The sequence below is a fragment of the Mycobacterium sp. genome (assembly GCF_040509115.1).
In the GTDB taxonomy this organism is placed as follows: domain Bacteria; phylum Actinomycetota; class Actinomycetes; order Mycobacteriales; family Mycobacteriaceae; genus Mycobacterium.
The window spans coordinates 1-44,244 of sequence record NZ_JBEVLO010000070.1; the positions used below are offsets into that span (position 1 = coordinate 1).

The following is a 44,244-nucleotide window of genomic DNA, read 5'->3' on the forward strand; positions in this document are numbered from 1 at the left end:
AATCCGACGTGCAGTGCCGTGACGTCAACGCCGTGCGATGCCAGTTCCTCACGCACGACGTCGGTTTGGGCCCAGGAGGCGGCCTTGGCCGCTGCGTAGGCACCGAAGCCCTCGGGGTGGAGCCAGGCCAACACCGACAGTACGTTCAATACGGCTGCAGGCGCGTTGGCGATCAGGTGCGGTGCGAATGCACGGGTCACCGCCAGGGTCCCGTAGTAGTTCGTGTCCATTTCCGCACGGATGTCGGCCATCGGCGCCGACAAGACCCCTCCGGGGGTGTAGACCCCGGCGTTGTTGACGAGCAACGTGACATCGGTGGCTGCCTCGGCGGCGGCATCGATGCTTGCCTGGTCGGTGAGATCGATATGCAGTGGCACGACGCCGTCGAGAGTGACGCTATCGGGGTGGCGTGCGGCGGCGTAGACCTTCGCCGCACCGCGGGCGAGCACTTGTTCGGCGAAGTGCCGACCAAGCCCCCGGTTCGCACCGGTCACCAAGACTACCGAACCTTCAATCTTCATGGCGTGCCCTACTTTTCGCTCGGCATGATGAGTGGCTTGTCGGTGCGCAAGGCGTCCAGGGTCTTGCGGTCGAGATTCAACGTGGCGCCGACAACGGATTGTGGGGTGAGGCCGAGCCATTGGTTGGCCGACACATCGGTGAAGCGATCGCTGCGGAACAGTTCGAGCATGATCACCGGGTCGTCGCCGACGTTCTCGAAGTAATGGCCCATGGCGTTGGGTACGTAGCCGACGTCACCGGGGTAATAGTCGAAGGTCCTTGCCTTGCCACTCGATCCGAAGACACACATGCGGGCGTGCCCCGAGATCCAGTACTGCCACTCGTCATGGTCGGGGTGCCAGTGCATCTCGCGGACCGCACCGGGCGCCAACTCGACGTACGCTGCGGCGATCGTCGACGCGGAAGGGAAGTTGCGCGAATCGGTGATGCGCACGCTTCCCCCGGGGACCTCGATGGGGTCTTGGGCAAGCATGCGGTGACTCATCCGCTCCGCCGTGCCGACTGGGGACTGCACTGCGGTGATGTCATCGACGAGGGCGCCGGGCACGTCACCGGGGAAGATGTAGCGGCTGTGTTCGATCTCGCCGGCAGTGGGGATATTGGCGAACGATGACTCGGGCACGGCGAAGTTCTTGGCCAGGATGCGTTTAGGCGTATGGGCGAACCAGTCGGTGACTAGGAAGGTTTCGTTCTCCGAGAAGTTGCCGTCGTCGAAGACCAACAGGAACTCGCAATCCTCCAGCGCCTGAATCGAATGCGGGAAGCCGGCGCGGAAGTTCCACAGATCACCGCGGCCGATGTCGTCGATGAAGTTACGGCCGTCCGGGTCGATGGCAGCGATGCGGGCGCTGCCGGCCAGCATGAACGCCCACTCGGCTTCGCGGTGCCAGTGCAGTTCCCGGTAGGCACCCGCTTTGAGTCGCATGTTGACCCCAGCCAGGGTAGTAGCCACCGGCAACTCGCGAACCGTCGTCTCGCGCGCCCAGCCTCCGTTGAGGAGCCGATTGTGGGAGGCGGCGAACGACCACTTGAGGTTGGGCAGACTGCCCGAGTCGGTGTCCGGGGCGCCGGGGTTCTGCACCCCGATGGCCACGTTGTCTGGGCCCAGGACCGTCGCGCCCTCGTCGCCGTCGATGGTGGGTACTGCGTTGTGGGCGTTGATATCGAGGGTGGTCATATTGGGCTTCCTTCCCCTAGGCGGCAGTTGGGTTGATGAGCGGTCGTGTTGAATCGTTTGGTCGAAACCGAAATCGTCGTTTCATGCGGAGCGGGCATCGTTGCTGGCTGCCGCGAATGCGCCATTGTCGTTGCCGGCTAGAACCCAGACGCTCGATTAGCGCAGCGCCATCTCGAGATGCGTATGAGGGTCTCGGGGGCCGAAGTAGCGACGATCGGTTTCCTCGATCTCGATGTCGTTGATGCTGGCCTCACGCCGCCGCATCAGGCCCGAGTCGGTGAACTCCCACAGTTCATTTCCATAGCTGCGGTACCACTGGCCGCTTGTAGATTGCCATTCGTACTGAAACCGGACCGCGATGTGGTTGTCGGTGAAGGACCAAAGGCTCTTGCGTAATGCGTACTCGCGCTCGCGTTCCCACTTCTGGTTGAGGAAGTCGATGATCGCATCGCGGCCGGTGATGAAGTCGTCGCGGTCGCGCCATTGGCTGTCCTCGGTGTAGACGAGGCTGACCCGGTGGGCGTCCCGGGAGTTCCAGGCGTCCTCGGCCGCCTGGACCTTGATGAGGGCCGTTGCGTAGGTGAACGGCGGGAGTGGGGGGTGTGTCTCTGGCATGTGTGCGTCCTCTGAAAGGCGGTTCTGCAGTAGGTATATGCCGAGAGCGACCGTCGTGGCTAGAGATACCGGGCAACGCCCGTACTAACTACGGGTATGAACGGCTCGGGGTTGCGGATTACCGGCCGCCGACCATCGATTGCGCCGGGTGACTCTAGAGCCCGCTGTCGAATTCCACGTTGCGCAGGTCTCGGCGCGAGGCGATCCCGAGCTTGGCAAAGATTCTGCTCAGGTGCCACTCCACGGTCCGCGGGCTCAAGAACAACTGTCCGGCGATCTCAGAGGTGGTGTGACCATTGCGTGCGAGGCGGGCGATGTGACTTTCTTGCGCTGTCAATTTCACCGCCTGCCCCGCGGGGCGAGCACTGACAGCCTCGCCGGCAACTGTCAGCTCGCGCCGGGACCGGTCCGCGAAGCCCTCAACGCCCATCGCAACAAACGAGTCGTAGGCAATCCGGAGTTCAACCCGGGCGTCACGTCGCCGCCGAACCCGACGTAACCATTCGCCATACACGAGGCGGGTACGCACCGCATAAAGAGTGTAGCTGTGCTCCAGCAACTCAATGGCCTTCTCGTACAACGCCTCCGCGGAGGGGTCGTCACCGGCGACCAGCGCAGCGGAGCGAGCTGCCAGACCCAGCGCGGTATCGGTTCGGCTAGCGTCGGCGCGTTCGGTGAGACGCGCGAGGGCACCGGCGGCGATTTGCTCTTCCCCGCAGCGCGTCGCCGCTTCGATCATCTCGACCAGAATGTAGCCGTAGTACCCGGTATCGTCGAACCGCGCAGCTGCTACGCACGCTGCTAGCGCCTCGTTGTACTGCCCTAAACTGTTGTGCAGTATCGCCTTCGCGCAGAGGGCCACTGTCACCTCGCCGCCCTGGCTAAAAGCGGTGGCCTCGTCAATCGCTGACTGCAGCAGTGTGCGACACAGCTCCTCCTGCCCGCGATAAGCAGCGAGATAGGGCCGAATGGATGGCAACGGTGGCGCACCCGTCGCAGCCGTGATGGTTTCGGCTTCCGCGATCAAGTCTGCGGCCTGGTCAAAGAGTCCGTCGGTGATGCATAGCCCGGCATGCTGATACAGGGCCGCGGGCAACACGTTCAATTCGCCTGCCGCACGTAATGACTTGACCTGTCGTACAGCCAGCGTGTTACTCGTCGCCCGATCGAAGAGGTCTAGACAGACGCGGTGAGTCAGGTAATGCCAGCGCGGGTCGGTCGTCCCCGCTTCGCCTTCGCGCAGGCATTCCTGCAGAGCCTTCCTCAATAAGGGGGCCGCAGCGACGTAACCGGCGGTCAGTCGGACCACCAGACCGTCGAGAAACAAGTCGACCACCCTGGGCGGCTCCGCAGCCGCCGGGGCCAAACGTGCGGCCTCGGCGACTGATGTCAGCACGCCATGCCCGCCGTCGGGAAGTCGCCCCAGCGCCATAGCCACCAGCAGTGCCTCGAGGTAAGTCTCTCTTGCCAACGCCGGATCCAAGGGCCCTAGGCGCTCGGCTGCCGCCAGCAGCAGCGAAGGGGCGTCGCAGCCGCGATTGATGGCAAACGCCAACTTGGCCCGCAGCAGAGCTATTCGTGCACCCACGTATTCGGCGGTATTGTCCGCGGCAGCGGACACCATCAAATCCGAAGCCGCCGCTGGCGCCCCGGCGTCCAACTTTGCGTTGGCCGCATCCAGGCGACGCTCCACCCGTAGTTCCGGGTCGGGAGTCAATTCGGCCGACAGGGAGAGGAACGCCGCAGCAGCGGCGACTCCTCCCCGGGCCCGGGCCCGCTCAGAAGCCAGCAGCAGCTCAGCGGCAATCTGCTCGTCGGGCCGCGCTGCAGCCTTGGCGGCGTGCCATGCCCGATGCTCGTCTGCAGCTGCACCCGTGATGACTTGTGCCAAGGCCCCATGAACCCGGCGCCGCGCCGAGATCGGCGCGGTGCGGTAGACCGCCGACCGGATCAGCGGATGGCGGAAGCGAATCCCGCCGAACACGGTGATCAGACCCGCCTCTTCGGCAGGCCCTGCGACCGACACATCCAGACCGAGGCGCTCGGCCGCCGCCCACAACCAATCAGACCTGCCCGCCGACTCTGAAGCCGCGATCAACATCAATAACACTGTGTTGGCGGGCAATTCACGTATTCGGCGCTCAAAGCTCGACGAAATTCGTGATGCTCGCGACGTCGCGTTGGCCAAGCCATACCCCCCGGCGAGTTCCACTGGATCCAAAGCCCGGTGCAGTTCCAGCAGTGCCAGCGGGTTTCCACCCGACTCGGCGAGGAGATTCTCGCGCACACGCTCGTCCCAACGACCCGGCACCATCTCACCGAGCAGGACCCGGGCATCAGCGTCGTCGAGGCCCCCCAGTTCCAGTTCGGGTAAGCCGCTGAGTTGGCGTTCGGCGCCCAAATGCCGAACAGCGAAGAACACGGCGATCGGATCCGCCATGAGCCGCCGCGCGACCAGTCCGAGTGCATCCAGTGACGCCGCGTCCACCCATTGGGCGTCATCGACAACACAGACGATCGGGCGCTCGCCAGCGGCCTCGCCGAGCAGCGTGAGTAGGGCCAACCCCACCAGCAGCGGGTCCGGTGGCCCGCCTGTCGCAGCGTCGCGCAACCCCAAAGCTACTTGCAGTGCGTTGCTTTGAGGGTCTGGCAACTTGTCGAGGAGATCCAGGAACGGCGCACAGAGTTGCTGCACGCCGGCATAGGCCAGCTCCATCTCGGATTCGGCGCCGCTGAGGGTGATGACGCGCGCGTCGGACCCAAGCGTTAGCACGTCGGCCAATAAGGCCGTCTTACCGATGCCAGGCTCACCCCTGATAACCATTACTCCGCTGCGGCCATGTCGCATCCCGGCCAGCATGTCGGCCACCACCCGCTGCTCCCGTTTCCTTCCGATCAGAGCGCGGGTGGGACGAACGTGCATCCCCACGTGTACATCGTGTTCGCGTCGTACCCGGCGGCTGCCGATCTCAGGACTCACCGTCCGCTTTAGACGCTTGCTCGGTTTCGTCACGTTGGGACCCTTGCACTCAATGCAGCAAACTTCAGCTGCCGATCGATCAGAGACTGTCCTCGTATCGAATCCAAGCAGGCGGAAACGCCTCACATCGCGATCGGTACACGAAGTCCCGGGGTTTATACGGGTTTAGGAAGCCGGCCCCCACGGGCTCTCACTCACTCGCTCGGCGGCACCTCGTCAACTTGCTGGCTGCTCACCGGGGGCTCCGCCGCCGGGATCACCGCTCGCCTGCGCCGCCGCCCGATCGAAGTTACTGCGAGCAATCCGATGATCGACGTCACCGCGACGAAGTAGTACGGCGACATCAGGTCACCGGTCCATTCGACCAGCCAGGTCGAGACATATGGTGCGGTACCACCGGCGAGTACCGATGACACGTTGGTCCCCAGCGCCGTCGCGGTGTAGCGCACGTCTCGGGAAAACAATGGCGGGATGATCGTGTAGGTGGCGACCTGCAGAGCCGCCATGTTCGAACAGATGAGTACGAATCCGGCAGTCGCCCAGCCGAGGTGCCCTTCGCCCATCACCAGTAGACAGGGGTAGGTGAGGACGGCGTACCCCATTAATCCGATCGTTGCCACCTTTAGCGTGCCCACCCGGTCGGCCAACCGCCCTGCCAAGGGCATCAATGCCACCGCCCACAGCGTGACGGCGGCGGAAATCCAATAGACCGCGGACGTTGGGTAGCCGAGATACGTGACCATGTAGATGCTGAGAAAGGTCAGGCTGAAATAGGCAGTCCCCTGAACGCTCACCCCCAGCCCTATCGACTGGACCAGCGCCACCGGGTGGTCGCGGACGGTGGACACCAGCGGAACGCGTGGCACCACTGCGTCTCTGACTGTCGCGTCGATGTCGGGCAGCGCCCGTCGTGCTGCAAAGCAGACGAGAGCCAAGGGCAAGCCGAGCAGGAAGAGAATTCGCCAACCCCAGCTGTCGAGCTGTGCCTTGGTGAGCACACCCGTAATCGCTCCCACCGACGCCGCCGCCAGAGCGAATCCACTGTTGATTCCCATCGGAACGAATGCGCCATAACGGGCCTTTCGTCCCGACGGCGCCCCCTCCGAGATCATCGTCGCCGCGCCGCCCACCTCGCCGCCAGCGAAGAAGCCCTGTGCAACGCGAACGACGACCAGCAATGTCGGAGCGACCACTCCGACCGTCGCGTAGGTGGGTAACACGCCCATGGCGGCATTGGCGACGCCGATCCCGACCACCGTTGCGAGCAACGCACGCCGACGGCCGTACCGATCACCGAGCCAGCCAAAGAAGACGCCGCCCACCGGACGCACCACGTAGGACATCGCGAAAACCGCGAGCACGGCCAATAGCGACGCCACACCGTCGGTGGCAGGAAAGAACAACGGGGCGATGATCGTGGCCGCGCAACCGTACAGTGCATAGTCGTAGTACTCGATGAGCGTGCCCAAACCACCTGCAATGACAACCCGACGCATTCCCCGGGTCTCAATTGCCGAATTCGCTGCCGATGCCTTCAAATGCCACCCGCCCAATGGCCGTTTGGCCGCCTACCGCAGGCGCCAACGATGGGTGATCTTTGGCCGCACGTAGATCGTCGGCGCTCAGCTGACGAGGCCTCGCTCACCGCTCTGGATCCAACTGAACGCACGATGGTGCATTTGGCAAACTGCCAGACGACCAACGGCATAGCGGGATAGTAACGCTAAGATCCGAGACCTGGATCCTTGCAAAGCCGGTGGTCTTGCCCAGGGGCCCGCCCGCCCCCCGTAATTGCCGACGGACTTCACCAAGTTCAGTAGAAGTCTGTGTCCGCGTCGCATATACCTAATTCGACAGGCGGAATTCGGGAGTGAGGGGCAGGGTTGTCAGAGGCGTACCGTCCTTCGCCACGGTGGGCCGCTCACTCAGTCAAGGTGAGGGTGCCTGGTGATGAAGCGTGCTGCATTGAGCGTCATTGTCGGGAGATCCGGTGCTGATTGGCGGGCGGCACGACACTGTTGCAATCCCACGACACTGTTGCAATCCGCAGCCAACACTGCGAACTACTCTCCCAGTCAAGATGAGTGCGCATGCGCGCCAGTGATTCCTTTGTCGGGCGAGATCTAGAGCGGCAGCACTTTGCGGAACTGGTCGATGCCGCACGCAGAGGCGAAAGCCGCGTGTTGGTCGTCAAGGGTGAAGCCGGCATCGGTAAGACGGCGCTGCTGCGACACGGTCTCGTCGAATCCGCCGATGTTCGCGTCATTCATATCGTCGGCGCGGAGTCAGAGCTTGAGCTGACATACGCAGCGGTCCAGCAAGTGTGCGCGCCTCTGACAGACACGATCGGCAGGCTGCCACGAGCGCAGCGCGGTGCCCTCCGGGTGGCACTCGGCTATGACACCGGCGACGTGCCAGATCGACTGCTGGTGGGCTTGGCCCTGTTGACCCTGCTCAGCGAGGCTAGTGCCGAACGCGCCGCCGTCTGCGTGATCGACGATGCGCAATGGGTCGACGTTGCCTCACTTCAGGCGCTGGCCATCGTCGCCCGGCGGATCGCCGCCGACCGCGTCGCTATGGTCTTCGCCGTCCGCGATTCATACGACGTCCACGAACTGCATGGCTTGCCGGGAATGACACTGACCGGACTCAACCGCGTCGATGCGGGTGCGTTGCTGGCCGCCGGCCTACCCGGCCGCATTGACGAACAAGTTCTCGAGAACATTCTCGACGAGGCCCAGGGCAACCCGTTAGCCCTGCAGGAGCTGACGCAGGCCATCACCTCTGACGGCCTAGCTGGCGGGTACGGGCTCGGGCAAGTGACATCGGGTAGGAACGCCATCGAGGAGACCTACCGTCGGCGGCTTCAAGAGCTTCCATCCGACACCCAAATGCTGCTTCTCGTGGCCGCCTGTGATCCCGCCGGCCGGTCGGACTGGTTGTGGTCGGCCTCCGACCTGCTAGGTATCGACCGATCCGCGGCAAGCCCCGCAGCTGGCGAAGGTCTGGTCACCGTCGGTCCGGGAATCCGGTTCTCGCACCCACTAATTCGGGCAGTGGTCTATCACGAGGCATCAGATGCGGACCGCCGTACCGCCCACGGTGCGTTGGCACAGTCGATCGTCGACGCCCACGCCGGGGAGTACCGCGCCTGGCACCGCGCCCACGCCACGATCACCGCCAACGAGGACGTCGCCCAGAATCTGGAGAGCAGCGCGGAGCGGGCAAGTGCGCGCGGCGGCTGGGCGGCCGCTGGCGCATTCTTAGCCAAGGCCGCCGAGCTCACGCCGGACAACGATGGTCGGGCGCGACGTCTCGTGGACGCCGCACAGGCGAAACTCGACGCAGGGGCCACCGAACAAACCGCGCAACTGATTGCGCTGGCGCGGAGTCTCAGCGCAGATCCGATGATTCATGCCCGTAGCAGTACCATCCGCGCGCGTCTGGCCTATGCCACCAGCCGCGGGCGAGAGGTACCTGCCCTGCTTCTCACCGCCGCTCAACAGATGGAATCGCTTGACCCCCTCGTCGCGCGTGAGATCTATCTGAACGCCTTGAGCGCGGCCACGTTGATAGGTCGGTTCGCCGCAACCGAGCAGGATTCAGCCGCAGGGATCGCCCGAGTCGCTCGACTCGCTCCTCGGCCACCATCGACACCACGGGCGGTCGATCTGCTCCTTGAGGCCGCGATCATCCGCGTCGAGCAAGGCGCTATCGCTGCCGCGCCCATTTTCAAACAGGCACTGAGTCGATACATGCAGGATCTATCCGCTGGCCAGGTGACACATGGTGCCCTCGACTTCGTGTGGCGCCCAGCGCTGGACCTTGCCGACCACGACACCTACGACGCTTACACCACACATTTGGTGGCAACGCTGCGCGCCGCGGGCGCGTTGAGTCAGCTGCCGATCGCGCTCTACACCCGCGCAGGTTCCAACTTGTGGGCAGGAAGACTTGAGGAAGCGGCACGATTGATCGACGAAGCCGCCGTTATCGGCGCGGTGACGAGACAACCGTTGCCCAAAGGGATCCGCGCCCAACTCGGTGGCTGCTTGGGTGACGAGCAGTACTGCCACGCCTCGCTCGCCGAAACCATTTCAGCGGGACGCGAACGCGGCGAGGGCTTCGACATCACGGTCGCTCAGCATGGAACTGCCATCTTGGAGAACGGCCTCGGTCATTACGAAGAAGCATTCGCCGCGGCGTCGGCAGGTCTGCAATACGACGATTTCGGCCTCCGTGCCCTGCTATTAACCGAACTGGCGGAGTCGGCATCTCGAAGCGGCGCGAGCGAGGCCGTGCAAGACGCCTGCAGTGAGCTCGTCGAGCTCGCACGAATCAGCGGCACCTCGACCGCCCACGGCATGGCCTGCCGTGCAAAGGGGTTAGTTGACGACACCGACGCGGAAGGGGCGTTTCTGGAGGCAATCGATCACTTCGAACGCAGCCCGGTCAGGTTCTTCCTTCATCGGACACATCTCGTATACGGAGAATGGCTGCGACGCGCGAAGCGCCGCGGTGACGCGCGCAAGCATCTGCAAATTGCTTGCGATGAATTGACTTTGGCTGGCGCTAAAGGGTTCGCGCAGCGCGCGCGGAACGAACTGCGTGCGACGGGAATGGTGGTCGCAAACCACGAATCGAACACAGCAGCGGTTCTGACCACGCAGGAGCATCAGATCGCCAAGCTTGCCCGCGACGGCCACACCAACACCGAGATCGCAGCGGTACTCTTCCTCAGCCCCCGAACCGTGGAATGGCACCTCGGTCGGATCTTCACCAAGCTCGGCGTCCGAACGCGCCGAGACCTGCGCAGGATCGCGCTGGAGATCACCTGACTCTGGGTTGTCCTGCGCCCCCGGTCTTTATAGAAGATGCCGACGTCGGTGGTTGCGAGGGTAGGCATGCAGTTGCGACCGCCTTGCGGGGCCCCCTCTCGTACCCGTGCTCATCCCGGGGAACAGACAACCGGGGTCGCCCATGCTAGTTGGTACGCGCCGTCGGCTGCTTGACTCATAGCCGTGTCTGATTCCCTCGGTGCCGCCCACCACGCTCTGATCGCGGTGCTGTCATGATCGCAGGAGCCTGGCGCCGTGGATGACCACCACCGACGCCGACTGGTGATCGCACTCCCAGATTCGTATGAGTCAGCGCGCCGACGCTACGAGCTACTGGTGCCCAAACTCGATGACCTCGCGTTCGCCGGTGCCAGGTCCTGGCATCAGATGCTCCTGGTCGCCCAGGCGAACGCACCCCACGGTTTCCTTCGCTACTACCGAGACGACCTCGCAGCGACCTTTCACGGTTCGCCGTCGCGCTGGAAGGCCACCGAGTACCTGATGGGCAACTATGCGCTCACCGAGACCTTGTTTCGTCGTCAGCCGTCGACGGTGCTCAATGGTCGCCTGCGGACATTGATCTACGTTGATCCCACTGGGGTGACACGATTGACCGTCGATCAGCCCAGTCTGCAATTCGCGTCCTGTGACAGCTCGGGATGCGCTTTGGGTCAACGTCTCGACGCCTGTCTAGCTCATCTGATCGGTCTTCTCGGGGGTCAGGTTCCACAGCAACTGGCGCTCAGTGTCGGTGAACATTACGACGTTCGACCCTCGGTGCCGACACAGCGGGAGACCTCCACCCCCTCGCGCACCCCCTCGCGGAATTCGGCCGGGCAATGAGCCCGACGGCCGGACGGCGCTGAGATGTCCTGGCAGATGCACGTCGCGGCCACCTACACCCGGGTGCTGCGCAAGCCCAGGACTTACGGGTCGGTCCGCGCCGCCGCGGCCTTTCTCGCTCGACCCAAATCCGCTCCGCGACCGCCAGAAACGCTATCAGCCGACAAGAGACTTCAGTTATCCCGCACCACTTTCGGTGCCTTTCACTGCTACACGCTACAACCCAGGGACCAGGGAACCCCGGTAGCCGACTCGGGCAGCATCGTCTATCTCCACGGCGGCGGCTACGTCAACGAAATTCGCAGTGCTCATTGGAATCTCGCCGCTGACATAGCCGATGCCTGCCATCGACCCGTTCATCTCCCCATCTATGGATTGGCACCCAGACATCATGCCGTCGAGGCCAGCGGCTTCGTACAGGCGGTCATACACAGCGCGGCAACCGTCGGTCCGGTATACCTTGTCGGCGACTCTTCTGGCGGTGGGCTAGCGCTGGCCGCTGCGCAGAACTCGATGGGCGTGGTCCGGCTCGCGCTGCGCGGGATCACCCTGATCTCCCCGTGGCTCGACATCGCCTTACGCAATCCCGACGTCCACGTGGTGGCTCCGCACGATCCCTGGCTCAGCCCTCATGGACTGCGCTACATCGGGCAGAAATGGGTCGGCGACCTCCGCGACGACGACCCGCGGGTGAGCCCGCTGTTCGGCAACTCGGCCGGCCTGCCTTCCATCGACCTCTACGTCGGCACCCGAGACCTCTTCATGCCCGATTGCCGACTGCTTCGCGACCGACTCGACGAAGGCGCACTCCGTTACCACGAAGCACCGGGCGCCATTCACATCTACCCACTTCTTCCCGTTCCCGAAGGTCGCCGAGCCCGCCTGAGTCTCCTTGCCCACATGGCTGACTCGTTCACAGGGGATTAGAAACGTGCCCCGCGCCGCAAGGCGGTGAAGGGGGCGTTGACGAACGCGGTGACGCCGCTGCCCCCAGGGGGACACGCGGGAAGTTCGCTTCGCGCGTCAGGGGAAGAGCAGCAACTTCCCCGTACTGAGGCGGTCCTCCATGTCGCCGTGTGCACGCGCCGCCTCAGCCAGGGGATATTCACCACCGATCCGAATCTTGAGTCGCCCTTCGAGCACCCAGTCGAACAGCTGAGCCGTATGCGCACGCAGCAGCTCCGGTGTCGGAACGTGGTCGTTGTAGTTCGCGAAGCCGATCTTGATGCTCTTTGGCAGACTTCCAATATTGATCGGGTCTGGTCCACCGAGCACGGGCCCGTACCAGCAGAAGGTGCCCGACCGGCGTAGCACGTCGAGGGAGCCTTGAAACGTGGTCGGTCCCGAACCGTCGTAGACGACGTGCACGCCCTCACCATAGGTCAACCGACGCGCCTCCTCGGCGAAATCACCTGCAGCGTCGACGATCACGTGGTCAGCGCCGGCGTCGCGGGCCAACGCTGCCTTGCGCTCGGACGACACCCGCCCAATCACCGACCCGCCGCGCATCTTGATGATTTGCGTCAACAGCAATCCGAGACCGCCGGCAGCGGCATGCACGAACGCGATGTCGCCGGCACGGACGGGATAGAAATCCGTCGCGAAGTGACTGGCGGTCAAGCCCTGCATCATCACCGCGGCAGCGGTCCGGTCGTCGATCGCATCGGGAATGCGCACCAGCTTTGACGCAGGGATGGCGATGTGGTCGGCGTAGCTGCCTGGTGCGTACACCCAACTGACGCGATCACCGACGGCCACGTTGCCGACACCCTCACCGATCCCCTCGACCACACCCGCGCCCTCCACGCCGATCACTTGGGGATAGACCGACGGTTGGGTCCATGGCATGCCCTGTCGGACACCGATATCCATGAAGTTCACCCCGGCGAACGAGATCTGCACCAGCGCCTGGCCGGGGGCAACGACCGGGTCGGGCCACTCCGTGTATTCCAGTACGTCACGGCCGCCTGTGCCGTTCATCACCACAGCTTTCATCGGATGTTCCTTTCGATTGGAACCGGTAGGGCGGCACTCGCGGTGCCGAACACGCACGTCAGGAATGGTCTTCGCACTCATCGGCGGCTATCGCCGGGCCCGCAGACAACCCCGGCGACCCACGGCCAGGGTGTGCACCAGTGTTCGGGTGAACGGTCATCGGCGTCGCCACGTGGCCTGCGTGCCATGGTGATTTCGACTGGCGTTCGCGCCGGGCGATCAAGGCGTCACGTATCCCTGTGGGCACGGTGAGGCCCACCGCCATACACGCGACTACCACCGCGGCCGTGGCCCCGTCGGCAGCGATCGCCGAGATCACCGTCGAGGATGCCTTCGAGGGCAACTGCACCAGGCCGGCCAACGCGCGAAAGACATAAATTCCGGGGACCAATGCAACGACTGCAGCGAATCCAACTGCAGCGAAGGGGAACCGGTGAAAGTAGGCGACCGCACCAAGGACGATTCCCACGAACGCACATGAGACCAGGGCTGCCGTGCCAAGACTTCCGTGAGCGACGTTGAGCACCCACCAGTGCAGCGCGTGCGCCGTGGCGCCCACGGTCACCGGCCAGACGATGAACCGGTACGGCATGGAGTAAAAGATGGGAAAGCACGCAGCGGCAATCGCGGCGCCCACGACGTCGGCAAGCAACGCGTCATGCGGGCCGGGACTGTCCAGCTGGAGACTCTGCCCACCAACGCCGAGACCTACGATGAGTCCAGCCGCGATCGCCGACAACACCAGCATCGCGTAGCTCAATCTGGCGACTCCGAGCGCCACTCGTAGGCCCAGCAGGTCCATCGCGCCCATCAGAATGTGCGGCCCGGGGACGAGAACGATTGCAGGACAGATGGCTACGAGCCCAAGAGCGGTATGCGGGTCGAGGCGGCTTGCGACCACCCCCGCGATTCCCGCTACCAGGGCGGCCGCGAATGACTGCCCCAATATGCCCACGCCGGCGCGGAGCAACGCTCGGCGAACGAGGCCACCGAGACCCGCCACCGCTGCCACCATCGCCACCACGGACCAATGCGGTGCACCGTAGACCAAGGACAACCCGGCAGCTCCAGCCGCGCACGCAACGACGAAGACCGGGGTTCGCGCCGGCGGCACATTAGCCGCTGCAGACAGAACCGCCCTGAGCTCTCGGCTGCCCGCCACACCACGCTCGATGTCGTCGACTGTCCGCATCACCGCCGCAACCCGGCGCATATTCATGTCGATCGGTTGCGCGGCCACGAGCTGCATCGGTCGGTCGGTATGGGTGTCCCTGACGAACACAGCGTCCCAGGTCGGAATCAAGGTGGCGGCCGAACCCAGCCCCCTGTTGAGACGGTCAACAGCTACTAGCGTCATCGCTGTGGACTGACCGTTGGCGTGCAGCACGCAAGCTGTCTGCAAGATGAGTTCCCGCTCGTCGATCGGCTCCGCCGACGTGTCCACGCACCACCTCCTTCGGCTTCACGCGCGAATCGTCTCGTAGCTGTGCATCAGCGCACCGAGTCTCCCGCGCTGAATGGAGTATGTCGGTGTGCGCCGCTCAACAAACCCGGATAAACCACGGGCGGTAGGTCGGGAGACCCGCCACTGGGCCGACTCCGCCGCACCTGGGCGGGCGAAGAGAGACCGTGCCACGGTGGCCCCGTGACCGATCTTCATGCCTCCTCGGAGCCACCGTAGGTCGCGACGATAGAGCGGAGGGTAGGAAGATCATCGATCAGCTCGGCTAGCGATCGCCGATAGGTCAGCGCACTCACGGAGATGGCCCCGGTGGGCATGGTCGGTGACGCCATGAAGATCGGCACCGCTATGCAGTTGATCCCTTCTTCGTTCTCCCGATCCTCGGTGGCGTAGCCACGCTCCCGGCTGCGGCTGAGTTCGGCAGCCAGGTCGTCGAGGCTGGTTTTGGTACGCGGTGTGCGAACCTCGAGTTCGCCTGCGTTGAACCAGCGTTGCACGGAATCATCGTCTGGCAGCGAGTAACTGAGCAGTACCTTCCCGACTGCCGTCGAATGCGCTGGGTTCCGTCCTCCGACGGTCGAGGTCAACCGCACTGCGCCGACAGTCGGGTCCACCTTGGCGCGATACACGACCGTCCGACCGTCGAGCACCGCGTAGTGCGCTGTTTCGCCGTAGTGCGCCGCTAGCGCCTCAAGTATCGGCTGAACCCGGATGTGGTCGGGCCTCGCCTCGTGATTGGTGAAGGCCAGGCGCAGAAATTCATCGCCCAGCACGTAGCTTCCCCGGCCGGACGTCGCGGCGAAGCCCGCCCGCCTGAGCGCAGTCAGAGCTCGGTGAATGGTGGGCTTCGGTGAATCCAACGCCCGCGCAAGCTCGTCCAGTCCCACCCCTGCCGGATGCAGTGCCACTTCTCTGAGCACTGCGAGAACCCGATCCGAACCCACCAGAGACGAAACGGCTCGGTCGTCACCATCGGTTGCCATGTCGACAAACCTAGCGGCAAACCGATCGTTCAAACCCTGGCATGATTCCATTTATCGCGATAGTGTTCCTATTACTGGAATATATAAGGGTGTCAGGCTCATTCAGCACGACAACCTGATCGAAATGGAGGCCCAGGATGACGAGTACGGGACATGTGCGCACCGCGGTGATCACCGGCGGCGCCAGCGGTCTGGGACTCGCGGCAGCGCTACGCTTGCGCGCGGACGGCGTGAAAGTCGTGACGGTCGACCTGTCCAGCGACGCGGACCTCATCGTCGACGTCACCGACTCCCACGCTGTCAACGCGGCTGCAGAGCGCGTCGGGCCGGTTGACATCCTCATCAACAGCGCAGGCATTGTCGGGCCCAACAAGCCGCTGACCGAGATCGGCGACGACGAATGGCAGCACACCTTCAGCGTGAACGTCAACGGCACATTCAACCTATGCCGAGCGCTGGCACCCGGGATGAAAGAGCGCGGGTGGGGTCGCATCGTCAACTTCGCGAGTATGGCGGGTAAAGACGGCAATCCGAACATGTCGGCCTACTCCGCTTCCAAGGCGGCGGTGATCGCCCTGACCAAATCCCTCGGCAAGGAGCTGGCACCATTCGGCGTTCTCGCCAACGTCATAGCGCCTGCAGTCATCGACACACCGATGAACGCCACCACCGCCCGTGCTGTCTTGGACCACATCACCGGGCTGATCCCCATGAAGCGAGTGGGGCGGCCTGAAGAAGTGGCCGAACTCGTCGCGTGGATGGCCTCGGACAAGTTGAGCTTCTCCACGGGAGCGGTCTACGACATCAGCGGTGGTCGCGCGACGTACTGAAGCTAGGAGAGAGCGAAACCGGCTGGCTGAAAACCTCTTTGGGCCTTGGTTGCAAAGGCCGATCGGTAGACCAACCGACGTAGGCCGGCGCCGCTATCGAGGGCCGCCAGCGCCGCGCCCGCCACCGGGTGTCCACACGCGACCTCCGACGGCCCGGGCTATCTCATTGGCAGCCTCCAAGACGATGGCGCCGAACTCCGGCACTCGCCATGCCGGCATCTCCGATTTCAGACCGGTGATGCTGATAGCGCCCAAAGGTGCTCCGCCGGAAGCCTGAAAGGCTGCGGCAAGACAGAAGACTCCCTCGTCGTCTTCTTCGTCATCAAGGGCATAACCCCGCTCTCTGACGGCCTCGAGGTCGCGGAGGAGAACTTCGACGTCGGTGATGGTGTTGCGGGTACGCCGAGGTAAGCCGGTTTCGTCGATGATCCGCCGCACTTGCTCCTCCGGGAGGCAGGCCAAGATCGACTTCCCCGCAGCACTCACATGCGGGAGCTCCCGGATCCCCAGCGGGGTGAAGAAGCGGATCACCCCCGGGGCGTCAACCCGGTCCTCGAACACCGGATGACCATCGATGTGAGAAGCGATACGCGAGGTCCAACCGGACCGCTCGGTGAGAGCGCGAGCCACGGGGCGGGCAATCTCCAACCAGGGCAACGACTCTCGGTGACCATCGGCGAGACGCACCACCGCGGGGCCGAGCCGATAGCGTGGCCCACGATCAAAAGCCGTGACGTAATCGAAGTCCACCAACGTCCTGAGTAGCGACAGTACCGTGCTCTTGGTGCCCCCGATCTGGCCAGATGCCTCGGTGAGGGACAGCCCCTCTGCGCCGGCGGCGGCCAGCGCATCCAGTAGCCGTAACGCCCGCGATAGTCCCTGGAGTCCGTTTCGGGCAGGTTGGGCATCGTTGCCGGACCGATCGGCATTCGGCTCAACAGAACGCTGGGTTGTCATGACGAACAGGTTACCAACGCAACCAAAACCAGACAATTGCATCGATAGCTGGGAACGAACGGTTGACAGCCACTTGCGTAGGTCCTAGATTTTGTCTATCAGAACAGCTGTTCGGCTCATCCGAACATTTCTTGGGAGCATCTATGCAGAACCACCCGCCTGTATTCGGTTACATGAATCGCCGGCGAGCTCTCGGGCTTGGCTTGGCTGCGGGCGGAGCTGCACTCTTGGCAGCCTGTTCGTCCTCCACAGACGCCCCGAAAGTTCAGCCCACCGAGCTCCAGTCCGGTACCGGCAAGATCACTCTGCTGACCTGGGAGACGTACCACGACAGGGCGTGGCTCGACGCCTACCAGAACGAGGCGGGAGTGCAGGTCGAGTCGGTCACCATCGGCTCCGGGGACGAGTTGTTCGCCAAGGTCCAGTCCGGAACTGTGAAGCCGGACATCATGGTTTTCGACTGTTCACTCATTCCTCGGTTCGTGAACGCAAACCTGATCGCTCCCGTTGTTGCCGACCGACTCAAGAACACCGGCATCATCACCCCGGGTCTGGATTGGAAGAAGAACAACACCTACAACGGCGAGCTCTACGCCGTCCCCTACAACTGGGGCACGCAGCCGCTCATGTACAACGCCGACGTCATCACCACCGCACCCGACAGCTGGGCAGCTCTGTGGGATCCCACCTTCAAGGGCAAAGTGGTGCTTTTCGACGCCGCAGATGTGACCATCCCGATGGTCGCACTCTATGTCGGCGCCCCGGACCCGTACAACCTCTCCGACGAAGAATTCGACAAGGTTCGCCAGGCACTACAGGACCTTCGTCCCCAGATCCGCACGATAGCGAAGGGCTTTGATGACGCGGTCAACATCTTCGCTGCCGGCGATGGCGTCATCGGCTACTGCCAGAACATCAGCGAAGTGACACAGCTCAACAAGAGCGGGAAGAACTTCGCCTACAGCCTTCCGAAAGAAGGCACTCCCCAATGGCAGGACAACGCGCTGATCAGCCCGAGTGGCCAACGCCAGGAAGTCTACGATTTCATCGATGCCTGCCTCGAACTGCCGTGGCAAGCCCGTTTCGTGGAGTCCACGTCCAACAACGGCATCCTCAGCGCCGACGAAGCACAGCAGGCGAAGGTTCCCGAGGACATCCTCCAGGGAACCAACATCCTCGACCAGCAAGACGCCGCCTTCTGGTCGGCGATGCGCCCGATGGTTGCGCCGGAAAGCATCTCCCGGCGCTTGGAAGTCTGGAACGAATTCAAGGCCGGCGCCTGATGGACGCGGCGACCCTGCCCGCAAAGAACGGAAGCCAGAAATACAGCATCCAGTTACAGAGGCTGACCAAGACCTACGTGGGGGCCAAAGACCCTACGCTGGACGACCTTTCACTTGACATCAAGGATGGGGAGTTCTTCTCCGTCCTTGGCCCCAGCGGCTCGGGCAAAACCACGACGCTGCGGCTGATTGCCGGCTTCGAAAGTTCCGATTCGGGCACCGTTGTCCTCGACGGAGTGGACGTCACGAGGGTGCCGCCGAATCGACGCAACGTCAACACCGTCTTTCAGAATTATGCGCTCTTCCCCCACATGAGCGTTGCCGAAAATGTCGAATACCCGCTCAAGATGAAGAGCCGCACCAACAAAGCAGCAATCGGCGCGGTGGCCGAGGAAGCCCTCGAGCTTGTCGACATGCACACGTACGCCAAGCGACTTCCGCACGAACTGTCCGGGGGCCAGCGGCAGCGGGTCGCCCTGGCCAGAGCTTTTGTCTCAAAACCCAAAGTCGTGCTGCTCGACGAACCTCTGGGTGCGCTGGATCTCCAGCTGAGGCAGAAGATGCAGGTGGTGTTGAAGGATCTACATTCCCGGCTGGGCATCACCTTCATTTACGTCACCCACGATCAGGGCGAAGCGCTGGCGATGTCCGATCGAGTCGCGGTGATGAACGGCGGCCGTATCGAGCAGTGCGCCACAGCGCGGGACATCTATTACCGACCCAGCACACGATTCGTGGCGAGCTTCATCGGCAAATCCAATCTGATGGATTGCCAGGTACACAGTGGAGTGCTCGAATGGGGCGGATTGAAGCTGCGCTTGGACGACTCCACCGGGCCTGACGGCCCCGCTGCGGTGGCGGTACGCACCGAATCTGTGCGAATACTGCCGGCCGACAACGTCGGTGACACCGCGAACACCTTCCCCGGTCGGGTGCATCAGCGCGTCTTCCTCGGTGACGCCGACGAAGTCGTTCTCGACGTCAATGGCCACCAACTGGTCGCCAAGGTACCCGCAGGCAGCGGGGCCGTCTGCCGCCCCGGTGATGAAGTGCGGATACAGATCCTCCCCTTCGACATGAGGAGGGTCCATGGTTGACACCGCTACCCGGGTGCCGGAGCAGACCAGCACTGCCGCCCCGAGCCGACTCCTGGCGCTGGCGCCGATCTATGCCTGGCTACTACTGCTGGTGGTCGCACCCAACGGCCTGATGCTGACTTACAGCTTGTGGACCTCAGGTGACCTGGGTATCGACCGGACGCTCACCCCGCACAATTATGCTGCGGTCATTTCGTCGCCCACCAACATGAGCCTCATCGTCCGGACAGTCGGAATCGCCGTTGCTGTAGCATTTTTCGCTACGCTGGTAGCGTTTCCCATGGCGTTCATCGTTAGTCAGAAGATCAAGCGCCGCCGTCTGGTCGCCGTGATGCTCGTCGTGGTGCCACTGTGGGTGAGCCTGCTGATTCGAGTCTTCGCGTGGAAGATCATTCTCGGCGACAACGGTGTTCTCAACACCGGGTTGCTGAACCTCGGTCTCATCGACACCCCGCTCAGTTTTCTGCTCTACACGCGCTTCACCGTCTTCCTCACGCTGTTGAGCGTGACAGTGCCCTACGTGTTCGTGGCCTGCTATACCTCATTGGAACGGGTACCCCCCTCTGTGCTCGAAGCGTCGGCCGACCTCGGTGCCAGCAGCTTTCGCCGCTTCAGCACCGTCATCTGGCCGTTGGCCCGCCAAGGTGCCGCCATCGGCTTCATCCTGGCGTTCGTCTTGGCCGTCGGCGATTACCTGTCGCCGTCACTGGTCGGCGGTTTGAGCGGAACCATGGTGGGATCGGTGATCGTGTCCCAGTTCGGGGTCGCCAACAACTGGCCGCTGGGAGCGGCGCTCGCAATCGTCCTGCTGCTGGCGGTCGTCGCCGTCACCGGCATCGTGGCCCGCCTGGGGCGAGCGCGGGGCACACTCGAAGGCGACATCGGCGCAGGCATCCCCACTGACGCAGTCCCCGCCTCGGCGTCTCGTCGACGGATCGCCAACACCGCCGCCTACACCTACCTCGCGCTGACGTACGCCTTCCTCTATCTGCCGCTGTTGATGATCGCGCTGTTCTCCGTCAACGATTCACCCATCCAGACCCTCCCCATCCAGAATCTGAGTTTGTCCTGGTACCGACAACTGCTCGACTCCCCCGACCTGATCGCTGCATTCCGGAGCAGCCTCATCGTCGCCGTCTGCGCCGTCGCCTTGTCGACGGTTTTCGGCACGCTCTTCGCCTTGATCTTCGCGTACCGCAAGCCGCGGGGTGCTGCACTGTTGCAAGGTGCCCTCGCCCTTCCGTTCCTGCTGCCCGGTGTCATCCTGGGGCTGTCCCTGGCCATCGTGTTCCGGACTCTGGGGCTCACCTTCGGCCTCACCACGGTCGTTCTCGGCCATACCGCGTTCATCACGCCGATCGTGATGGGGATCCTGCTCGCCCGGCTGCGCCAGATGGACCCCAGCATCCTGCACGCCGCAATGGATCTCGGCGCCCCACCCGTGCGTGCCTTCGTGGGGATAGTGCTGCCGCAGCTGCAGACCGCCTTCGTCGGAGCCTGCCTGCTCGGCTTCACGTTGTCCTTCGACGAGGTGCTGGTCACCTTCTTCCTGACGGGCGAGCAGCCCACCTTGCCGGTCTACGTCTACAACCAGCTGAGATTCGGCTTCACCCCGACCATCAACGCCCTGTTCACCTGCATCACCGTCGGCAGTATCGGGCTGCTGCTGCTCGGCTTTCGTTTCCTGACAGGTGGACGAACTGGAAAGGCGGATCCGGCCACCGTGCTCTCGATGGGCTAGCAACACCCCGCCGCAACACAAAATGTGCCGTCCATCTTGACTGGGCGGCAGGATAACCACACAGGAGTGAACACATGACCGCCACGCCATACGACGCAATCGTCATCGGCGCTGGGCACAACGGCCTGGTGACCGCGAACTACTTAGCGCGATTCGGGCAGAAGGTACTCGTACTGGAAGCCCGTGACGTCGTAGGCGGTGCCTCGGTCACCGAGGAACTCATTCCGGGTGCGAAGTGGTCGTCGTGTGCCTTCATCGCAGACATGATCCGCCCCGAGATCGTCGTCGACCTCGAACTGCGCAAGTTCGGATTCCACATGTACAGCCCGTCCACCATGGGCTTCGCCCTGTTCCCTGACGGACGGCATCTGTTCTTGCACAAGCGGGTTGCCGATACGCTGCGCGAGCTCGAGAAGCACTCCAGCGCCGACGCCAAGAACTTTCTCGAATGGGGCGCGCGGCTGCGCCGCTTCGGCGACTACATGCGCCCCTGGTTGATGTCAGCACCCCCCACCCGCGAATTCATCCGCGCGGAGTTCGAGCGCAACGGGGAGCTTGACCTCTATCACGACTTCTTTGAATCCTCGACTCGCGATCTGATGAGCCGGTACTTCGAGAATGACCTCATCAAGGGATTTCTGACGTTCTACGGCATGGTGTCGGTGTTCGCCGGACCGTCCACACCGGGCACCTCCTATGTCTTCGGACATCACTCCTCCGGCGACTTCGACGGCGAATTCGGGGTCTGGGGTTTTGTGCGGGGCGGTATGGGCGGCTTCGCCAATGCCCTCGCCGACTCCGCCCGCCATCACGGTGTCGACATCAAAACCGGCTGTCGGGTCAGCAACGTGCTCACGTCCAACGGAAAGGTCACCGGCGTCGCGCTGGACAACGGCGACGAATACCGCGCCACCAAGGTCGTCTCCAACGCCGACCCGGTTCGATCCATGATCGGGTTCCTGGACACCGATGTCCTGGATCCGGCTTTGCGCCAACGCATTGCCGATATCGATCAGCGTGGCTCCATGGCACGTATACATCTCCTCATCGACGAGCTGCCGCAGTACATCGGCCTCCCTGACGGGCTCGGACCCCAGCATCTCGGCCATCAGATGCTCGGTGCCTCCGTCGAGAACTTCGAGAATGCCTGGGCAGCAGAACAACAGGGGGTCGTCGCCCACGACTACGCCATCGAAGCCGTCATCCAATCCACGACTGACCCGACGCTGGCGCCGAAGGGATTGCACACCCTGACCCTCGGTGTGCAACAGCTGCCGGGTGAACTGTCCACCCCGGGCGGTTGGCGGACGGCCAAGACCGCCTGGGCCGATCAGATCGTCGATCGACTCAACGACTACGCGCCCAACCTCAAAGACCACATCCTCGATCGATACATCATCACTCCTGACGACCTCGAAGACGAATGGTCGTTGACGGGAGGCAACATCTTTCACGCCGCAATGTTCGACGATCAGCTCTTCAGCGGCCGACCCTTACACGAGCTGTCCGAGTACCGCACGCCTGTGGAGGGCTACTACCTGTGCGGCGCAGGCACCCACCCCGGCGGCGGCGTCATGGGGGCCAACGGCCACAACGCGGCCTACGCCATCCTCGAAGACCTGAAACTCGCGAAGCTCGCTCGCCCGGGTCGGATTTCGCGACCCAAGTTGACCGATCAACTCCTCAAGAACCCCATCGGACAGAAGCTGTCCTACCAGGTGGCGCGCAGGCCGGTGTTCGACAAACTGCTCGGCGCGGTCTCGAAGATTCCGATGCCGCAACCGGTTCAGTTCCCCCAATCCTGACGATCAGTCATGACCAGAAACCAAGGAGACAAGATGCATCGCCTACCCGAAGGGGTACTCCCAGTTCTTGCAACCCCTTTCGATCAGAACGGGGACCTCGATCTGAAGTCCCTGGCGGCGGAGATCAACTTTGTGGTGGACCAGAGAGCCGACGGTGTCGTCCTCGGGATGGTCTCGGAGATTCTGAGGCTGTCGAGCGAGGAACGCGAGACGCTCACCGAAGCAGTGTGCCGATTCGTCGACGGTCGGGTCAGCGTCACCACCAGCGTGGGAGCGGAAAGCCTGCACACTGCAGTCAGATACGCCAAACATGCCCAGGCGGTCGGCGCCGATGCCGTCATGGCCATCCCGCCGATGGGAACGGCGTGCGATGACGACGAACTGTACAAGTACTACGCCACGCTGATCGAGGCGATCGACATACCCGTCGTTGTTCAGGATGCCAGCGGCTATCTCGGCCGTCCACTGACCATTGCCCTGCAAGCCCTCCTATTCGAGAAGTACGGCGACCGAGCGTTGTTCAAGCCCGAAGCTCAGCCGATCGGCCCACGACTCACCCAACTCCTCGACGCGACCAACGGCAACGCCAAGGTCTACGAAGGCACCGGCGGCCTCGCGCTCGTCGACAGCTTCAAGCGCGGAATCGTGGGCACCATGCCGGGCCCCGACATAGTCTGGGCGCTGGTCGCGTTGTGGAAAGCACTCAAGGACGGTGACGATGCTCAGGTGGACAGGATCCAGGGGCCGTTGGCGACCATCGTGTCGATCCAGAACAGCCTCGATTCCTTTGTGGCAGTGCAAAAACACCTGTTGCACCGGCAAGGTGTACTGCCCCAGATCGCAACTCGAGGTCCCGTCGGTTATCACCTTGATTCGGCCACCGAACGCGAGGTGGACCGCCTTTTCGAGCGGCTCGCCGGAGTTGTCGGAGTCGAGGTCTGACGCGTGAAGTTACGCAGCGATCAATGGTTCGCTCGAGACGACGAAGTCGGCATGGAGCATCGGGCTGCCATGCGCTCCGCGGGTCACCCCGTGGATGCGATCGATCGACGGCCGGTGATCGGTGTGCTGAACTCCGTGAGCGACCTCAACCCGTGCAATCTCCCGCTGCGCCGGCTGGCCGGGGAAGTGAGGGCCGGCATCGAAGCTGCGGGAGGGATCGCGGTCGAGCTGGCGACGATGTCGCTGGGCGAGGACCTCATGAAGCCCACCGCCATGCTGTACCGCAATCTGATGGCCATGGAGGTCGAGGAGACCATTCGGGCCAACCCGCTCGACGGTGTCGTGTTGTTGGGCAACTGCGACAAAACCCTGCCCGCTCAACTGATGGGCGCCGCCAGCGCCAACCTCCCCGCACTCCAGATCAGTGGTGGGTATCGCCGTCCCGGCCTGTTCCGGGGGCAGGAGGTAGGGGCGGGCACCGATCTGTGGCGGTACTGGGACGACCGCCGCGCCGGCCGCCTCGGTGACGACGATTGGCTGTGTCTGGAAGCGGCCCTTGGCTGCAGCCAGGGCGCGTGCAATGTGATGGGCACCGCGCTCACCATGTCGATGATGTCCGAGGTCTTGGGCATGATGCTCCCGGGGGCCAGCACACTGCCGCACGACGACCCCCGGCTCGACGCCAAGGCTCGCGAATCGGGTTCGCATATTGTGGAATTGGTGCACCAGGACATCCGACCCGAGCGCATCCTCACACCGGAGGCATTCCACCGGGCGTTGCAGGCTCTGGCCGCGATCGGCGGATCGACCAACGCGATCATCCACCTCTGCGCCATTGCGGGCAGACGTCGGCTGGCCCTCGCACTCGATGACTTCGACGCCGCGGCACGGGAAGCACCGGTCCTGGCCGACGTGGCGCCCATCGGCCGCCACAACATCGCTGCGTTTGACGCCGCGGGAGGCATCCAGGCTGTTCTGGGGGAGTTGGACGCCACCGCAGACCCGGTCGTTTCTGCTGCCGGAACCCCGCACGCCGGCGTCATACGCTCGCGGTCCGACCCGGTGACCGACCTGCCGGCATTCACCGTCCTGCGAGGAAACCTCGCACCCGATGGCGCCGTCTTGAAGACCGCCGCCGCCCGGCCCGATCTCACGACGCACACGGGGCCAGCCGTGGTTTTCCGCGGATACGATGACATGCTCGCCCGCATCGACGATCCGGAGCTGCCCGTGAGCGCGGAATCGGTGCTCATCTTGACGGGTTGCGGGCCCAGTGGCGGCGACGGGTTCCCGGAGTGGGGCATGATCCCGATACCGAAGAAGCTGGCCTCCAAGGGTATCGACGACATGGTTCGGATCAGTGATGCCCGCATGAGTGGCACGAGTTTCGGCACCTGTGTGCTCCATGTGGCACCGGAGGCAGCCGCAGGGGGTCCCTTGGGCGCAGTGGAGGACGGGGACATCGTCACCATCGACATCGTCGAACGCCGACTCGAGGTGGACCTGCCACCCGAGCTCATCGCAGCGCGGCTGTCGAAGCGGCCCCACCCGCCGACCCGCCACCACCGTGGCTGGCCGGCCCTCTATCAACGTCACGTGATGCAGGCCCCCCAAGGCGCCGACCTCGATTTCCTGGTGCCACGCACCGCTGAAGACGTGGCCTTCGTCGAGCCCACCGTAGGACGCAGTTGACGCCCCGTCCGGAACGCCCATGAGCGAGGTTGGGACCGCTGCCGCCAAGCGCACGTCCCGGCTCAGGTGCGTAGCCGACATCCTGCTGCCGGGGACCCCGAACGCACCTGCGGCAACGGCATTGACCAACTTCGACCAACTGCTCACCACCGCAGTCAAGGCTCTGGGCTCAGAGAGCATCCTGTTGGACCAGGCCCTCCGTCGCCTCCCGGAAACGTTGAACTGGGACGCCCTCAAACGTTTCGCCGAAACCGACCGCGATTCCTTCGAGCTGATCTCGACGACTGTCGTCGGTGCGTATTTCATGTCCTTGGAGGCACTTCAGTCGATCGGCTACCGGACTGGGCCACGGCGCGCCGCGCCCTTCGACCAGGCCGCTGATGAGTTGGGCAGCGGCATTCTCGAGCCGGTACTCAACCGCGACTCCACCCTGCGCACGGTATAGGGCAGGTCGGCGGCAACGCCCGGGTCGCTCCACCCACTTTGCGAGAGGAGACGCGAACATGACACCTGGACCCGCAGCGCGGTACAGCACAGAGGTTGACGTTCTGATCGTGGGAGCGGGACCGGCGGGGGCGGTCGCGGCACACACGCTGGCGGATCGGGGTCTGTCCGTCATGTGCCTGGAGCAGGGCGATTGGGTAGCTCCCTCCGAAATACCCGGTGGACAGCCAGAATTCGAATTGCTGACCCGCACCGCCTGGAACTGGGAGCCCAACACGCGACGACGGTGGCAGGATTATCCCCTCGATCTCGCGGACGCCGACGTCAGCGCTCCGATGTTCGCCGGCGTCGGTGGCACCAGCGTTCTCTATGGCGCCCACTGGCATCGTCTGCTGCCCTCTGACTTTCGCGTGCGTTCACTCGATGGCGTTGGTACCGACTGGCCCATCCAGTACGAAGACCTGCATCCGTTCTACGACCGCGTCGACGAGTTCATCGGCGTGGCGGGGCTCGGCGGCGATCCTGCCTACCCCGATCAGGACTTTCCCATGCCTCCCCACCCACTCGGCGCCGCCGGGATGAAAATGGCCGCGGCGATGAATCACCTTGGCTGGCATTGGTGGCCCGGCACGCACGCAATCCCATCAGCCGCCTTCAAGGCAATGGGCTCCTGCGTGCGTTGGGGTGTCTGCGAACATGGCTGCCCCGCCGGAGCCAAGGCATCCTTTGACATTGGCTACTGGCCTCACGCAACAGCTTTGGGCGTCGAGTTGATCACACACGCGCGGGTAGCCCAGATCACTGTTGAACGGACGGGCCTCGCCGACGGCGCGATCTGGCTCGATGTCGAGGGACGCGAGCATCGTGTGAAGGCGAATGCCGTCGTCGTGGCCGCGAACGGCGTCGGCACGCCAAGGCTGCTTCTACTATCCAATGACCGCTATCCCGACGGCCTGGCCAACTCGTCCGGACTGGTGGGCAAAAACCTGATGCTTCATCCCAACTGTGCCACCATCGGGGTCTACTCCGACGACGTCCAGAGCTGGAACGGCCCGGCCGGCCAACTGCTCTACTCACTACAGTTCTACGAAACCGACCGGTCCCGCGGCTTCGTCCGGGGGTCGAAGTGGAGCCTGATGCCCGTACCGGGAGTGCTTCGCGCACTTGATCTTTTCAACGATCGACCCTTCGAGCTGCGCTGGGGTGCTGCAGCTCACGACCTTGCCAACCACGCCGGCCACGTTCTCAGCTGGTCTGCCTGCATCGAAGATCTGCCCGAAGAGACCAACTCGGTGACACTGGACGAAACGTTGACCGACACCAGCGGCTTGCCGGCACCGAAGCTGACCTACCGCATCAGCGAGAACTCTCGGCAGAGCCTTGCATTCGCAATGGACAGGATGCGCGAAGTGCACCGTGCGGCGGGAGCCTGGCATGTGGTCGACGAGCCGAACATTGCCTCCGGTCATCTACTGGGTACCGCACGGATGGGAACTGATCCCAAGACGTCAGTGGTGGACGAATTCTGCCGCGCTCATGACATCCCGAACCTTCTCGTCGTCGACGGCAGCGTGATGGTGACCAGCGGTGCGGTGAATCCCACATCCACGATCACCGCGCTGGCACTGCGCGCATCCGAACATCTCGCGGACACAGCTCGAGATCAACGGTGCCTTCTGTGACCGGTCGAGAATCCATGCCGGACAACACCCGTCGCCAACAGGAGGGCACCATGCCACCACACCGCGCAATCATCACCGGAGCCACGTCCGGGGTCGGGTTGGCGCTCACGCGTTCGGTCATTCGACGCGGAGGCAGCGTGGCACTACTGGCGCGCCGGTCGGACGTACTTCACCAGCTCCAGCAGGAGCTGGGGCCCAACGCCTTTGCCGTCCCGACGGACGTGTCTGACCCCGATCAAGTCGCCGCCGCCATCGATCGATCGTTTGACGCGCTTGCCGAGGTGAACCTGGTGGTCAATTCCGCAGGGATCGCCTACCCGCACGCCCTTTCCGACCTCGATGCCGACACCTGGGGCCGCACCATCGCTGTCAATCTGTCCGGAACGTTCTATGTCGCCAAAGCGGCAGCAGCACGGATGACGTCCGGGGTCATCGTCAACGTCGGATCGGAACTGTCCACCATCGGCATGGCCGGGTTCGTCGACTACTGCGCCGCCAAAGCCGGTGTTCTCGGACTGACCCGGGCGCTGGCGGCCGAGCTCGCACCGCGCGGCATCAGAGTCAACGCAGTGTGTCCCGGTCCGATCGACACTCCGATGTTGGAGGCGGAGTTTCAGTCATTCTCTGATCCGACGGCCATCCGCACCGCCTCCGTGGAACGCGTTCCGCTGAAACGCTTTGCGACACCCGAGGAGGTCGCCGAGGCCATTCTGTTCCTGGCCTCCGCGACCTACGCCACGGGTACTGCCCTCGCGCTCGACGGCGGCACGACTTCTCTGGGTTGACGCGCCGGCGTCACGCTGATCCTCGGATCATGAGCTCCACCGGGAGTCGCAACAGCCTCCCCGACTCCGGTGTCGCGCCTTCGATGCGATCGATCAGCAGGGTTGCGGCAAGGTGCCCGAGATCGAATCCCGGCACTCGCACGGTGGTCAGTGGTGGGTCGGTGTGCTCGGCAAAGGCGAAGTCGTCGAATCCTGCGACCGCAAAATCGTCCGGCACCGAGATCCCGCGCTCCTTCAGCACCTTGATCGCACCGATGGCGAGGAGATCGTTGCCCGCGATCATCGCTGTGGGTGGGTCCGCCTCATCGCAGAGCTGCGCGGTCGAACGGCCGCCGCTCGCCGCATCCCAGTTGCCCTCGAAACGGGTGAGCGCGGGGTCGAATGCGATGCGCGCATCCTGCAGCGCTGCCCGGTAACCGTCGTAGCGCTCATCGATCATGGGCCACGAGACGGCTGTCCCGATGAAGGCGATCCTGGAGTGACCCGTCTCGATGAGACGCGTCGTCATGGCGTAGGACCCGTCGTGGTTGTCGGCGGTCACGCAGAGGACGTCTGTGTCCTCCACGTCCTCGAAGACAACGAAGTTCGGCGTCGCCTTCTTCATCTCATCGACGTAGCGCTGCCGCAGGGCCTTCTTCCCTGAGAGCAGCAGCAGAGCGCCGTCCACCCTGTTCTGATGAATCGGCATGAACAGGCCCTGATCGAGTGAATCAGGCTGCGCTGCATGAACCAGCAGCATGTACCCGCGCTCGCGAACTACTGCACCTACTCCGGCGATGATGAGATCGGTCATCGGATCGGCGAGATAACGCGGATCGGGGTCCAGGAGCAGGAAGGCCAGGGTGTTCGTCTTCTGCGACCGCAGGCCCCGAGCTTGGGAATTGGGATAGTAGTTGAGCGTCCGCATGGCGTCTTCGACGCGAGCTCGCGTCTCCGGGCGCATCTCGGCGACCCGGGAGTTGATGACATTCGAGACCGTCTGCACAGACACCCCGGCCAGCGCTGCGACATCCTTCAGAGTCGGGCGCAACCTCCCCTCCTTCTTTCGCTGGGAACGATCAAGCCCGCCCCCGGCAGACAACCCCGATTGCGAGCGCTTGTTCACGTGTCTTTAACGTAACAGAGCCGCCCGTAGCCAGGAGTCGGAAGTGTGGCACCGCATCCAATAACAGGCTGTTCAGCTCGTTTCCATCTTCCTGTTGACATCACCGCCCAATCGGTTTCTAATTCACTTGAACGTTATAGCTGCAGTCTCCCCGCCACCACGTAACGGCGCCGCCGTCCACACCACTACCAGGCTCGCGCCAGTCGAGGACGCCGGCACGTACGCCCGCATTCACCAAGGAAGCTGCCCTCATGTCGCAGAGAAGTGACGCTCCACAGTCCGTTGGTTCTGCGGAGCCGCCGCAAGCAGATCGCCTGCGCTCGAACAGTATCGGCGTAGGCCACATCGTCTTCTTCGTGGTGTCGGCCGCCGCGCCACTATCCGGTGTGGTCCTCGCCCTCCCGGTTATCATCGGCGCAGGAAACGGCGTCGGCGCGGCCGGGGCCTTCGTCGTGGCCGCCGCGGTGTTGTTGCTGTTCGCAGTCGGCTACACCGCGATGAGCCGCCACATCGTCAATGCAGGGGGTTTCTACACTTTCGTCGCGCAGGGATTGGGCCGTGTGGCCGGCCTCGGCGCCGCCACCATGGCCATCTTCGCGTACACCGCAATTCAGGCGGGCATGTTCGGTGCCCTCGGCGCCTTCGTCGACCGACTGGTGCAGAGCTACTTCGACGTCTCGATTCCGTGGTGGATCTACTCGGCGCTCGGTGTCGCCGCCGTCGTGCTGTTGGGCATGCGGGAGGTCAAGCTGGGCGGCCGGGTCCTTGGCGTCATTCTGGTGCTGGAGACCTCACTGATCCTCGTGCTCGATGTCGCCGTACTGGTCACCGGCGGCGCGTCCGGCGACGGATTCACCGGTCTGTCCTGGGAACCCTTTGCGCCGGCCGCTGTCCTGAGCGGATCAGTGGGCATCGCCCTCATCTTCGCCTACAACACCTTCATCGGCTTCGAAGCAACAACGATCTACGGTGAAGAAGCCATCGATCCCAAACGGACGGTACCGCGGGCGACGTACCTGGCTGTCAGCATCATGGGTCTGTTCTACGGCGCGTCGGCATGGCTGATGATCAACGCCTACGGCCTCGATGTCGTCGTCGGGCGCGCGCAAGAAGACCCGGAGAGCTTTGCCGCCAACGCCGTCGAGGCCCAGCTGGGCAGTACGGCCACCAGCCTCATGGGCCTCCTCGTTGTCACCAGTATCTTCGCGGCCGTCCTGGCCTTCCACAACACCTTGGCCCGCTACCTGTACGCACTCGGTCGCCAGGGGCTGATCTGGCCGACGCTGGGGCGCACCAGCCAGAAACACCGCTCCCCCTACATCGCCTGCTTGGTTCAGGCCGCCACCGCCCTGGTGATCGTCGCCGCATTCGCCCTCGTCGGGGCCGATCCCTACACCGAGATGTTCGTCTGGGCCAGCGGACTCGGCTCTATCGCGGTGATTCTTCTTCAACTCTGCGCTGGCATCGCTGTTTTCGCATTCTTCCGGAGAAGCAATGTGGACAAGCGGGTCTGGCACACCATTGTCGCGCCGATACTCGCCATCATCGGTCTGGCATCGATCACGGCCGTGGCACTGAACAACTTCGGCCTCCTCATCGGAAGTCCGGGCCCGGCGATCGATCTCCTGATGGCCTCGGTCATCGCCTTCGCCGCCCTCGCCGGAGCGCTGCGAGCGATCTGGCTGCGCCACCGTGATCCCGCCAGCTACCACCGGATCGGCTCGGTCGCCGACGGTGTCGAAGTGGAGAACGTCGGTTTCTGAGATTTGTGGAACTACGAGACTGTTGTGCGGCAGCTCCGACTGCGTCGACTCATCGCGGTGGAATGACGGTCTGGCGTTGTGTACCGAGGCAGTCGATGCCGAGCTCCATGACGTCGCCTGGCTGCAGCCACACCGGAGGATTGAATCCCATGCCCACCCCCGGCGGCGTCCCTGTGTTGATGAGATCGCCGGGCTCGAGAACCATGAACTGGCTGAGATGGTGCACGATCACGTACGGGTCGAAGATCATGGTCGACGTCGATCCGTTCTGGCGGCGGACACCGTTGACGTCCAACCACATGGCGAGGCCGCCGACATCGACGATCTCGTCGACAGTGGCAAGCCACGGCCCGGCGGGGTTGAACGTCTCGGCCGACTTGCCCTTGGACCACTGACCCCCGCGGTGCATCTGAAAGTCGCGTTCACTGACGTCGTTGACGAGCACGTAGCCGGCGATCGCCTCGCGGGCATCCGCGATCTGGTCCAGGTAGCTGGTTCGACGCCCGATCACAATGCCCAGCTCCACTTCCCAGTCCATCTGAGTGGCGCCCCTGGGCATACGAACCTCGTCGTACGGTCCGATCAGCGTGTTCGGAGACTTCGTGAACAGGATCGGCTCGTCCGGGACCGCTTGTCCGGTTTCTGCGGCATGGTCACTGAAATTGAGTCCGATGCAGAGAATTTGGTGCGGACGGGCGATTGGGGAGCCGACACGTTCGTCGTCGAACCGCACGAGCCGGTCCAGCCGGCTGGCAACGACGCTGCGAAGCCGGTCCACTCCCCCGTCGTCGAAGAACTGTTCATCGAAGTCCCCGAACACATCTGAGACGTCGACGTAGTGCTGGTCGTCGATACGCACCACCGGCTTTTCCTTGCCCGCGACACCGATTCGCATGAGCTTCATGTACGGCTCCAGATTTCCGCTGTGACATTGGATCGGTCAACGCGAAACCATCGTTCCCGCAGTGACATTCCAAATATTACACGGCTATTCCATTAAACGGAGAATCGCCTCAGCGCAGGCCGTCGTACCAGGAGTACCACGGGCGCGCTCGTTCGAAGGCCTTGCTGGCCGCCAGCACCGTCTCGTCGTCGAACCGACGTCCGATGATCTGCATTCCCACCGGACCATCGTCGGTCATTCCCGCAGGAACCGACGCTGCCGGATGTCCGGTGAAGTTCAACGGGTAGGTCAGGCACCATCCGATCGCGGGCGCCACCTTGACACCGGCGATCTCATTGGGCGCCTGCGTTTCCCGATGGGCCGAACCGACCGGGAACGGCGGTGTCGCCAGGGTGGGCGTGACAATGACATCGAACGTGTCGAAGGTGTCCTCCAGCGTGTCCAGAAGAGCCGTGCGGACCCGGTCACCGCGCACGTACTCCAGTGCCGACATCGATCTGCCGCGCTCCACCCAGGACAGGAATTCGTCACCCAACTGCTCACGGTGAGCCAGCACATCAGTGCCTTGTTCTGCCAGCATCTCCACGAGTGACGCGTTGACCACGGCAACCTGCGCCAGCCAGATGTCGCTCAGCGCATACTGATCAACGGGCAGCTGCAGATCTATCTTCTCGACCACCGCACCGCCGTCACGGAATGCCAGCACTGCGTCGTCCACGATCGCGGAGACGCGCTGGTCCACCGGGAAACCCCCGAAATCTGGACTGTACGCAATGCGCAACCCACGGACGTCGCCGCGTCGGGCCGCAGCCACGGGATCGAACCCGTCATTACCGGCAGCGTGGGGATCGCGGGCGTGGAAGCCCTGCATCGAGGCCAGCATCAGTGCGGCATCGTCGACGGTCCTGGTGATCGGCCCGTAGCACGACTTGGGGGTCCCCGGTGAGAACCCGTCGGGCCGTACCGCATTGGCGACTCGGCCAAACGTCGGTTTGATGGTGTAGGCGCCACACAGCGACGCGGGAATACGTAGGGAGCCACCGCCGTCGGAGCCTTGGGCCAGCGCAACCATGCCGTCCACCACAGCTGCCGCACTTCCCCCAGACGACCCGCCCGAGCTGCGACCGGGCGCCAACGGAGAGATGGTGGCCCCGAAGGTGGAGTTGTCGGCCACTGCCGCCGCAGGGTCGGCGCCGAACTCCGGGACGTTGGTCTTTCCGACCACGATCGCGCCGGCATCTTCGAGCCGCTGCACGTAAGTCGAGCTGACCGCTGGCACATAATGGGCGAAAGAGGCTGCGCCCATGGATGTCCGGACGCCCGCTTTGTCCTCGTAGAGGTCCTTCAAGCAGATCGGCAGGCCGTGCAGAGGGCCGACCAAGCGGCCTGCTGCCAGCCGATCGTCCGCCACTCTTGCCTCGGCCAACGCCTCGTCGAACCGCACCAGAGTGAAGGCGTTGATGAGCGGGTTCCGGCGTTCGATTCGCGAAATGGTCGCTGCCATCAGCTCGGTCGCCGACACCTGCCGGCTCTGCAGCATGCGGCGGAGTTCGGTGGCGGAGGTGAAGCACAGGTCATCGGTCACAGTCGTCTCTTCTCTCTCACGCGCCAGAACGGAACCGTCACCCGAGCGCCGGTGCGCATAGCTCCACGTTGTCCTGGCGGATTGCCGGGGTGTCGATGAACGTCGTCTTGGGCACGTCATTCCCCTGGAGCACGGCGGTGGCCAGTCCGGCGATCGCCTTGCCGTCTGCAATGGGGTCCTGCAGGTTGGTCCCGAACTGCTTGCCGGACTTGATGTTCGTGTATCCCTCGGCGGTGCAGTCCGAACCGGTGGCAATCAGGTTCTCCCCCGGCCGGTATCCGGCGCGTTCTGCCGCGACCAGCGCGCCAGCCAGCATGTTGTCGGCGTTGGCATAGAGCCCGACGATGTTGTCACTGCCGAACTGCGAGAACAGTCGGGAGGCGGCAGTCGTGGATTGCGTCTGGTCCCAGTTGCCCGGCTGTTGACCGACGAGCCGAAGGCTGGGCGCCTTCTGTGCCAGTGTGTCGGTGAATCCCTCGCTACGGGCGATCGTCGACGACGCGCCTGGCGTCCCAGTCACCATGATCACCGATCCGTTCACGCCGACACCCGCAGTGTTCAACCCGTCGATCAGCAGCTCGGCTGACTGGGCTCCGAGCTTGCGGTCATCGGGTCCCACCCAGGCGGTCCACAGACTGTCGTCCTCTGTCGCAGGCGGGTAGCTGGTCACCACCACTGGAATTCCGGCCTGTTTGATGCGGGCAAGTCCAGGGATGATCGAAGTGGTGTCCGTCGGAAAGATGACGATCAGATCCGGTCGGGTACTGATGGCCTGGTTGATCTGTTGCGCTTGCTCCGCGGCATCAAAATTGGTGACCGACTGCGTGACTTCCACGCCTTGGCCCTGCATTTCACCCATGAAGGATTCGGCCTGCGTCGCGCAATAGGCGCACGATTGAGTGACGTCCAGATATGCGATCTTCTTGCCGGCGAGGTCGCCGGCGGCGGCCGAATCTTCTGAATCCGAAGAGGCGCACCCCACCAGACCAACCGCAAGCACTCCCACGGTAGCCAGCGCACTGAACCTACGAAATACCGACATGACTGTCCTCGATCCGGGTTGTGTTTTGTTCCTTGCTGTTACGGGAGAACCACTGCTGCGGTCGCAAACTGACAACCTTCGTGAGTGGGGCGTGCATCAGTACCACCGCCAGCAGAATGACGCCGTTGACCAATTGCACGGCGGCCGAGTCAGCACCTGCCAGACTCAATCCGTTGCTGATCATCGCGAGCAGAAGCGCGGCCCCGATTGTGCCGACCAGACTCCCCCGACCACCTGTCAATGCGATGCCGCCCAGTACCGCGGCGGTGGCCGCCTGCAGGAGAAAGGCGTCGTTGGTGCCGGCTTGGCCGGTGGCCAGCGCCGTACCCTGCAGCGCTCCGCCCAGCGCCGCGCACAACCCGCAGATCAGGAAGCCGGCCACCATTACCGGTCTCACCGGTATCGCTGATGCGCTTGCCCGCTCGGCATTTTCACCGATCGCATACACGTAGCGGCCCAGCCACGTCGCGCCAAGCATCACCAGAATCGCCGCCACAACGGCCAGTTCGATGAGGCTCTGCACCGATAAGATCCCCGCGACCGGGTTCGTGAGCGTCAGCCCGAACTGGTAGTTCTCGGCCTGGACCAGTTCACCACCGGTGATGAAATGACCGACACCGATGGCCAACACCATTGTTCCGATCGTCACCGCCAGCGAGGGAATCCGGAAGACCGCGGTCAGCAGTCCGTTGACTGCCCCGATGGCCAACCCGACCCCCATCGCGACGAGAATTCCGGTCACCGGACCCTGCCAGTCGCTGACCTTGACGGCCACTAGTCCCGTCAACGGGAACACCGCGGTGATCGAGAGGTCGAACTGGCCCATCAGCATCACCACCGTGAGCCCGGACGCGACCAAGGCCAGGACGGCGAACGCCTGTCCCAGGGCGAACAGATTGCCCAGGGACAGAAATCCCTTCGTGGTGGCGGCGAAGAACACCATCGCGATCAGTGCCAGCGACCATGCCAACAGGGTTCGGAGGTGCCAGTAGAGAAATGTCTCGGTCATTTTCGCCCCGAACCCAGCCGGTCTGAGATTCCGATGAGCACCACAGCTACGAGCACCAACGCCCCCTTGACCATCAACTGGGTTTCGTATGCGAGTCCGACGAGGGCCAGTACGTTGCCGAGCAGACCGACGAACAGGCCTCCGATCGCAGCGCCGAGCGGGCTACCGCGGCCTCCCGTCACCGCTACGCCACCGACCACGACAGCGATGATCACGTCGAATCCAAAAGTGCCTCCCAACAGCACATTTCCTTGACCCGACTGCGCAGCCAGCAGGGCCCCGGCAAGTCCGACAAGAGCCCCGAACACCACGAAACTGGTCAGCACGTAGGGCGCGGGGTTGACCCCTGAGATCACCGCTGCTCGCTCGTTCAGACCGATGAGCGTGATACGCCGACCGGTGACGCCGCGCCGGTGCCACGTCCACACCAGCACCGTGACTGCCACGAAGACGAGCACCTGGAACGGCACGTTGAACACATTGGCGTTGAGTAGACCGGTGCCACCCTGGCCGACGATCGTCCGGCCCTGCGTCCATTGCTGACCGACTCCGAGCACGATCGCGGAGAAGGCGATGGTGGTGATGATCGGGTCCGCCTTCAGAAATCCGACGACGTAGCCCTGCGAGGAGCCCAGGAGTGCGCCCACTGCCATGGTCAGCAAGAGAGCCACCCACGGACCCCACGTCAGCGCATGGGCGAACACAATGGTGGACAATGCGATCATCGACGCGATGGACAGGGCGAAGATTCGGCCGATGATCGTGATCAGGCTCAGACCGACGGCGGCGATACCGGTGAGTGCGACGGACAACAAGAGCGCACGTACGTTGGCCGCGGTGGCGAAATTCGGCACGAGAAGTGCGGCAACGATGAAGACCGCTGCGGTGATCAACCCGACCACGACGGCCCCGTCGCGGATCATCGAACGCCAGGCGAGTTGCGGCTCTGCCGTGGTGACAGCGGTCGCGGTCATGAGGTCCCGCCGTGCAGGATCTCGGCCATCAGGTGCGCATCGTCGACGTCGGATACGACGTGCGACCCCACCTGTGCGCCGCGGTACATCGTGATCACCCGGTCCGCGAGCTCCCGGATCTCCACGATGTCGCTGGAGTAGGCCACCACGATGACCCCTCTCTCTGTGAGTACTCGGATCCGGCGGTATATCTCTGAGCGCGCGCCGATGTCCACACCACGGGTGGGCTCGTCGAGAATCAGCACGGTCGGATCTGCGGCCAGGGCGCGCGCGATCGCCACCTTCTGCTGGTTGCCACCGCTGAATGCATGAACCGGTTCGTCCACCCTGGCCGGATCCAGCGCCACCCGGGCAGCCATGGTCCTGGCGAACTCTCGTTCGCGAGCCCGGCTGATCATTCGATGTCTCGTGACGTGCCGCAGCGCACCAGAACTCACGTTCACCGCAACGGTGGCATCCAGGAACACACCCTCATTCACGCGGTCTGGCGAGATATAGGACACGCCCTCCCGTTGAGCAACGCTCCGGTTGCCGAGGCGCAGGGGCTGTCCGTCGAGTTCGATGGCACCACCTGTCCGCCGGTTCATGCCGGCAAGCACACGCGCCACATCGTCTGCACCGGAGCCGATCTGACCGAACACCGCGGTGATCTCGCCAGCGGTGAAAGCCGCAGAGAACATCGCGAACTTGCCTGCCATCGACAGCTCACGTACCTGCAGGAGCCGGCCGCTCTCGACAGCACCGGCGCCCGTGCGCGGCCGATGGACCTGTTCGTGCTCCGCCCCTAGCATCTCGGTGATCAACGTCGGCATGTCGAATTCGCCGACCTCGCCGCTGGCGACCACCCGGCCGCCGCGCATCACCGTCACCCGGTCAGCCACTTCGAAGACCTCACCCAGCCGGTGGGTGATGTACACAACGGAAGTTCCTGCCGCACAGAGGCTACGGGCGACGTCGTGCACCTTGGCGATCTCGACATCGGACAGGGTGGCGGTTGGCTCGTCGAGGATCAAGACCCGAGCGTCGGCCATCAAACCGCGCGCGATCTCCAGTAACTGGCGTTGAGCCAGCGCAAGGCCCTCCACGGGCCGACTGAGGTCGACATCCCCCAGCCCCGCCCGGGCCAGGCACTCCTGCGCTCGGCGTCGCAGCCGACGGAACGGCACGACGGGTCCGCGCCGACCGCGACTGGCCAGGACCAGATTGTCGAGCACCGACATCTGCGGCACCACTGAGAGCTCTTGGAAGACCATGAACACATCGCCATCCGCATGCGCAGTGCCGTAGACCTTGCCGGAGTCGGCGGTTACGACGCCCGCCATCACCTTCACCAAAGTACTTTTGCCAGCACCATTCTCACCGAGAAGCGCATGCACCTCGCCGCTTCTGAGCTCCAGCGAGACCGATTTCAACACCGCCACGCCGCCAAAGCTCTTCGAGAGTTCGCGCACTCCCAGCGCAACCGGGTCGGCCGCCGCAGTGGGTTCCCTCGATGTCAGAGACTTGGCCTCGGCCACTGTGTTCTCCCGTGTCTCGAACGGTCATTTAACGTTAAAGCACTGCCGCCGCCGATGCCCGGAGCACGGGACTTCTGCTACGAATTGCCGACACAACGGACGAAACTCATTCAGCGATCGAGCCAGGCCGCGCTGTGCGTCAACGGAGCACCCGCTCGATGATATTCGGCCCTCGCGAACGTTGTTCGGGCTGACTATAACGTAACAGTCATCACATAGTGATGCAACACCTGGGCGATATCACCGTGTTCGATTGGTAGAGAACGCTATTCAACGGTCGACGCATGCACGGGGCCAGTGACCGCTCAGACCTCTGAGCGCAATCTCGCGGACATGTGCCCACAGATCGCCTTCGAGGATTCCGAATCGCGGCAGAATGTCCTCTCGCGGTGGCCCTCCGTACGGCGCCCACGCGACGACGCAAGCCAGCAGTTCACGCTCGAATGCGTGGATCACGGGCCGCGCGTGCTGTCCGTCCGCACCAGCATCGATGCCACGGGCACGATCAGCTGGCTGAGAAATCGAATCGAATAGCGTTGTGATACAACGCGCCCGGACGGAGCTCGGCGTCCGGGAAGTCGGAGTGGTTGACGCTGTCCGGAAACAGCTGTGTCTCGAGGGTGAACCCGCCGAAGGCGGGATAGGTGTTCACCGGGGGCTTGCCGGTCACCCCTTCGAGGTAACCGCCGACGTAGAGCTGGAGCCCGGGTTGATTGGTGGACAAGGTCAACCGGCGACCGCTCGCGGGGTCGGTAGCCACGAGCACCTCGCGCATGCCGCTACCGTCGAGAACCCAATTGTGGTCGTAGCCAACGATATCGCCCGTCGGCCGACCCGCACCCGCATTTTCGACCTCAGCGATGTCCCTGCCGATCGCCTTCGGCGTGCGGAAGTCGAAGGGGGTGCCATCGACTGGGCGAATCTCGCCAGTCGGCAACAGGTCGTCGTCCACCGGCAGATAGTGGGAGCCTCTGATCTCCAGCACGTGATCCAGCACGGTGCCCGCATCATGGCCGCCCAGGTTGAAGTACGAGTGGTGGACGATGTTGGCCACAGTCACGGCGTCTGTGGTGGCACGGATGTCGACCGTCAGTGCCCCGTCCTGCAGGCGGTAGGTCACGCTCGTCGTCAGCGCACCTGGATAGCCTTCTTCACCGTCGGGCGAGATTCGCCAGAAGGTGACTTCATTTGCCGTCCGCGCGCTTTCGATGCTCCACACCTTGCGATCGAACCCGCTCAGGCCTCCGTGCAGATGATTGTCGCCTTCATTGACGGAGAGCTGGACGGGGTTACCGTCGATCTCCAGCCGTCCTGAGCGGATCCGGTTGGCGTACCGCCCGGCAGTGGAGCCGAAGTAGTTCTCGTCGGTGGCCATCTCGCCCAATGTGGGCCGTTGCAACACGACGTCGGCGAGCACTCCGTTGGCATCGGGAACGTGCAGTTCGATGAGCCGGGCACCGACATCGGTCAGGACGGCACGGTAGACGCCGTCGGTCAGCGTGACCACCTGAACTTCGATCCCGTTGACGGTTTCTGTCGCTATCACAATGACTCCTCGGTAGTTGAATGGTTCTGCGAGCCAGTTCGCCTCGTCATGGCTGCCAACTGGCTGCAGGTAGCCCTGGGGTCTCGACACGGGCGATGAACAGGCCACCCGAGTCGGGGAAGGACTCGAGTTGTTCGGCGACGAGATCGACGCGTGCGGTGGTGATGACGAGCTGGTCGAGACCCGGTCCCGCAAAAGTCACACAGCTCGTGTGGGGCGCGGGCACCCCGACGACCGCGATCTGCCGCCCGTCGGGTGTATACAGCCGCACCTCACCGGCACCCCACACCGCAACCCACAGGTTTCCGTCGGCATCGATGCAGATGCCGTCCGGCAATCCTCCGGTGACCCGGAACGCTTCGTGGCGGGACCCGGATACCCCGGACGCTGAATCGTAGCTCCGCGACCACACGATGCCGGGAGTGGTATCCACCGAGTAGAGCGTCCCTCCATCCGGCGACCACGCGAGTCCGTTGGACATCTGCAGGTCGTCGTCGAGCACTTCGACATTTCGGCGTGCGTCGACTACGTACAGCGACTCACCGGTCTCTTCGCCGAGCGAGAGTGAACCGACGAGAAACCTGCCCGCCGGATCGCACTTGCCATCGTTGAGACGACGGCGCTTGCCCTCCGGAATCAGCTGCGCGACTTGGCAAATCCCGGACTCGTCAACCAGCCACACGTCGTGGTGGCCGGCGACCAGCAAACCCCCTGGCGCCGAAGCCACCGCTCCCACCGTCAGGTCGACGTGATGTGTCTCGGTCGGGGTGATGCTCTCACCTTCCAGCAGTCCCTCATGGACGTTGCCGGCAGGGATGTCCACCCACAGCAGTCGGGCGCCAGCCCGATCCCACACCGGGCCTTCTGCCAGTTCGTATGTCTGCGATGTCGCACATACCGCGTCATACGTTTTCATCTCCGGCCTCCACGCGTGTCGCTGCCTCGACTGTCTGCCGAACCGCATCGCCTCAACGGATGATCGCCCCCACCTGTGCGCGCATGGGCAGTTCGGCCCGCGACGGCAGACCTTCCCAGTCGCCGCGGGTACCGACTGTGCACGCGGCGCAGGCATTCGCCCACCTCAGACGTTCTGTCAGAGGACGGTTCTCGGACCACGCCGCGAGGTAGCCGGCCGCAAAGCTGTCGCCCGCACCGATCACATCTATGACAGTGACCGGTAACCCGTCTTCGCGTGCGGTAGCTCCGTCGGCGTCGAGTGCGTAGGCGCCGCGTTCACCCAGCTTGACCACCACCTCGCGCGGTCCCAGCGTCACCATAAATCTTGCAGCATTCTCCGGTTCGGTCTCATGGGTCAGCAGGAAGAGTTCGTCCTCACCGATGAACAGGATATCGACATACGGCAGCATCGCCTCGAGTTCGGCGCGGGCGGCCGACGTATCGCCGAGTGCCCTGCGGTAGTTCACATCCAGCGAAACAGTCGCTGCGCGTTCCCTGGCAAGCTCCAGCGCGCGGTGAACCGCGCCGCGGGCAGCCCCGCTCAGCATCGGGGTGATACCGGTGAGGTGCACCAGCCCGATATCGCCGGTCCGGTGGAAGGCGGCGTCGACGTCGTGCCCACACAGTTGCGCGCCCGCTGACCCCGTTCGGTAGTACGAGACGCCAACGTGGTCCGGCGTTCGATGGTCTCGGAGCATGAAGCCGGTTGTTGCATCACCGGTTACGCGCACCAGATCGGCGTTTACCCCCTCACGGCGGAGATCCCTGATCACGCAGCGCCCCACTTCGTCGTCGCCGACTACGCCGACCCACACAGCCGTGTGTCCCAGCCTCGACATTCCGATGGCCACCGTCGCTTCCGCTCCGGCGGTGGAGAACCGCATTGCGGACCCAGTCCCGAGCGGCTCGCCAGGAGTCGTCGCCGCGACACCCAACGCTTCCCCCAATGTCAACATGGCAACCATCAGCAGCGGGCTTTCGAATGGAAGTCCGCAACGCGGACGCGAAGTGCAGATTGCGCTCCACCGTCGGTCGCGGAGCCCAGCAACGCCGAGCCCATCCCCAGCGCCAGAGCACCTGCGGCCAGAAATGCGGGGACGTCGGCGATGGCCACGCCGCCCGTCGGTATCAACGGAATCTCCGGATACGGCCCATTGCGTAGCTCGCGGATGTATCCAGGCCCACCTAGTGAAGCCGGGAACACCTTGACCGCCGTGGCACCCGCAGCCCAGGCGGCGTGGATCTCGGTGGGCGTCAGAGCCCCGGCAAAGACTGGAATGTTAACGCTTCGTGCGTATTTCACGACGGCGCTGTCGAAATTGGGCGTAACAAGGAACTGTGCACCTGCCGCGTGTGCGGCGCGAGCGCCAGCCATCGTCGTAACGGAACCTGCACCGACGTAAGCCGATCCGGTATGTTCTTCGGCCACTGATTGCAGGGCATCCAACACCCCTGGCGTGGTCAACGGGAACTCCAACATGCGGACGCCTGAGGACACCAAGGTCCGGGCGGTCTCGTCGAAGTGCGCCGTCGAAGTGCCTCGAACGATCGCGATGCACCGTTGAGCACGGATGAAATCAAGGTCCAGCGTGGGCAGCACGCTCATCCTAGGTCCAACATGTCGATCAGGATCTTGCCCCGTGGCTGGCCGTCGCTGACCGCCAGCAGATCCAATGCTGCAGCAGCTGAGCCGATCCCGAAGCGATGAGTGATCAGCGACTGCGGACGGAATGATCCGGCGTTGAGTAGACGGACGGTACCTGCCCAGGCAGCAGCGGTGTAGCTGAAGCTGCCCCGAATCGTGAGGTCATTGTTCACCACGTCATCGACGAAGAGTTGAGCCGCCTTGCCGTGACCACTGATTCCCAGCAGCAGGATGTAACCGCCGCGGACGGCCGACCGCAGCGCCGTTTCGACAGCCGCCGTGCTACCGGCTGCCTCGATCACCACATCGAAGGCGCGCTCGGCGGGCGGCTCGACGGAGAACTCGTCAACGCCCATGTTGATCGCCAAATCACGCTGTTCGCTGCGCAATCCGGCCATTACGACAGTCGCCGGCGACCACATCCGTACCAGGTTCGCGGCGAGCAACGCTACCGTCCCGTCGCCGATGACCAGGACCCGGCGACCTGGGTCCAGTCCGATCTCCAGGAGCCCACGCAGCACCACGGCCGCAGGTTCGACCAGCGCACCCAGCTCGAGCAGGCCAGCGTCACGGAGTTTGTGCGTCGAGTACTCGGGGACCACCACCGCAGGTCCTGCCGCACCATCGGCGGTGAACCCCAGTTCGTCGTAGTTGAGACACAGGTTGGTGGCACCCTTCCTGCACTGGGTACACGTCATACACGGCAGGATGCCTTCGACCACCACGGGGTCGCCCAGTTCCAGCCCGGTCACACCGTCGCCCAGCGCCAGTACCGTGCCAGACCATTCATGTCCCAGCACCAAGGGATAACGCACGTACGCCGGATCCAGGTCGCCACGAACGATCTCGAGGTCCGTACCGCAGATCCCGACGAAGTGCGGCCGGATCACCACCTGCCCCGCAGCGGGCGACACCGTGTACGTGCGCTTCTCCACCGCGACATCGGCTGGGCTCCGAACGAGAAGCACCGCTCCGTCCACCTCGATGTTCTGTTCAGCCGAACGCGATTCTGGCATACCGAACACTTTAGCAAGACACCCAGCACGCCACAACCGTTGACCTCGGGCGAATGACGGCAATGTGGGTGGCTGTGGTGAACGCTGGAGGCGCTGAAATTGGGGATCAGCGCCCGGTGCGGCCCAAGGAACAGTCGTCGGTGCGGGCCGCAGAGTTTTAAGAGCTTCACCGGGTCGTCCAGATCGATCGTGAGCATCGACGAGCTGTACGACGGCGACGGACATCCCGAGAACGCGCCGCACCGCGCCGAGATGCCCGACAACGTGATGGTGCATCGGCGGATCGCATTCGGGCCGTAGTCGGGGCTGTTCGACGACGTACGCGGGTTGGCATCCGTGCGCTAGACACGGCGGGGAAGCTTCGCAACCGCTGCACGACAAAGTGGGGGGTTATCCCCCGTGACACTGGCATTCTTGATCGGCATGCTGATGGTCATGACACTGGTTGGCGCGTCGCCCAGTCTCGGCGGTCGCGAACTGACGGTCACGATCCGGCGGTCGGCCCGAT

Annotated in this window: 35 protein-coding genes; 14 read left to right on the forward strand and 21 right to left on the reverse strand. The window is 63.8% G+C overall.

The genetic code is table 11. The features are described from left to right. The 5 genes from ABW137_RS05120 to ABW137_RS05140 form a co-directional block, all read right to left on the reverse strand. Positions 1-521 (reverse strand): SDR family NAD(P)-dependent oxidoreductase (locus ABW137_RS05120; protein WP_526397545.1); only part of this gene is annotated, 521 nt, incomplete at its 3' end. An 8-nt stretch (positions 522-529) separates the two neighbouring features. Further along, positions 530-1,699: a cupin domain-containing protein gene (locus tag ABW137_RS05125; protein ID WP_526397547.1), complete on the reverse strand. Its 1,170-nt coding sequence runs from the start codon at positions 1,697-1,699 to the stop codon at positions 530-532. A gap of 156 nt (positions 1,700-1,855) precedes the next feature. After that, complete coding sequence (locus ABW137_RS05130; protein ID WP_526397549.1) at positions 1,856-2,314, reverse strand: DUF1348 family protein; 459 nt, start codon at positions 2,312-2,314, stop codon at positions 1,856-1,858. Positions 2,315-2,468: 154 nt separating this feature from the next. Continuing rightward, positions 2,469-5,237, reverse strand: coding sequence for a helix-turn-helix transcriptional regulator (locus ABW137_RS05135; RefSeq protein ID WP_526397611.1), 2,769 nt, complete (start codon positions 5,235-5,237; stop codon positions 2,469-2,471). Positions 5,238-5,488: 251 nt separating this feature from the next. Continuing rightward, positions 5,489-6,763, reverse strand: a complete 1,275-nt coding sequence (locus ABW137_RS05140) for an MFS transporter (protein ID WP_526397551.1) — start codon at positions 6,761-6,763, stop codon at positions 5,489-5,491. 621 nt (positions 6,764-7,384) lie between these two features. Between ABW137_RS05140 and ABW137_RS05145 the strand changes: the two genes are divergently transcribed. The 3 genes from ABW137_RS05145 to ABW137_RS05155 all read left to right on the forward strand — a co-directional run bounded on the left by ABW137_RS05145 (position 7,385) and on the right by ABW137_RS05155 (position 11,902). Then, the gene (locus ABW137_RS05145; RefSeq protein WP_526397553.1) at positions 7,385-10,132 is read left to right on the forward strand and encodes a helix-turn-helix transcriptional regulator; all 2,748 of its coding nucleotides are present in this window, start codon (positions 7,385-7,387) and stop codon (positions 10,130-10,132) included. A gap of 255 nt (positions 10,133-10,387) precedes the next feature. Further along, on the forward strand, positions 10,388-10,975 hold the full coding sequence (locus ABW137_RS05150) for a DUF302 domain-containing protein (RefSeq protein ID WP_526397555.1): 588 nt from the start codon (positions 10,388-10,390) through the stop codon (positions 10,973-10,975). A 24-nt stretch (positions 10,976-10,999) separates the two neighbouring features. Further along, the gene (locus tag ABW137_RS05155) at positions 11,000-11,902 is read left to right on the forward strand and encodes an alpha/beta hydrolase (RefSeq protein WP_526397557.1); all 903 of its coding nucleotides are present in this window, start codon (positions 11,000-11,002) and stop codon (positions 11,900-11,902) included. Between the two features lie 96 nt (positions 11,903-11,998). Here the strand turns inward: ABW137_RS05155 and ABW137_RS05160 are convergent, their stop codons facing one another. From ABW137_RS05160 to ABW137_RS05170, 3 genes are all read right to left on the reverse strand, one after another. Beyond that, positions 11,999-12,970: a quinone oxidoreductase family protein gene (locus ABW137_RS05160; protein ID WP_526397559.1), complete on the reverse strand. Its 972-nt coding sequence runs from the start codon at positions 12,968-12,970 to the stop codon at positions 11,999-12,001. Between the two features lie 58 nt (positions 12,971-13,028). Further along, entirely contained in the window at positions 13,029-14,414 is a 1,386-nt protein-coding gene (locus ABW137_RS05165; RefSeq protein ID WP_526397561.1) for a threonine/serine exporter family protein, read from the reverse strand. A 212-nt stretch (positions 14,415-14,626) separates the two neighbouring features. Beyond that, positions 14,627-15,415 carry an IclR family transcriptional regulator gene (locus ABW137_RS05170; protein ID WP_526397563.1) on the reverse strand — a complete coding sequence of 263 codons (789 nt, stop codon included), beginning with the start codon at positions 15,413-15,415 and terminating at the stop codon, positions 14,627-14,629. A 137-nt stretch (positions 15,416-15,552) separates the two neighbouring features. Between ABW137_RS05170 and ABW137_RS05175 the strand changes: the two genes are divergently transcribed. After that, positions 15,553-16,245, forward strand: a complete 693-nt coding sequence (locus tag ABW137_RS05175; protein WP_526397565.1) for an SDR family NAD(P)-dependent oxidoreductase — start codon at positions 15,553-15,555, stop codon at positions 16,243-16,245. Positions 16,246-16,338: 93 nt separating this feature from the next. Here ABW137_RS05175 and ABW137_RS05180 read toward each other — a convergent pair whose 3' ends face one another. Beyond that, a complete protein-coding gene (locus ABW137_RS05180; protein ID WP_526397567.1) occupies positions 16,339-17,202 on the reverse strand; it encodes an IclR family transcriptional regulator in 864 nt (287 codons plus the stop codon). A 143-nt stretch (positions 17,203-17,345) separates the two neighbouring features. Between ABW137_RS05180 and ABW137_RS05185 the strand changes: the two genes are divergently transcribed. The 9 genes from ABW137_RS05185 (at position 17,346) to ABW137_RS05225 (ending at position 28,673) form a co-directional block, all read left to right on the forward strand. After that, positions 17,346-18,485 carry an extracellular solute-binding protein gene (locus tag ABW137_RS05185; protein ID WP_526397569.1) on the forward strand — a complete coding sequence of 380 codons (1,140 nt, stop codon included), beginning with the start codon at positions 17,346-17,348 and terminating at the stop codon, positions 18,483-18,485. Then, the gene (locus tag ABW137_RS05190) at positions 18,485-19,582 is read left to right on the forward strand and encodes an ABC transporter ATP-binding protein (protein ID WP_526397571.1); all 1,098 of its coding nucleotides are present in this window, start codon (positions 18,485-18,487) and stop codon (positions 19,580-19,582) included. Before ABW137_RS05185 ends, ABW137_RS05190 begins: the two co-directional genes overlap by 1 nt. Further along, entirely contained in the window at positions 19,575-21,323 is a 1,749-nt protein-coding gene (locus ABW137_RS05195; protein WP_526397573.1) for an ABC transporter permease subunit, read from the forward strand. Before ABW137_RS05190 ends, ABW137_RS05195 begins: the two co-directional genes overlap by 8 nt. A 74-nt stretch (positions 21,324-21,397) precedes the next feature. Beyond that, positions 21,398-23,128 (forward strand): phytoene desaturase family protein, encoded by a 1,731-nt coding sequence (locus tag ABW137_RS05200; RefSeq protein WP_526397575.1) that lies wholly within the window; start codon positions 21,398-21,400, stop codon positions 23,126-23,128. Positions 23,129-23,161: 33 nt separating this feature from the next. Further along, a complete protein-coding gene (locus ABW137_RS05205; protein ID WP_526397577.1) occupies positions 23,162-24,070 on the forward strand; it encodes a dihydrodipicolinate synthase family protein in 909 nt (302 codons plus the stop codon). Positions 24,071-24,073: 3 nt separating this feature from the next. Then, positions 24,074-25,762 carry a dihydroxy-acid dehydratase gene (locus ABW137_RS05210; RefSeq protein ID WP_526397579.1) on the forward strand — a complete coding sequence of 563 codons (1,689 nt, stop codon included), beginning with the start codon at positions 24,074-24,076 and terminating at the stop codon, positions 25,760-25,762. Between the two features lie 19 nt (positions 25,763-25,781). Further along, entirely contained in the window at positions 25,782-26,207 is a 426-nt protein-coding gene (locus tag ABW137_RS05215; RefSeq protein ID WP_526397581.1) for a hypothetical protein, read from the forward strand. A 58-nt stretch (positions 26,208-26,265) separates the two neighbouring features. After that, positions 26,266-27,888, forward strand: coding sequence for a GMC family oxidoreductase (locus ABW137_RS05220; protein ID WP_526397613.1), 1,623 nt, complete (start codon positions 26,266-26,268; stop codon positions 27,886-27,888). Next, positions 27,885-28,673 (forward strand): SDR family NAD(P)-dependent oxidoreductase, encoded by a 789-nt coding sequence (locus tag ABW137_RS05225; RefSeq protein WP_526397583.1) that lies wholly within the window; start codon positions 27,885-27,887, stop codon positions 28,671-28,673. The genes ABW137_RS05220 and ABW137_RS05225 overlap by 4 nt, the downstream gene beginning before the upstream one ends. 10 nt (positions 28,674-28,683) lie before the next feature. Here ABW137_RS05225 and ABW137_RS05230 read toward each other — a convergent pair whose 3' ends face one another. Continuing rightward, a complete protein-coding gene (locus ABW137_RS05230) occupies positions 28,684-29,703 on the reverse strand; it encodes a LacI family DNA-binding transcriptional regulator (RefSeq protein ID WP_526397585.1) in 1,020 nt (339 codons plus the stop codon). A 326-nt stretch (positions 29,704-30,029) separates the two neighbouring features. On the opposite strand from ABW137_RS05230, the gene ABW137_RS05235 reads away from it, so the two are divergent. Next, positions 30,030-31,541, forward strand: a complete 1,512-nt coding sequence (locus tag ABW137_RS05235) for an amino acid permease (RefSeq protein ID WP_526397587.1) — start codon at positions 30,030-30,032, stop codon at positions 31,539-31,541. 49 nt (positions 31,542-31,590) lie between these two features. Here ABW137_RS05235 and ABW137_RS05240 read toward each other — a convergent pair whose 3' ends face one another. From ABW137_RS05240 to ABW137_RS05290, 11 genes are all read right to left on the reverse strand, one after another. Then, positions 31,591-32,445 carry a fumarylacetoacetate hydrolase family protein gene (locus tag ABW137_RS05240; RefSeq protein WP_526397589.1) on the reverse strand — a complete coding sequence of 285 codons (855 nt, stop codon included), beginning with the start codon at positions 32,443-32,445 and terminating at the stop codon, positions 31,591-31,593. A 109-nt stretch (positions 32,446-32,554) separates the two neighbouring features. Then, positions 32,555-34,030 (reverse strand): amidase, encoded by a 1,476-nt coding sequence (locus tag ABW137_RS05245; RefSeq protein ID WP_526397591.1) that lies wholly within the window; start codon positions 34,028-34,030, stop codon positions 32,555-32,557. A gap of 37 nt (positions 34,031-34,067) precedes the next feature. Then, positions 34,068-35,072, reverse strand: coding sequence for a sugar ABC transporter substrate-binding protein (locus ABW137_RS05250; RefSeq protein WP_526397593.1), 1,005 nt, complete (start codon positions 35,070-35,072; stop codon positions 34,068-34,070). Then, the gene (locus ABW137_RS05255) at positions 35,056-36,081 is read right to left on the reverse strand and encodes an ABC transporter permease (RefSeq protein ID WP_526397595.1); all 1,026 of its coding nucleotides are present in this window, start codon (positions 36,079-36,081) and stop codon (positions 35,056-35,058) included. Before ABW137_RS05255 ends, ABW137_RS05250 begins: the two co-directional genes overlap by 17 nt. Next, entirely contained in the window at positions 36,078-37,055 is a 978-nt protein-coding gene (locus ABW137_RS05260) for an ABC transporter permease (protein WP_526397597.1), read from the reverse strand. Before ABW137_RS05260 ends, ABW137_RS05255 begins: the two co-directional genes overlap by 4 nt. Continuing rightward, entirely contained in the window at positions 37,052-38,572 is a 1,521-nt protein-coding gene (locus ABW137_RS05265) for a sugar ABC transporter ATP-binding protein (RefSeq protein WP_526397599.1), read from the reverse strand. The genes ABW137_RS05260 and ABW137_RS05265 overlap by 4 nt, the downstream gene beginning before the upstream one ends. Positions 38,573-39,077: 505 nt before the next feature. Beyond that, positions 39,078-40,226, reverse strand: a complete 1,149-nt coding sequence (locus ABW137_RS05270) for an aldose epimerase family protein (protein ID WP_526397601.1) — start codon at positions 40,224-40,226, stop codon at positions 39,078-39,080. Beyond that, a complete protein-coding gene (locus tag ABW137_RS05275; RefSeq protein WP_526397603.1) occupies positions 40,165-41,034 on the reverse strand; it encodes an SMP-30/gluconolactonase/LRE family protein in 870 nt (289 codons plus the stop codon). The genes ABW137_RS05270 and ABW137_RS05275 overlap by 62 nt, the downstream gene beginning before the upstream one ends. 52 nt (positions 41,035-41,086) lie before the next feature. Next, on the reverse strand, positions 41,087-42,040 hold the full coding sequence (locus ABW137_RS05280; protein ID WP_526397605.1) for a sugar kinase: 954 nt from the start codon (positions 42,038-42,040) through the stop codon (positions 41,087-41,089). After that, a complete protein-coding gene (locus tag ABW137_RS05285) occupies positions 42,040-42,681 on the reverse strand; it encodes a bifunctional 4-hydroxy-2-oxoglutarate aldolase/2-dehydro-3-deoxy-phosphogluconate aldolase (RefSeq protein ID WP_526397607.1) in 642 nt (213 codons plus the stop codon). Before ABW137_RS05285 ends, ABW137_RS05280 begins: the two co-directional genes overlap by 1 nt. Continuing rightward, positions 42,678-43,736 (reverse strand): zinc-dependent alcohol dehydrogenase, encoded by a 1,059-nt coding sequence (locus ABW137_RS05290; RefSeq protein WP_526397609.1) that lies wholly within the window; start codon positions 43,734-43,736, stop codon positions 42,678-42,680. The genes ABW137_RS05285 and ABW137_RS05290 overlap by 4 nt, the downstream gene beginning before the upstream one ends. Positions 43,737-44,244: the final 508 nt, after the last annotated feature.

What these genes read in the sequence shown, in the direction of transcription:
- ABW137_RS05175 (WP_526397565.1), top strand. Translation starts at nt 15,553, where the DNA reads ATGACGAGTACGGGACATGTGCGCACCGCGGTGATCACCGGCGGCGCC.
- ABW137_RS05285 (WP_526397607.1), bottom strand. Translation starts at nt 42,681, where the DNA reads ATGAGCGTGCTGCCCACGCTGGACCTTGATTTCATCCGTGCTCAACGG.
- ABW137_RS05240 (WP_526397589.1), bottom strand. Translation starts at nt 32,445, where the DNA reads ATGAAGCTCATGCGAATCGGTGTCGCGGGCAAGGAAAAGCCGGTGGTG.
- ABW137_RS05190 (WP_526397571.1), top strand. Translation starts at nt 18,485, where the DNA reads ATGGACGCGGCGACCCTGCCCGCAAAGAACGGAAGCCAGAAATACAGC.
- ABW137_RS05155 (WP_526397557.1), top strand. Translation starts at nt 11,000, where the DNA reads ATGTCCTGGCAGATGCACGTCGCGGCCACCTACACCCGGGTGCTGCGC.
- ABW137_RS05205 (WP_526397577.1), top strand. Translation starts at nt 23,162, where the DNA reads ATGCATCGCCTACCCGAAGGGGTACTCCCAGTTCTTGCAACCCCTTTC.
- ABW137_RS05280 (WP_526397605.1), bottom strand. Translation starts at nt 42,040, where the DNA reads ATGGTTGCCATGTTGACATTGGGGGAAGCGTTGGGTGTCGCGGCGACG.
- ABW137_RS05290 (WP_526397609.1), bottom strand. Translation starts at nt 43,736, where the DNA reads ATGCCAGAATCGCGTTCGGCTGAACAGAACATCGAGGTGGACGGAGCG.
- ABW137_RS05170 (WP_526397563.1), bottom strand. Translation starts at nt 15,415, where the DNA reads ATGGCAACCGATGGTGACGACCGAGCCGTTTCGTCTCTGGTGGGTTCG.
- ABW137_RS05160 (WP_526397559.1), bottom strand. Translation starts at nt 12,970, where the DNA reads ATGAAAGCTGTGGTGATGAACGGCACAGGCGGCCGTGACGTACTGGAA.
- ABW137_RS05200 (WP_526397575.1), top strand. Translation starts at nt 21,398, where the DNA reads ATGACCGCCACGCCATACGACGCAATCGTCATCGGCGCTGGGCACAAC.
- ABW137_RS05125 (WP_526397547.1), bottom strand. Translation starts at nt 1,699, where the DNA reads ATGACCACCCTCGATATCAACGCCCACAACGCAGTACCCACCATCGAC.
- ABW137_RS05130 (WP_526397549.1), bottom strand. Translation starts at nt 2,314, where the DNA reads ATGCCAGAGACACACCCCCCACTCCCGCCGTTCACCTACGCAACGGCC.
- ABW137_RS05135 (WP_526397611.1), bottom strand. Translation starts at nt 5,237, where the DNA reads ATGCACGTTCGTCCCACCCGCGCTCTGATCGGAAGGAAACGGGAGCAG.
- ABW137_RS05220 (WP_526397613.1), top strand. Translation starts at nt 26,266, where the DNA reads ATGACACCTGGACCCGCAGCGCGGTACAGCACAGAGGTTGACGTTCTG.
- ABW137_RS05145 (WP_526397553.1), top strand. Translation starts at nt 7,385, where the DNA reads ATGCGCGCCAGTGATTCCTTTGTCGGGCGAGATCTAGAGCGGCAGCAC.
- ABW137_RS05250 (WP_526397593.1), bottom strand. Translation starts at nt 35,072, where the DNA reads ATGTCGGTATTTCGTAGGTTCAGTGCGCTGGCTACCGTGGGAGTGCTT.
- ABW137_RS05255 (WP_526397595.1), bottom strand. Translation starts at nt 36,081, where the DNA reads ATGACCGAGACATTTCTCTACTGGCACCTCCGAACCCTGTTGGCATGG.
- ABW137_RS05185 (WP_526397569.1), top strand. Translation starts at nt 17,346, where the DNA reads ATGCAGAACCACCCGCCTGTATTCGGTTACATGAATCGCCGGCGAGCT.
- ABW137_RS05275 (WP_526397603.1), bottom strand. Translation starts at nt 41,034, where the DNA reads ATGAAAACGTATGACGCGGTATGTGCGACATCGCAGACATACGAACTG.
- ABW137_RS05235 (WP_526397587.1), top strand. Translation starts at nt 30,030, where the DNA reads ATGTCGCAGAGAAGTGACGCTCCACAGTCCGTTGGTTCTGCGGAGCCG.
- ABW137_RS05215 (WP_526397581.1), top strand. Translation starts at nt 25,782, where the DNA reads ATGAGCGAGGTTGGGACCGCTGCCGCCAAGCGCACGTCCCGGCTCAGG.
- ABW137_RS05195 (WP_526397573.1), top strand. Translation starts at nt 19,575, where the DNA reads ATGGTTGACACCGCTACCCGGGTGCCGGAGCAGACCAGCACTGCCGCC.
- ABW137_RS05180 (WP_526397567.1), bottom strand. Translation starts at nt 17,202, where the DNA reads ATGACAACCCAGCGTTCTGTTGAGCCGAATGCCGATCGGTCCGGCAAC.
- ABW137_RS05260 (WP_526397597.1), bottom strand. Translation starts at nt 37,055, where the DNA reads ATGACCGCGACCGCTGTCACCACGGCAGAGCCGCAACTCGCCTGGCGT.